Annotated in this window: 50 protein-coding genes (2 of these 50 only partly in view); 21 read left to right on the top strand and 29 right to left on the bottom strand. The window is 70.4% G+C overall.

Annotated elements, in window-relative coordinates; translation table 11 throughout:
• Nucleotides 1-1198, top strand: the 3' portion of a protein-coding gene (locus AC1PK7_RS07685) for a two-component regulator propeller domain-containing protein (RefSeq protein ID WP_481100386.1). The gene continues 1745 nt to the left of window position 1, outside the view; only the last 1198 of its 2943 coding nucleotides appear in the window; its start codon lies off the left edge, out of view; its stop codon occupies nucleotides 1196-1198.
• Nucleotides 1199-1345: 147 nt separating this feature from the next.
• Here the strand turns inward: AC1PK7_RS07685 and AC1PK7_RS07690 are convergent, their stop codons facing one another.
• The 14 genes from AC1PK7_RS07690 to pstS (AC1PK7_RS07755) all read right to left on the bottom strand — a co-directional run bounded on the left by AC1PK7_RS07690 (nucleotide 1346) and on the right by pstS (AC1PK7_RS07755) (nucleotide 12362).
• Entirely contained in the window at nucleotides 1346-1759 is a 414-nt protein-coding gene (locus tag AC1PK7_RS07690; RefSeq protein ID WP_420009465.1) for a hypothetical protein, read from the bottom strand.
• A gap of 113 nt (nucleotides 1760-1872) precedes the next feature.
• Nucleotides 1873-2277, bottom strand: coding sequence for a hypothetical protein (locus tag AC1PK7_RS07695; RefSeq protein WP_420009466.1), 405 nt, complete (start codon nucleotides 2275-2277; stop codon nucleotides 1873-1875).
• A 39-nt stretch (nucleotides 2278-2316) separates the two neighbouring features.
• A complete protein-coding gene (locus tag AC1PK7_RS07700; protein ID WP_481100387.1) occupies nucleotides 2317-2826 on the bottom strand; it encodes a hypothetical protein in 510 nt (169 codons plus the stop codon).
• Nucleotides 2827-2920: 94 nt separating this feature from the next.
• Complete coding sequence (locus AC1PK7_RS07705) at nucleotides 2921-3250, bottom strand: low molecular weight protein tyrosine phosphatase family protein (protein WP_481100388.1); 330 nt, start codon at nucleotides 3248-3250, stop codon at nucleotides 2921-2923.
• A 107-nt stretch (nucleotides 3251-3357) separates the two neighbouring features.
• A complete protein-coding gene (gene rnt / locus AC1PK7_RS07710; RefSeq protein ID WP_010343983.1) occupies nucleotides 3358-4011 on the bottom strand; it encodes a ribonuclease T in 654 nt (217 codons plus the stop codon).
• 41 nt (nucleotides 4012-4052) lie between these two features.
• A complete protein-coding gene (locus tag AC1PK7_RS07715) occupies nucleotides 4053-4799 on the bottom strand; it encodes an HvfC family RiPP maturation protein (RefSeq protein WP_481100389.1) in 747 nt (248 codons plus the stop codon).
• Nucleotides 4796-5662 carry an HvfB family MNIO-type RiPP peptide maturase gene (locus AC1PK7_RS07720; protein WP_481100390.1) on the bottom strand — a complete coding sequence of 289 codons (867 nt, stop codon included), beginning with the start codon at nucleotides 5660-5662 and terminating at the stop codon, nucleotides 4796-4798. Before AC1PK7_RS07720 ends, AC1PK7_RS07715 begins: the two co-directional genes overlap by 4 nt.
• Nucleotides 5649-6047, bottom strand: coding sequence for an HvfA family oxazolone/thioamide-modified RiPP metallophore (locus AC1PK7_RS07725; RefSeq protein ID WP_481100391.1), 399 nt, complete (start codon nucleotides 6045-6047; stop codon nucleotides 5649-5651). The genes AC1PK7_RS07720 and AC1PK7_RS07725 overlap by 14 nt, the downstream gene beginning before the upstream one ends.
• Nucleotides 6048-6225: 178 nt before the next feature.
• The gene (phoU, locus tag AC1PK7_RS07730; RefSeq protein WP_420009472.1) at nucleotides 6226-6936 is read right to left on the bottom strand and encodes a phosphate signaling complex protein PhoU; all 711 of its coding nucleotides are present in this window, start codon (nucleotides 6934-6936) and stop codon (nucleotides 6226-6228) included.
• Between the two features lie 130 nt (nucleotides 6937-7066).
• Nucleotides 7067-7894 (bottom strand): phosphate ABC transporter ATP-binding protein PstB, encoded by an 828-nt coding sequence (gene pstB, locus AC1PK7_RS07735; RefSeq protein WP_010343978.1) that lies wholly within the window; start codon nucleotides 7892-7894, stop codon nucleotides 7067-7069.
• Nucleotides 7895-7913: 19 nt separating this feature from the next.
• Nucleotides 7914-8780 carry a phosphate ABC transporter permease PstA gene (pstA, locus tag AC1PK7_RS07740; RefSeq protein ID WP_010343977.1) on the bottom strand — a complete coding sequence of 289 codons (867 nt, stop codon included), beginning with the start codon at nucleotides 8778-8780 and terminating at the stop codon, nucleotides 7914-7916.
• Nucleotide 8781: 1 nt separating this feature from the next.
• Nucleotides 8782-9756 (bottom strand): phosphate ABC transporter permease subunit PstC, encoded by a 975-nt coding sequence (pstC, locus tag AC1PK7_RS07745; RefSeq protein WP_010343976.1) that lies wholly within the window; start codon nucleotides 9754-9756, stop codon nucleotides 8782-8784.
• A gap of 213 nt (nucleotides 9757-9969) precedes the next feature.
• Nucleotides 9970-11067, bottom strand: a complete 1098-nt coding sequence (gene pstS, locus AC1PK7_RS07750) for a phosphate ABC transporter substrate-binding protein PstS (protein ID WP_420009473.1) — start codon at nucleotides 11065-11067, stop codon at nucleotides 9970-9972.
• A 281-nt stretch (nucleotides 11068-11348) separates the two neighbouring features.
• Nucleotides 11349-12362, bottom strand: a complete 1014-nt coding sequence (gene pstS, locus AC1PK7_RS07755; protein ID WP_010343974.1) for a phosphate ABC transporter substrate-binding protein PstS — start codon at nucleotides 12360-12362, stop codon at nucleotides 11349-11351.
• Between the two features lie 258 nt (nucleotides 12363-12620).
• Between pstS (AC1PK7_RS07755) and AC1PK7_RS07760 the strand changes: the two genes are divergently transcribed.
• The 4 genes from AC1PK7_RS07760 (at nucleotide 12621) to AC1PK7_RS07775 (ending at nucleotide 16766) form a co-directional block, all read left to right on the top strand.
• Nucleotides 12621-13871 (top strand): porin, encoded by a 1251-nt coding sequence (locus AC1PK7_RS07760; RefSeq protein WP_481100392.1) that lies wholly within the window; start codon nucleotides 12621-12623, stop codon nucleotides 13869-13871.
• A 196-nt stretch (nucleotides 13872-14067) separates the two neighbouring features.
• Nucleotides 14068-14385, top strand: a complete 318-nt coding sequence (locus tag AC1PK7_RS07765; protein ID WP_481100393.1) for a hypothetical protein — start codon at nucleotides 14068-14070, stop codon at nucleotides 14383-14385.
• Nucleotides 14386-14491: 106 nt separating this feature from the next.
• Entirely contained in the window at nucleotides 14492-15181 is a 690-nt protein-coding gene (locus tag AC1PK7_RS07770; protein WP_019801843.1) for a carbonic anhydrase, read from the top strand.
• 10 nt (nucleotides 15182-15191) lie between these two features.
• On the top strand, nucleotides 15192-16766 hold the full coding sequence (locus AC1PK7_RS07775) for a SulP family inorganic anion transporter (RefSeq protein WP_481100394.1): 1575 nt from the start codon (nucleotides 15192-15194) through the stop codon (nucleotides 16764-16766).
• A gap of 277 nt (nucleotides 16767-17043) precedes the next feature.
• On the opposite strand, the gene nth is transcribed toward AC1PK7_RS07775, so the two are convergent.
• Genes nth through AC1PK7_RS07790 form a run of 3 tightly spaced genes read right to left on the bottom strand, consistent with a single transcriptional unit; the run spans nucleotide 17044 to nucleotide 18922 of the window.
• On the bottom strand, nucleotides 17044-17733 hold the full coding sequence (gene nth / locus AC1PK7_RS07780) for an endonuclease III (RefSeq protein ID WP_481100395.1): 690 nt from the start codon (nucleotides 17731-17733) through the stop codon (nucleotides 17044-17046).
• Nucleotides 17730-18128 carry a hypothetical protein gene (locus tag AC1PK7_RS07785; RefSeq protein WP_481100396.1) on the bottom strand — a complete coding sequence of 133 codons (399 nt, stop codon included), beginning with the start codon at nucleotides 18126-18128 and terminating at the stop codon, nucleotides 17730-17732. Before AC1PK7_RS07785 ends, nth begins: the two co-directional genes overlap by 4 nt.
• An 11-nt stretch (nucleotides 18129-18139) precedes the next feature.
• Nucleotides 18140-18922: an enoyl-CoA hydratase/isomerase family protein gene (locus tag AC1PK7_RS07790; protein WP_481100397.1), complete on the bottom strand. Its 783-nt coding sequence runs from the start codon at nucleotides 18920-18922 to the stop codon at nucleotides 18140-18142.
• A 160-nt stretch (nucleotides 18923-19082) separates the two neighbouring features.
• On the opposite strand from AC1PK7_RS07790, the gene AC1PK7_RS07795 reads away from it, so the two are divergent.
• The 4 genes from AC1PK7_RS07795 to AC1PK7_RS07810 all read left to right on the top strand — a co-directional run bounded on the left by AC1PK7_RS07795 (nucleotide 19083) and on the right by AC1PK7_RS07810 (nucleotide 22565).
• Nucleotides 19083-19784: an FKBP-type peptidyl-prolyl cis-trans isomerase N-terminal domain-containing protein gene (locus AC1PK7_RS07795; protein WP_010343966.1), complete on the top strand. Its 702-nt coding sequence runs from the start codon at nucleotides 19083-19085 to the stop codon at nucleotides 19782-19784.
• A 113-nt stretch (nucleotides 19785-19897) separates the two neighbouring features.
• Nucleotides 19898-20698 carry an NUDIX hydrolase gene (locus tag AC1PK7_RS07800; protein ID WP_010343964.1) on the top strand — a complete coding sequence of 267 codons (801 nt, stop codon included), beginning with the start codon at nucleotides 19898-19900 and terminating at the stop codon, nucleotides 20696-20698.
• Nucleotides 20695-21576 carry a sulfurtransferase gene (locus tag AC1PK7_RS07805; RefSeq protein ID WP_481100398.1) on the top strand — a complete coding sequence of 294 codons (882 nt, stop codon included), beginning with the start codon at nucleotides 20695-20697 and terminating at the stop codon, nucleotides 21574-21576. The genes AC1PK7_RS07800 and AC1PK7_RS07805 overlap by 4 nt, the downstream gene beginning before the upstream one ends.
• Nucleotides 21577-21659: 83 nt before the next feature.
• Nucleotides 21660-22565, top strand: a complete 906-nt coding sequence (locus tag AC1PK7_RS07810; RefSeq protein ID WP_481100861.1) for a DUF1684 domain-containing protein — start codon at nucleotides 21660-21662, stop codon at nucleotides 22563-22565.
• Nucleotides 22566-22816: 251 nt separating this feature from the next.
• On the opposite strand, the gene AC1PK7_RS07815 is transcribed toward AC1PK7_RS07810, so the two are convergent.
• The gene (locus tag AC1PK7_RS07815) at nucleotides 22817-23392 is read right to left on the bottom strand and encodes an N-acetylmuramoyl-L-alanine amidase (RefSeq protein WP_481100399.1); all 576 of its coding nucleotides are present in this window, start codon (nucleotides 23390-23392) and stop codon (nucleotides 22817-22819) included.
• A 22-nt stretch (nucleotides 23393-23414) separates the two neighbouring features.
• Here AC1PK7_RS07815 and AC1PK7_RS07820 point away from each other — a divergent pair, with 22 nt between their 5' ends.
• The 5 genes from AC1PK7_RS07820 (at nucleotide 23415) to rlmKL (ending at nucleotide 29175) form a co-directional block, all read left to right on the top strand.
• Nucleotides 23415-23906 (top strand): MOSC domain-containing protein, encoded by a 492-nt coding sequence (locus tag AC1PK7_RS07820; RefSeq protein ID WP_010343960.1) that lies wholly within the window; start codon nucleotides 23415-23417, stop codon nucleotides 23904-23906.
• On the top strand, nucleotides 23903-24430 hold the full coding sequence (locus AC1PK7_RS07825) for an alpha/beta fold hydrolase (RefSeq protein WP_010343959.1): 528 nt from the start codon (nucleotides 23903-23905) through the stop codon (nucleotides 24428-24430). Before AC1PK7_RS07820 ends, AC1PK7_RS07825 begins: the two co-directional genes overlap by 4 nt.
• A 14-nt stretch (nucleotides 24431-24444) precedes the next feature.
• Nucleotides 24445-24948, top strand: a complete 504-nt coding sequence (locus AC1PK7_RS07830) for a GNAT family N-acetyltransferase (protein WP_481100862.1) — start codon at nucleotides 24445-24447, stop codon at nucleotides 24946-24948.
• 167 nt (nucleotides 24949-25115) lie between these two features.
• Nucleotides 25116-26729 carry an ABC-F family ATP-binding cassette domain-containing protein gene (locus AC1PK7_RS07835; RefSeq protein WP_481100400.1) on the top strand — a complete coding sequence of 538 codons (1614 nt, stop codon included), beginning with the start codon at nucleotides 25116-25118 and terminating at the stop codon, nucleotides 26727-26729.
• A 271-nt stretch (nucleotides 26730-27000) separates the two neighbouring features.
• A complete protein-coding gene (gene rlmKL / locus AC1PK7_RS07840; RefSeq protein WP_481100401.1) occupies nucleotides 27001-29175 on the top strand; it encodes a bifunctional 23S rRNA (guanine(2069)-N(7))-methyltransferase RlmK/23S rRNA (guanine(2445)-N(2))-methyltransferase RlmL in 2175 nt (724 codons plus the stop codon).
• Between the two features lie 227 nt (nucleotides 29176-29402).
• Here the strand turns inward: rlmKL and AC1PK7_RS07845 are convergent, their stop codons facing one another.
• The 9 genes from AC1PK7_RS07845 to aptA all read right to left on the bottom strand — a co-directional run bounded on the left by AC1PK7_RS07845 (nucleotide 29403) and on the right by aptA (nucleotide 42213).
• Nucleotides 29403-30446 (bottom strand): response regulator, encoded by a 1044-nt coding sequence (locus AC1PK7_RS07845; RefSeq protein WP_481100402.1) that lies wholly within the window; start codon nucleotides 30444-30446, stop codon nucleotides 29403-29405.
• Between the two features lie 22 nt (nucleotides 30447-30468).
• The gene (locus tag AC1PK7_RS07850) at nucleotides 30469-34545 is read right to left on the bottom strand and encodes a CHASE domain-containing hybrid sensor histidine kinase/response regulator (protein ID WP_481100403.1); all 4077 of its coding nucleotides are present in this window, start codon (nucleotides 34543-34545) and stop codon (nucleotides 30469-30471) included.
• Between the two features lie 296 nt (nucleotides 34546-34841).
• The gene (locus AC1PK7_RS07855; RefSeq protein WP_414629242.1) at nucleotides 34842-36143 is read right to left on the bottom strand and encodes a DUF445 domain-containing protein; all 1302 of its coding nucleotides are present in this window, start codon (nucleotides 36141-36143) and stop codon (nucleotides 34842-34844) included.
• Nucleotides 36144-36342: 199 nt separating this feature from the next.
• Nucleotides 36343-37194 (bottom strand): ParB N-terminal domain-containing protein, encoded by an 852-nt coding sequence (locus AC1PK7_RS07860; protein WP_481100404.1) that lies wholly within the window; start codon nucleotides 37192-37194, stop codon nucleotides 36343-36345.
• Between the two features lie 164 nt (nucleotides 37195-37358).
• Nucleotides 37359-37673, bottom strand: coding sequence for an EthD family reductase (locus tag AC1PK7_RS07865; RefSeq protein ID WP_010343950.1), 315 nt, complete (start codon nucleotides 37671-37673; stop codon nucleotides 37359-37361).
• A 97-nt stretch (nucleotides 37674-37770) separates the two neighbouring features.
• Nucleotides 37771-38103, bottom strand: a complete 333-nt coding sequence (locus AC1PK7_RS07870) for a hypothetical protein (protein WP_481100405.1) — start codon at nucleotides 38101-38103, stop codon at nucleotides 37771-37773.
• A gap of 9 nt (nucleotides 38104-38112) precedes the next feature.
• A complete protein-coding gene (locus AC1PK7_RS07875; RefSeq protein ID WP_481100406.1) occupies nucleotides 38113-39621 on the bottom strand; it encodes a CoA-acylating methylmalonate-semialdehyde dehydrogenase in 1509 nt (502 codons plus the stop codon).
• A gap of 26 nt (nucleotides 39622-39647) precedes the next feature.
• Nucleotides 39648-40760, bottom strand: a complete 1113-nt coding sequence (gene ald, locus AC1PK7_RS07880) for an alanine dehydrogenase (protein ID WP_481100407.1) — start codon at nucleotides 40758-40760, stop codon at nucleotides 39648-39650.
• Between the two features lie 64 nt (nucleotides 40761-40824).
• Nucleotides 40825-42213 carry an omega-aminotransferase AptA gene (aptA, locus tag AC1PK7_RS07885; RefSeq protein ID WP_481100408.1) on the bottom strand — a complete coding sequence of 463 codons (1389 nt, stop codon included), beginning with the start codon at nucleotides 42211-42213 and terminating at the stop codon, nucleotides 40825-40827.
• Between the two features lie 185 nt (nucleotides 42214-42398).
• Between aptA and AC1PK7_RS07890 the strand changes: the two genes are divergently transcribed.
• Entirely contained in the window at nucleotides 42399-42947 is a 549-nt protein-coding gene (locus tag AC1PK7_RS07890) for a cupin domain-containing protein (RefSeq protein WP_481100409.1), read from the top strand.
• Nucleotides 42948-43023: 76 nt separating this feature from the next.
• The gene (locus tag AC1PK7_RS07895; protein ID WP_481100410.1) at nucleotides 43024-44526 is read left to right on the top strand and encodes an aldehyde dehydrogenase; all 1503 of its coding nucleotides are present in this window, start codon (nucleotides 43024-43026) and stop codon (nucleotides 44524-44526) included.
• 168 nt (nucleotides 44527-44694) lie between these two features.
• Here the strand turns inward: AC1PK7_RS07895 and AC1PK7_RS07900 are convergent, their stop codons facing one another.
• Both AC1PK7_RS07900 and AC1PK7_RS07905 read right to left on the bottom strand, forming a co-directional pair.
• A complete protein-coding gene (locus AC1PK7_RS07900; protein ID WP_481100411.1) occupies nucleotides 44695-45192 on the bottom strand; it encodes a DUF1203 domain-containing protein in 498 nt (165 codons plus the stop codon).
• Between the two features lie 168 nt (nucleotides 45193-45360).
• Nucleotides 45361-45951, bottom strand: coding sequence for a hypothetical protein (locus AC1PK7_RS07905; RefSeq protein ID WP_481100412.1), 591 nt, complete (start codon nucleotides 45949-45951; stop codon nucleotides 45361-45363).
• A gap of 286 nt (nucleotides 45952-46237) precedes the next feature.
• Between AC1PK7_RS07905 and AC1PK7_RS07910 the strand changes: the two genes are divergently transcribed.
• The 5 genes from AC1PK7_RS07910 to AC1PK7_RS07930 all read left to right on the top strand — a co-directional run.
• A complete protein-coding gene (locus AC1PK7_RS07910; RefSeq protein ID WP_481100413.1) occupies nucleotides 46238-47920 on the top strand; it encodes an OFA family MFS transporter in 1683 nt (560 codons plus the stop codon).
• Nucleotides 47921-47935: 15 nt separating this feature from the next.
• Nucleotides 47936-48775, top strand: coding sequence for a formate dehydrogenase accessory sulfurtransferase FdhD (fdhD, locus tag AC1PK7_RS07915; RefSeq protein ID WP_481100414.1), 840 nt, complete (start codon nucleotides 47936-47938; stop codon nucleotides 48773-48775).
• Complete coding sequence (locus tag AC1PK7_RS07920) at nucleotides 48772-51120, top strand: FdhF/YdeP family oxidoreductase (RefSeq protein ID WP_481100415.1); 2349 nt, start codon at nucleotides 48772-48774, stop codon at nucleotides 51118-51120. Before fdhD ends, AC1PK7_RS07920 begins: the two co-directional genes overlap by 4 nt.
• Nucleotides 51110-51376, top strand: a complete 267-nt coding sequence (locus AC1PK7_RS07925) for a hypothetical protein (protein ID WP_150411198.1) — start codon at nucleotides 51110-51112, stop codon at nucleotides 51374-51376. The genes AC1PK7_RS07920 and AC1PK7_RS07925 overlap by 11 nt, the downstream gene beginning before the upstream one ends.
• A gap of 243 nt (nucleotides 51377-51619) precedes the next feature.
• A protein-coding gene (locus AC1PK7_RS07930; protein WP_481100863.1) for a PAS domain S-box protein crosses the window boundary here: on the top strand, nucleotides 51620-56447 show its 5' portion. It continues 23 nt past the right edge of the window; only the first 4828 of its 4851 coding nucleotides appear in the window; the start codon lies at nucleotides 51620-51622; its stop codon lies off the right edge, out of view.

Below are 56447 nucleotides of genomic sequence, written 5' to 3' on the forward strand. Positions count from 1 at the left end.
GAGCCGTTACGACGAGATCGACGGCATGTCCAACGCGCAGGGCAACGGCAGCTCCGGGCCGTCGATGATCCTGCGCCACGACGGCACGGTGTGGCTGGTCACCGCCGGCGGCGTCAGCATGGTCGACCCGCGGCGCCTGGCCCGCTTTCGCGATCGCCTGCCACCGCCGGCGGCGATCGAGAGCGTGTTGCTGGACGGCCAGCCCTTCCCGTGGCAGACCAGGACGGAACTTCCTGGCGCCAAGCGCATCAGCGTCTCCTATGTCGGCCTGAGCTATCTGCTGCCCGAGCGTATCCGCTACCGCACCCGCCTCGACGGCCTGGACAGCGGGTGGATCGACCGCGGCAACCAGCGCAGCGTGGAGTTCATCGGCCTGCCGCCGGGCGACTACACCCTGCACGTGGCCGCGGCGCATCCGGATGGCGCCTGGAGCACCCGCGAGGCCGTATGGCGCTTCAGCGTGGCGCCGCTGTGGTGGCAGCGGCACAGCGTGCATGCGGCGGCCGTGGCGGTGCTGGTGCTGGCATTGGTGCTGCTGTACCGCTACCTGATCGCGCGCTACAAGCGGCGCGCGCTGCGCCTGGAGCGGCTGGTGGAGCGGCGCACCAGCGCGCTGCGGCTGCAGACCGAGCGCCTGCTGCAGGCCGATGCCGAAAAGAGCCAGTTGCTGGCGGAACTGCAGCGCCAGGCGACCGCCTTCGAGCGGTTGGCGCACGAGGATGCATTGACCGGCTTGCCGAACCGGCGGCACTTCGACGAGGTGCTGGAGCGCAGCATGCAGCGCGCGCAGCGCAGCGGCGCGCCGTTGTGCCTGCTGGTGATGGACATCGACCGCTTCAAGCAGATCAACGACGGCTACTCGCATGCCACCGGCGATGCGGTGCTGCGCGAGGTCGGACAACTGCTGCTGGGCGCCTGCCGCACCACCGACCTGCCGGCGCGCCTGGGCGGCGAAGAATTCGCGATCCTGCTCGGCGACACCCCGCTGGCCGAGGCCGAGCGCCTGGCCACGCGCCTGCGCGACCTGTTCCATGCGCGCCTGCAGTGGGCGCCCGAGGCGCCGGCGCTGCGCGTCACCTTCAGCGGCGGCCTGGTCGCGCTGCGCGCGGACGAGACGCCGAGCCAGTGGCTGGAGCGCGCCGACGGGGCGCTTTACCGCGCCAAGGGGCTGGGGCGCGATCGGGTGTGCGTGGGCTGAGGTTGTTGTCGTGCATTCCCGTCGCGTGCGGACACTGCGCGTCGATGGCCAATCTGTCCGATAGGCCCTGGGAGGGCGAGCAAGCCGTTCGCCGTCGCAGAGAGGCGCCGTCCGTTGTCGACTGCCTGCGCCGATGTCGCCGGGCGCTTACTGGATCAGACGATGGCGATAGACGAACAGGACAAGGCGATGAAACAGCGTGGCTGATCGCGTTCTGCCGCCGAGCGGCAGGCACGCTGCCGACACGATGATGGCCGCCAAGGTAACCAGGAGCAGCGCAGGAAAGACGAAGACCGCCGAGAGCATCGACCAGCCTGTCATCATGAATCCCGTGACGAACAGAAGACCTTGCGTGAACGAGAGCGAGGGGCCGGAACACTGGCGATGGCACAACAGCAGAAGCGACAGCAGCACGCCCATCGCGCCCAGCGCCAGGGGCCAGGCATTCGGACTTCGGGAGTGCCAGGGCGTCATCAGCAGCAACGGCGCGGCCAGAAACACGCCGATGAAGATGGCGAAGTAGAACATCGTGAACAGCCCGAAGCCGGAATGCTTGCTCATAGGACGACTGGATCGTTGGAGGAGACTTCGGACGATGGAGCGCTGAAGGGCATAGTGTGAGGCCAAAGCGTGTCGCCTGCTCGACCGCGAAGCCGGGGGCCTGCCTGGCCAGCTCAGTGCGCCCGCTGGTCGTCCCCCAACGCTGGCGGCAGTGCTGCGGCCTCACGGATGTCCGGATGCGCCGCGCACAACGACACCGCCAGGCCATCACGAAACGCCGGATCCGCAAAGATCAGCCGCGAGCTGCGTGACCAGTAGCGGCTCCCGTCGGGCAGCGTGGGATCTTCCAGCGCCTCCCGGATCGCGGCGACGGCGTCGCTGCGGTCGCAGGCATGGAACACGTCCTCGACCAGCGGATAGACGCCCCAGCCATCGCCGGCGCCGAAGGCCCGCAGGAACAGCGGGAGCGCGGCGCGATCGGGAGCGGCGACAAACAGCCGTCTCGCCGCATCATAGGCGTCGATCAGGTCCTGTCTGAGCTTGTCGTCGTCGGGCAGCGGTTGATGCGCGCGCAGCAAGCTCAGGGCGTTGGCTTTTTCACGGGTGCGCGTTCGGTGTCACGGCTCGCCATGATGCGCGTTCTCGTGCGCTGGCGTAGCGCCTGCTCCCGACGTTGCGTCGGTGCCGTGGCGTAGTTGTTGTGCAAGGACGAAGACGACCGCCAGAGCGAACAGATTCAGTCCGAAGAACGTCGCGGTCTCCGATGGGAACAGGGTGAACGCGAAGCGGCTGCCGAGCAGGAAGTTCGCGCCGAACTGGAACGGCGCGAACTGCACACCGGCGGTGAAGTGAAAGCCGCAGTTGAATACGTAGCTGACCAGGGGCGTGCCGAAGGTCGGCACCTGCGCCAGCCAGAACGCCAGATTGGCGCGCACTGCATTGCGGCGACCTTCCAGCAATTGCGTGCCGCAGTGGATGCCCCAGGCATAGAGCGCGACGAACGCGGCGCAAATGATCCAATCGGCCGGCTGTCGCAGGTTCGGAAACTGGCTGACGATGGCGATGATGCCCACGCCGGCTCCGCCAATATCCAGAATGCCGATGCTTCGGCGCTTCCATGCTTGCATGAGGCGGTCGTCCTGGGACAGGCGCCTTGGCCGGCGCGGCGGCGAGCGTAGCACGTGTGCCGGCGTGTCTCGGAAGGGCGATCGAGGACCAGGATCAGCGCGACAGGTGCCGCGCTACCTTCGTGGTCAGCAGCTGCACCAGCGCCGGATCCATGTAGCCGTAGTCGTCGGGGATGTCGAGGCAGACGATACGTGCGCGGCCGAGGTGGCGCTTGAAACGGCGCGACAGTTTGGCGCGATGCATCGGTTCCATCACGAAGACCACGTCCGCCCACTCCAGCAATTCCGGGGTGACCGGGGTGTCCGCGTCGTGGTCGACGCCGGCCGAGGCGGTTTCCACGCCGGGCCAGGTGGCGAACACCTGTTCGGCGGTGGGGCTGCGCAGCCGGTTGCGGCTGCAGACGAACAGCAGGTGGCGGGTCATGCGCGCCGCTGCCGGCGAGTGCGCGGCGCTACCACGGGTGGTTCGGCCGCAATGCCGCCATGTCAACACGACGGCGGCGCGTGCGTGTCGTGCAATACATGCGGCGGCTAGGGCGCCACGCCGACCTGCGGCGCCGGCCAGGCGTTGGCGATCTTGCAGAACAGGCGCGCGGTCTGCTCCGTGTCGTAGACCGCGCTGTGCGCGTCGGCGGCGTTCCAGTCGAAGCCGGCGGCCTGCACCGCGCGCGCCAGCACGGTCTGGCCGTAGGCGATGCCGGCCAGGGTGACGGTGTCGAACACGCTGAAGGGATGGAACGGGTTGCGCTTGTGGCCGCAGCGGGCGACCGTGGCGTTGAGGAAGTTGAGGTCGAAATGGGCGTTGTGGCCGACCAGGATGGCGCGCTGGCACCCGTACTTCTTCACCGCCGCGCGCACCGGCGCGAACACGTGGTCCAGCGCCTCGCGCTCGGGTTTGGCGAAGCGGAACGGGTGGTCCAGGACGATGCCGGTGACCTCCAGCGACTTCGGGTCGATCAGGGTGCCGGGCGCCGGCACCACGTGCGCGCTGGCGGTGACGCCGGGATAGAGCTGGCCGAAATCGTCCATCTCGATCGGCACCACCGCGATCTCCAGCAGCGCATGCTTGTTCCAGTCGAAACCGCCGGTTTCCACGTCCACCACCACCGGCAGGTAGCCGCGGAAACGCCGCGACATCGGGGTGATGACCAGGGGTTGCGAGGGGCTGTCGACCGAATCGTTCATCCGCCAAGGTTAGCAGAGCGCGGCCGCCGGCCGCCGCGGCCTTACGCAGGCAGGCGTGTACCGAGCACGCTGCCTTGCGCGCGCAGCCGTTCCAGCAGGGCCGCGCCCTCGTGCAGCAGGGCGTCCGGCGCAAGGCCGTGCGCGGCGGCCAGTTCCAGCAGCCGCGCCCGCCCGCTGCGCGTGCCCGGCTGCAGCGCCGCCAGCACGGCGTAGGCCAGCGGCGCCAGTTCGGCGAAGCGGACCTGGCCGTCGAGCTCGCGCCGCGCCAGCAGGCAGGTCGGCTGCGCCGGGGCCGTGTCCGGCTGCCAGGCCGGGCCGATGCGCTGCACCGGCCAGCGGTAGCGCAGCAGCCGCAGCCACGGCGACAGCAACGGGATGCCGTCGAGCAGGTCGCCGCGCGGATCGTGCGGCGGCAGCACGGCGTCGTCGATCTGGACCTGCAGTTCCACGGTTTCGTAGTGCGCCAGTTCGGCCAGCCAGGGCCGCTGCGGATCGGCTGCGCGCTGCTGCAGGAACGCCACCAGTTCCTCGCCCAGGCGCGGGAACAGCGGCGTGCGGGCGCTGTGCTCGGCGCAGAACGCGCGCAGCAGCGCCGTCCAGTCGGCGTCGCCAAGGGTGGCGCGCAGCACCGGGAACTGGCCGCTCAGCAGCTGCGCCAGGTTGTCGAAGAACAGGGCGCGATACACCGCCAGGCGCTGCGGCGGGATGTCCGCCGGCGCCGGGTAGCGCTGCGGATCGCGCAGGTGCCGGGTCAGGGCGAATTGCTGCGCGCGCAGGGTCTCGCTCATGCGCCGCGCGACTGCGACTGCGCCTGCGCGGCGCGGATGCACTGCACCTCGTCCAGCAATTCGCGCAGCGGCGGGAACTGGCCGTCGCGCTCGAGCACGGTGGGGCGCACGCCGTGCAGGCGGTAGGCGGCGGCGAGCAGGTCCCACACCGGGGCGGCCACCGGCGCGGCGTGGGTGTCGATCTTCAGCCCGCTGGCGGCATCGTCGCGGTGGCCGGCGACGTGGTACGAGGCGATGCGCGCGCTGGGCATGGCGGCGAGGAAGGCCTGCGCGTCGTCGCCATGGTTGCTGGCGTTGACGTGCACGTTGTTGACGTCCAGCAGCAGGTCGCAATCGGCCTCGTCCAGCACTGCGGCCACGAACGCGGCTTCGCTCATCGCCTGGCCCGGGGCGGCGTAGTAGGAGACGTTCTCCACCGCGATGCGCCGGCCCAGAATGTCCTGCACCTGCGCGATGCGCGCGCCGACGTGGCGCACGGCCTCGTCGGTGAACGGCAGCGGCAGCAGTTCGTAGAGGTGGCCGTCGTCGGCGCTGTAGCTGAGGTGTTCGCTGTACAGCGCGACCCGGTGCCGGTCGAGGAACTGGCGGGTCTGCTGCAGCAGGGTGGTGTCCAGCGCGGCCACGCCGCCCAGCGACAAGGACAAACCGTGGCAGCTGAGCGGATGGCGCGCGCTCAACGCCTGCAGCAATTCGCCGGGGCGGCAGCCGACGCCGATCCAGTTGTCCGGCGCGCATTCGAGGAAGTCGAACGCATCCGCCGGCGCCTGCAGCAGGTCCTGCAGCAGGCCGCGACGCAGTCCGAGGCCGGCACTGGCCGCGGCCAGCGGCCGGGCGTCATACCGGGGTGGTTCAGAGGCTGCCACCGCATTTGCCCTCGCCGCACTTGCCTTCGGCCATGGCCTTGTCGTCGTGCTTGGCCTCGGGCGTGGCGGCGGCGTCGGCCGCCGCGGGCTTGGCCGGCGTCGCCACCGGGGCGTGCGCACCGCAGCTGCCGTCGCCGGCCTTGGCGCCGCAGCCACCTTCGCTGGCCTTGGCCGGGTCGGTGGCCTGCCCGGTGTGCGCCGTCGGCGCGGGCGCCGGCGTTGCCGGGGTGGATCCGGCGTCTTGCGGCGGGGGCACGGCGGCCTGTGCGCCCAGCGCATAGCCCTGGGCGAGGTCGGTCATGGCCAGGGCGGAGGTGGACAGGCCGATCCCGCCGAGCAGGACCGCACCGACGAGGACAGAAGACGAACGGGACGCGTTGGACATGCGCAGGCTCCTGGCGATGGGCGGACGCCGGCCGTGGTGGCCGGCGGTGCGCCAAGCCTACTCGCTGGCGCACGGCGCTGCATGCGGCAGTGCGTGGCGACAAAAAAGGCTCCGCTGCGTACGGAGCCCGGGGTGCCGCGACAGCGGAACGGCGCAGCGCCGCTCCGCAGGGCAGGGGTCAGATGCCGCTGGTGGAGCTGGTTTCGTCGCGCTTGTCCCGCGGCGGCAACGGCTGGTCGCCATGCACCAGGAACCACACGTTCTCGGCGATGTTGGTGGCGTGGTCGCCGATCCGCTCCAGGTTCTTGGCCATGAACAGCAGATGCGTGCACGGGGTGATGTTGCGCGGGTCTTCCATCATGTAGGTCAGCAACTCGCGGAACAGCGCGGTGTACTGCGCATCGAGCTGCGCATCGCCCTGGCGCACCAGCAGGGCAGCGTCGGCGTCGTTGTGCTGGTAGGCGGCCAGCGCGGCGCGTACCTGCTGGGCGGCGAGCTTGCCGAGCTGGCGCAGGCCCAGGGTCTGCGGCATCGGCGGCGACATGTTCAGCGCGATCGAGCGCTTGGCCACGTTGGCGGCGTAGTCGCCGATGCGTTCGACGTCGGCGGGGATGCGCAGGCCGGCGAGGATCTCGCGCAGGTCGCGCGCCATCGGCCCGCGCAGCGCCAGGCGCATCACGTCGTGGCTGATGGAGTGTTCGAGCGCGTCGATCGCTTCGTCGTTGACGACGATGCGCAGCGCGGCGTTGTCGTCGCGGCGTTCGACCACGTCCAGTGCCGCCTCCAACTGCGCCACCGCGGTTTCGCCCATGCGCACGATCTCGGCGGCGAGGCGATGCTGTTCTTCGTCGTAGCTCTTCACGATGTGCTCGTTGGGCTGAGTGTTCATGTCGTAGGTCCAATAAGTGCGTTGGTGTCGCCGCGGCCATGCCTGGCGCTGCGGTGCTGGCGTCGCCGGGCGCCCGCCCGAAGGGCGACGGGCGCAGCCGCTGCGGCGAGGCAGCGGCGGCCGCGGCGGCTCAGCCGAAACGGCCGGTGATGTAGTCTTCGGTCTGCTGCTTGTTCGGCTGCGAGAAGATGATTTCGGTGCGGTCGTGTTCGATCAGGTCGCCCAGGTACATGAAGGCGGTGTAGTCGGACACGCGCGCGGCCTGCTGCATGTTGTGGGTGACGATGACGATGGTGTAGTCGTTCTTCAGCTCTTCCACCAGTTGCTCGATGCGGCTGGTGGAGATCGGGTCCAGCGCCGAGGTCGGCTCGTCGAGCAGCAGCACGTCGGGGCGCAGCGCCACGGCGCGGGCGATGCACAGGCGCTGCTGCTGGCCGCCGGACAGGCCCAGCGCGCTCTGCCCGAGCTTGTCCTTGACCTCGTCCCACAGCGCGCCCTGGCGCAGCGCCTGCTCGACGCGGTCGGCCATGTCGGCCTTGGACAGTTTCTCGTGGTGGCGGATGCCGTAGGCGACGTTCTCGAAGATGGTCATCGGGAACGGCACCGGCTTCTGGAACACCATGCCGACCTTGCTGCGCAGGCGGTTCATCGGGTACTTCGGCGAGAGGATGTTCTCGCCGTCCAGCAGCACCTCGCCGCGCGCTTCCAGCTTCGGGTACAGCGCGTAGATGCGGTTGAAGATGCGCAGCAGGGTGGACTTGCCGCAGCCGGAGGGGCCGATCAGCGCGGTGACGCGCTTTTCCGGCACTTCCAGGTTGATGCCCTTCAGCGCGTGGTACTTGTCGTAGTAGAAGTCCAGGCCGCGCGCGGCGATCTTGACCGGCGACGGCGCCAGCGCGGTGTGCCCGTTGGGCATGGCGATGCGGTGCATCGGTGCGGCGTTGTGGTGATCGTTCATGGCCGGGTCCATAGGGGATTCAATCGTTGGAGATCTTGTTGCGCACCAGCAGGGCGCGCGCGCCGAGGCTGACCAGCAGGACGAACACCGTCAGCACCAGCGCGCCGGACCAGGCCAGCAACTGCCAGCTCGGGTAGGGGCTGCCGGCGAAGGAGTTCATCACCACCGGCACGCTGGCCATCGGTTGGAAGATGTTGTTGTTCCAGTACTGGTTGCCGAAGGCGGTGAACAGCAGCGGCGCGGTCTCGCCGCTGATGCGCGCCAGCGCCAGCATCACGCCGGTGACGATGCCGGCCGAGGCGCTGCGGTACAGCACCTGCATGGTCACCTTCCACTGCGGGATGCCCAGCGACAGCGCCGCCTCGCGCATCTGTGCCGGCACCAGCCGCAGCATCTCGTCGGTGGTGCGGACCACCACCGGCAGCACGATGAAGGCCAGCGACAGCGCACCGGCCATCGCCGAGAAGCGGCCGCCGGTCTGCATCACGTACAGGGTGTAGACGAACAGGCCGAGCACGATCGACGGCGCCGACAGCAGGATGTCGTTGACGAAGCGCACCACCTGGCCGGTCTTGCGCGCGTTGCCGTATTCGGCCAGCCAGGTGCCGGCGGCCACGCCGAGCGGGGTGCCGATCAGCAGCGCCAGGCCGCACATCACCGCACTGCCGAAGAACGCGTTGGCCAGGCCGCCTTCTTCGCCCGGCGGCGGGGTCATGCGGGTGAACAGGTCCAGGTTGATGCCGGAGATGCCCTTGGCCACCAGGGTCCACAGGATCCAGGCCAGGAACACCAGCCCGAACAGCGCGGTCAGGCAGGACAGGGTGAGCGCCACGGCGTTGACCACGCGGCGGCGGTTGTACAGGCGGTGGGCGACGTCGGCGGCCATCTCAGTTGCCCTCCTTGCGCGAGAGTTGCGCCAGCATCAGGCGGGCGATCGCCAGCACGATGAAGGTCACGATGAACAGGACGAAGCCCAGCAGCAGCAGCGCCGAGCGGTAGGTCTCGGTCGCCTCGCCGAAGTCGTTGGCGATCAGCGCGGCGATGGTGGTGCCCGGCTCCAGCAGCGAGGGCGACAGGCGCACCGTGTTGCCGACCACGAAGGCCACCGCCATGGTCTCGCCGAGCGCGCGGCCCAGGCCCAGGAAGATGCCGCCGATCACCGCCGAGCGGGTGTAGGGCAGCACGATGTCCCAGCTCACTTCCCAGCGCGTGGAGCCGAGCGCGTAGGCCGATTCCTTGAGCCGGGTCGGCACGGTCAGGAACACCTCGCGCATCACCGAGGAGATGAAGGGGATCACCATGATCGCCAGCACGAAGCCGGCGGTGAGCAGGCCGATGCCCAGCGGCGGGCCCTGGAACATCGGGCCGATCAGCGGCAGCGTGCCGAGGTGGTCGTTGAGCCAGGGCGTGACGTACTCGGTCATCATCGGCACCAGCACGAACAGGCCCCACATGCCGTAGATGATCGAGGGAATGCCGGCCAGCAGTTCGATCGCGGTGCCCACCGGCCCGCGCAGCCAGCGCGGCGCCACTTCGGTCAGGAAGAAGGCGATGCCGAAGCTGACCGGTACCGCGATCAGCATCGCGATCAACGCGGTCACCAGGGTGCCGTAGATCGGCGCCAGCGCGCCGTACTTGTTCTCGACCGGGTTCCATTCGCTGGAGTAGAAGAAGCTCAGGCCCTGCAACTGCAGGGCATGGCGGCCGCCCCACAGCATCGACAGCGCGGCGCTGCCCAGGGCGACGAGCACGAACACGACGGTGGCAGTGAGGATCCAGCGGAACACTCGGTCGGCGCGGGCGTCACGCAGGTCGCGTCCGCGTGGCGCCGACATCGCTTCGGGAAGGACAGTGCTGTTCATGGGCTCGGTCGTCGCCGGAGCGCGCGACTGCGCGCTCCGATCGTGGCCGCGGCGCGGTGAGGCGCGCGCGGTGGGTGGTTGCATCGCTCCCGCACAGGCGGGAACCCGAAAATCCGGATCAGAAGGTGCCGAGACGGCGACCGGCGGCGCCTGGAGCGCACCGCCGGTCGCCGGGTGCCGCCGCGGTGCGCGCAGGACGCACCGCGTTGGCGCTTACTTGAATTCCTTGCTCCAGTAGGACTCGATCTGCTGCACCAGTTCCGGCGGCAGCGGCACGTAGTGCAGGGCGTCGGCCTGCGGCTGGCCCTTCTCGAAGGCCCACTTGAAGAAGTCCAGGGTCGCCTTGCTGCGCGCCGGGTCCTTGGCCTGCTTGTGCATCAGCATGAAGTTGGTGGCGGTGATCGGCCAGGCCTGCGCGCCCGTGGCGTTGGTGATGACCAGGTTGAAGTCCTTGGCGTTGGCCCAGTCGGCCGACGCGGCGGCCGCGGCGAAGCTCTCCGCATTGGGCTGCACCCAGTTGCCGGCGGCGTTCTGCATCGACGCGTACGGCATCTTGTTCTGCAGCGCGTAGGCCAGTTCGACGTAGCCGATCGAGCCCTTGATCTGCTGCACGTACGAAGCCACGCCTTCATTGCCCTTGCCGCCGACGCCGCCCGGCCACTGCACCGAGGTGCCTTCGCCGACCTTGCCCTTCCACTCCGGGCTGACCTTGGACAGGTAGTTGGTGAAGTTGAAGCTGGTGCCCGAGCCGTCGGAGCGGTGCACCAGGTTGATCTTGGTGTCGGGCAGGGTCACGCCCGGGTTCAGCGCGGTCAGCGCCGGGTCGTTCCACTTGCTGATCTTGCCCAGGAAGATGTCGGCCAGCACCGGGCCGGTCAGGCGCAGCTTGCCAGCGTCCATGCCGTCCAGGTTGACCACCGGCACCACCCCCCCAATCGCCGAGGGGAACTGGCCGAGGCCGGCCGCGGCCAGTTCGGCGCTGTCCAGCGGCTTGTCGGAGGAGCCGAAATCGACCGTGCCGGCCTTGATCTGGGCGATGCCGCCGCCGGAGCCGATCGACTGGTAGTTGATCTTGTTGCCGGTGGCCGCGTTGTAGTCGGCCGACCACTTGGAGATCAGCGGATAGATGAAGGAAGCGCCCGCACCGGAAATCTCGGCCGCGGTCTTGGCGCCGGATGCCGGAGCGGCAGCGGGCGACCCGCCCGCCGCGTCGGCGGCACCCTGCTTGTCGCCGTTGCCGGGCTGGCAGGCGGTGACGGCGAAGGCCAGGGCGAGGGACAGGACGGCAATGCGCGCCGGCTGCAGTTTCATGGGGGTCACTCCGTAGCGAAGAGCGCCGGGACATCCGGCGGATGCTCGCTATGAAATGATATTTTTGTTACAGCCAGATGACTTGCGGACTGGTTGGCGGACGCCATCACGGGATGCGGCGTTCGCGCCGTCGCGCAGGGCTGCGCGGGGCAGGGGGACTGCCACCCGTCGGCGTGGTGACGGCGCCGCCAGCGGGCACAAAAAAAGACGCGGACCCTGCGGTCCGCGCCTTGGAGTATCGCCGTGCCGGGCGAGCGCGCCGGCACGGGCGAGACGCCGGCTTACTTCATATTCTGCGCCCAGTAGGCTTCGATCTGCTTGACCAGCGGCTCCGGCAGCGGCACGTAGTCCAGCGCCTTGGCCTGCGCCTGGCCCTGCTCGAACGACCACTTGAAGAAGTCCAGCGCGGCCTTCGACGACGCCGGCTTCTTGGCCTTCTTGTACATGATGGCCCAGGTGGTGGCGGTGATCGGCCACGCGTCCTGGCCCGGCGCGTTGGTCATGATCAGGTTGAAGTCCTTGGCCGACTTCCAGTCCGCGGTGGCGGCGGCAGCGGAGAAGGTCTTGTCGTCCGGCATCACGAAACGGCCGGCGGCGTTCTTCATGCCGGCGTAGCTGAGCTTGTTCTGCAGCGCGTAGGCGTACTCGACGTAGCCGATGCCGCCGCGGATCTGCTTGACGTAGGCAGCCACGCCCTCGTTGCCCTTGCCGCCGATGCCGGCCGGCCACTGCACGGCGGTGCCTTCGCCGACCTTGCTCTTCCACTCCGGGCTGACCTTGGACAGGTAGTTGGTGAAGTTGAAGCTGGTGCCCGAACCGTCGGAGCGGTGCACGATGGTGATCTTCAGGTCGGGCAGGGCCAGGCCCGGGTTCAGCGCGGCGATCGCCGGGTCGTTCCACTTGCTGATCTTGCCCAGGAAGATGTTGGCCAGCGTGGTGCCGTCCAGCTTCATCGCGCCCGGGGCCACGCCCGCCACGTTGAACACCGGCACGATGCCGCCGATCACGACCGGGAACTGGCCCAGGCCGAACTTGTCCAGCTCCGCGCCGCTGAGCGGCTTGTCGGAAGCGCCGAAATCGACCGTGGCCGCCTGGATCTGCGCGATGCCGCCGCCGGAACCGATCGACTGGTAGTTGACGCGGTTGCCGCTTTTCTCGGCATAGGCAGCCGACCACTTCGACAGCACCGGATAGACGAAGCTGGAGCCTGCGCCGGTGACATCGGTGGCTTGCGCCGCGAGCGAAAACGTAGCGACCGCGGCGGCTGCCAGCAGTCGGAGCTTGAGGGAACGCATCGGGAGAACTCCTGGAATAGGTGGGAAGCCGGCACCCCTGCCGGCATCGAGTGCATTCCAAGACTTTTTCATGAACGTCTGAAGAAAATCAGATGTCAGTCCGGTGACAGCCTTCCCGGGCGGGGATGCCTTCGTTTCGAAACGAACCTGACTCAAAACCGTCATGTTTTTGACGGAATCTTTACAAATGGTCAGGCCGTCGCACTGGGGCCGCACCGCACCCATCCCACCCTGCCACCACCCATCGGAGACATCCTAATGCGTTCTCATGTTCTCGCCACGGCGATCCTCGCCAGCCTCGGCCTGGCGGCCGCGCCGCAGGCGTTCGCGGCGAAAGCCAAGGCCAGCAGCAACCCGCCCGCCGTCAGCGCTGCCCAGCTGCAGCAGCTGCAGGCCCAGATCGAAGCGCTGCAGACCCAGGTCCAGCAGCTGCAGGCGCAGTCGGAGGCCTTGCAGGCGCAGTCCGACGCGCAGTCGGAAGTGAATGTCGTGCAGGCCCAGGCGACCGAATCGGCGCAGGCCAGCGCCGCCAAGGTCGACAAGCTCGCCAAGCTGGTCAACGACAACAAGATCGGCGGCCGCATGTTCTTCGACCTGACCAACATCGACCGCACCAGCGGCGGCGCCAAGACCGCTGCCAGCGGCACCGGCCTGGACGTCAAGCGCTTCTACCTGACCGTCGACCACAGCTTCAACGAGATCTGGTCGGCCAACCTGACCACGGACTTCCAGTACAGCTCGGCGCTGTCCAACACCCAGCTGTTCGTCAAGAAGGCCTACGTGCAGGGCAAGTTCGACGACGCCTTCGCGCTGCGCATCGGTGCCGCCGACATGCCGTGGGTGCCGTTCGTCGAGAAGTACTACGGCTACCGCTACGTCGAGAACACCCTGACCGACCGCCTGAAGTACGCAAACTCCTCCGACTGGGGCGTGCACGCCTTCGGCGACCTGGGCTCGCAGGTCAACTACGCGATGTCGGTGGTCAACGGCGCCGGCTACAAGAACCCGACCCGCGGCAAGGGCATGGACGTGGAAGGCCGCGTGGCCTACATGCCGATGCAGAACCTGGCCATCGCCGTCGGCGCCTACTCGGGCAAGCTGGGCAAGGAAACCGACATCCTCGACGCGCAGCACGACTACACCCGCGCCGATGCGATGGTCGCCTACGCCGATTCCAACTTCCGTCTGGGCGGCGAGTACTTCCAGGCCAAGAACCTCAACAACGTGCTGACCGCGGCCACCGACAAGTCCAGCGGCTGGTCGGTGTGGGGCAGCGTGGCGCTGACCGACGGCGGCATCAACGCCTTCGCCCGCTACGACAAGACCGACCTGAGCAAGACCATCGACCCGACCCTGGCCGACAAGTACTGGAACGTCGGCGTCGAGTTCCCGGTGCTGAAGAACCTGAAGCTGGCGACCGTGTACAAGTACACGCACCAGGACAACGCCAGCAAGAAGACCGACGTGGAAACCAAGGAATTCGGCGTCTGGGGCGACCTGTCGTTCTGATTCGCGGACGTTCCGCACGGTGTACGGAAGGCGGCGCACTGCGCCGCCTTTCTTTTTTGCGGTGTGACCGCCCGGACCCGCAAGATGGGCGCGGGCCGGGGTGGCTTTCACGGTTCGCGTCGACGGCCGTGGACGATGCAGTGAATTGTGCGGCGCAGCACTTGTCATCGGCGATGCGCCTTCCTACTGTCCAAGCATGCTCGCCCGTCTGTCCATGTTGATGTTGACCGCGTTGCTGGCGCTGTCCGCGATCCGTGCAGGATCGGCCGCGGCGGCGGCACCGGCAGCGCTCTGCGCCAGCGTCTGCGCCAGCGATGTCGACGCCGACCTCGATGGAGTCACGCCCGCGCTGGAAGCGCCCGCCGCCGATCCCGATCCGCACGACGCACCGCTCGCGGTCGCATCCGCGTTGTTTCCGCCGACCCTGCTGATCCAGTCGGTCCTGCCGACGCCACCGGCAGCGCCTTGCCGCAGTTATCGCCGCCCCGCGCTGCGTCCTCCATCCCGGGCCTGACGACTGCATCGCCGCTGGCGGTGCCGATCCTTTGCTTCTGCTGCCTGCGTCTGCGTCGTACCCACTGCGGTGCGGCCTCTCTCCCCCCGTGCCTGGAGATATCCCCATGCAACGTCTGCTCGACGGTTTCCGCCACTTCCGCAACGAGGTCTATCCGCGCCAGCGCGGACTGTTCCGGCAACTCGCCGCCGGCCAGACCCCGCACACGCTGTTCATCACCTGCGCCGATTCGCGGGTGATGCCGGAACTGATGTTCGCCGCGCAGCCCGGCGAACTGTTCGTCTACCGCAACATCGGCAACGTGGTGCCGCCGTACTCGCAGCACGTCAGCGGCGTGGTCGCGGCGATCGAGTACGCGGTGGCGGTGCTGCAGGTCGAGCACATCGTGATCTGCGGCCATACCGATTGCGGCGCGATGAAGGCCGTGCTCAATCCCGCGTCGCTGCAGGACGTGCCGACCGTGGCGGCCTGGCTCAAGCACACCGACAGCGCGCGCCAGGTGGCCGCGCAGCACGGCCATGCCGCGCATGCCGAGGACGCGCTGCACTGCCTGACCGAGGAGAACGTGGTGGCGCAACTGGATCACCTGCGCACGCAGCCGGTGGTGGCGGCGCGGTTGGCGCGCGGCGCGCTGCGCATCCACGGCTGGATCTACGACATCGGCCATGGCGAGATCCGCGCCTTCGACGCCGAGCAGGGGCGGTTCCTGCCGCTGTTGCCGGAAGCGGGCCGGCGCCCGCCCGATGCCACGCCGCCGCCGCGCCTGGCGCCGGTCCTGCGCAACGTCGCCGTCTGAGGAGCCGCCCATGCACACCATGACAGAACACGCTCCGGCCGGCGCCTCCGCGCTGGCCCGTTACCTGCGCGGCGGCGCCTTCGGCCGCGACCTGCTGGCCTCGGTGGTGGTCTTCCTGGTCGCCTTGCCGCTGTGCATGGGCATCGCGATCGCCTCGGGCATGCCGCCGGCCGCCGGCCTGATCACCGGCATCGTCGGCGGCCTAGTGGTCGGGCTGATCGCCGGCTCGCCGCTGCAGGTCAGCGGCCCGGCGGCGGGATTGGCGGTGCTGGTGTTCGAACTGGTCCGCGCGCACGGCGTGGCGGCGCTGGGACCGGTGATCCTGCTGGCCGGCGCGATCCAGCTGCTGGCCGGGTTGTGCCGCGCCGGCGTGTGGTTCCGCATGACCTCGCCGGCGGTGGTTGCCGGCATGCTGTCGGGCATCGGCATCCTGATCGTCGCCTCGCAATCGCACGTGCTGCTGGACGCCGCACCGAAGGCACGCGGCCTGGAGAACTTCGCCGCGTTGCCGGCGGTGCTGTGGCGCGCGCTGGACGCCGGCGTGGGCCGCGCCGCCCTGCTGGTCGGCCTTGGCACCATCGCGATCATGCTGGCGTGGGAACGGCTGCGCCCGCAGCGCCTGCGCTTCGTGCCCGGCGCCTTGCTGGCGGTGGTGGCGATGACCGCGCTGGTGCAGGTGCAGGCGCTGGACGTGCGCAAGGTGGACGTGCCGGCCAACCTGCTCTCGGCGATCCGCGTGCCGAGCCTGGACGACATGCTCGGCGTGCTCGATGCCACGCTGCTGCTGTCGGCGCTCACCTTCGCCTTCATCGCCAGCGCCGAGACCCTGCTGTCGGCGGCGGCGGTGGACCGCATGCACCAGGGGCCGCGCACCCAATACGATCGCGAACTGGCCGCGCAGGGCGTGGGCAACATGCTGTGCGGCTTGCTCGGCGCGTTGCCGATGACCGGGGTGATCGTTCGCAGCGCGGCCAACGTGCAGGCCGGCGCGGCGACGCGTGTGTCGACCATGCTGCACGCGGGGTGGCTGCTGGTGTTCGCGCTGTTGCTGCCATGGCTGCTGCGGATGACGCCGGTGGCGTGCCTGGCCGGCATCCTGGTTTATACCGGGCTGAAGATGGTCAAGCTGGGGCAGGTGCGCGAACTGGCCGCCTACGGTCGCGGCACCGCCGCCATCTACCTGGCGACGACCTTCGCCATCGTCGCCACCGATCTGCTGACCGGCGTGCTGATCGGCTTTGCGCTGTCGCTGTTGCGGCTGGCGCTGCAGCAGTCGCGGCTGACGGTGGGGGTGCATGCGCATGAAGATGCCGGCGACGCGGGCGCGGGCGAGGGGGCCGGCAAGTTGCGCCTGTCGCTGGAGGGCTCGGCCACCTTCCTGCGCGTGCCGACGATGGCGCGGACCCTGGAGCGGCTGCCGCCGAATACCGAGCTGCACCTGGACGTGGCGCGGCTACGCCATGTCGACCACGCGTGCCTGGAACTGCTGCGCGACTGGAGCCGCAACGCCGCGGCCCGCGGCTGCGCGCTGGTGGTGGACTGGAAGGAACTGGACAGACGGGTGGAGGGGCAACGGGCGGCGTAGTCGGTGGCGTGGCCGGCCGTGTTTCCGGTTGGCGATTCGAAGATCTGTAGGAGCGGTTTCAACCGCGACGCGCAGGCGAGGCAGTGTCGGCGGCGGAGACTGTCGCGGCTGAAGCCGCTCCTACACGTGCTGCATCCAGCGAGCGCTTCGGTGGAGGTGTAGGAGCGGTTTCAACCGCGACGAACGCAGCGGCGGACGTCGCGTGTCGTACACGTTGCCGGAGCCGACGGCCCGCAGTTCTGCGCCGGACAAGGCTCCAGACCATCCTGCACGCCGCTCAACCCGGCGTCTTGTCCTTGTACCGGCACAGGTCGCGGATCGCGCACTGCGGGCAGTCGGGCTTGCGTGCCTTGCACACGTAGCGGCCGTGCAGGATCAGCCAGTGGTGCGCGTCGTGCAGGAACTGCGCCGGCACCCGCTTGAGCAGGGAATCCTCGACCGCGCGCACGTCCTTGCCTGGTGCCAGCCCGGTACGGTTGGCGACGCGGAAGATGTGCGTGTCCACCGCCATGGTCGGCTCGCCGAAGGCGGTGTTGAGCACCACGTTGGCGGTCTTGCGGCCGACCCCGGGCAGCGCTTCCAGCGCCGCGCGCGCACGCGGCACCTCGCCGCCGTGCTGCTCGACCAGGATCTTGCAGGTGGCGATGACGTTCTTGGCCTTGGCGTTGAACAGGCCGATGGTGGAGATGTAGCGCTTCAGGCCGTCCTCGCCCAGCGCCAGGATCGCGGCCGGCGTGTTCGCCACCGGATACAGACGACGCGTGGCCTTGTTGACGCCGACGTCGGTGGCCTGCGCCGAGAGGATCACCGCGATCAGCAGTTCGAACGGGCTGCTGTATTCGAGCTCGGTGGTCGGGCTGGGGTTGAGTTCGGACAGGCGCGAGAACAGCTCGTGGATTTCGTCCTTGCTCAGCAGGCGTCCGCGCCGCGCAGGCGGGCTTGCGCTCGTGCTCGCGGTCGCGCTCATCGGCCGCCTCGCTGCGCGGCCTTGGCCTTGGCGCGGGCCAGGATCGCCGCGGCCGCAGCGGGCAGGGCCGACGCGCTCGGTGCGACCGTTGTCGAGGCCGCGCTCGATGCGGCCGGTATCGCCGCCGCACGCCGCGCCTGGCGCGCGTTGGCGCGGCGTTCCAGTCGCGCGGTGCGCGCCCGGTAGCGCGCACGCGCGGCCCAGGCATCGCGCAGGCGCTGCTGCGCGGCGAGCAATTGCGCGCGCAACTGCGGATGTGCCGGGTCCAGGCGATCGTCGCCGGGATCGGTGCCACGGTAGTCCATCAGGCCGCCGTCGATCGCGGCATCCAGATCGTCGTCCAGGATCCAGCGCAGCAACTGCAGCGGCGAGGCGGGAGTGGGGGCGTGCGACATCGTGTGCGGGCTCAGCGGTTGCGGAACTGCGGCGGGCGCCGCTCCAGGAAGGCGCGGGTGCCTTCGCGCATGTCTTCGCTGGAGAACAGCAGGCCGAATTGCGCGGTCTCGTACTCCAGTCCCTGCTCGATCGCGCTTTCGCCGCCGATCTGGATCGCGTCGAGGATGCCGCGCAGCGCCAGCGGCGCGGCATCGGCCAGTTGCTGCGCCAATTTCAGCGTGGTCGCCTGCAGGTCGCCGGCGGCCACCACGCGGTTGACCAGGCCCAACTGCAGCGCGCGCGCCGCATCGATCGGCGCACCGAGCAGGCACAGCTCCAGCGCCGCCGCACGGCCGACCAGCCGCAGCAGGCGCTGGGTGCCGCCGAAGCCGGGGATCAGCCCGAGATTGATTTCCGGCTGGCCCAGGCGCGCGCCGTCGGCGGCCACGCGCAGGTGGCAGGCCATCGCCAGTTCCAGACCGCCACCGAGGGCGAAACCGTTGACCATCGCCAGCACCGGCTTGGGCATGCGCTCGATCCGGCGCATTAGGCGCTGGCCGAGTTGCGAGAAATCGCGGCCCTGCACCGGTGTCAGTTCGTTCATTTCGGCGATGTCGGCGCCGGCCACGAAGGCCTTCTCGCCGGCGCCGGTCAGCACCACCACGCGGATCTGCGGGTCGTCCGCGGCGTCGGCGAAGGCCGTATCCAGTGCCTGCAAAACCTGGCGATTCAAGGCGTTGAGCTTGTCGGCTCGATTCACGGTGAGGATGCGGATCGCACCCTGGGTATCGGCGAGGACCGGCGTGCCGGACATGTGCATTCCTGGTTGTTAAAAAAAAGTAATGGGAACTCTGGGCGGGCCGCACCAGTCAGAGCAGCGTCGTCGGTAGCGGTTCCGCGCCGCGGCGGCTATCCTAACGCGTCATCTCAGGCGGCACGGGCCGCCCTGTGCCACCACCCTGGAGAATTGTTTGATGAAGTTGCGTTCTATTGCGGTCGCTGTCGCGGCCCTCGCCCTGAGCGGCAATGCGTTCGCCCAGGACACCTCGTCCGAGAAGGGCAAGCTGAGCTATTACTTCGGCTACGACTACGGCAACAACCTTGCCGAACTCACCGGCCGCGGCGAGCAGCTCGATATCAATGCGGTGGTGAAGGGCCTGCAGGACGCCTACGCCAAGAAGCAGCCGGCGGTCAGCGCCGACCAGCTGAAGCCGGCGGTGGAGGCGTTCCAGAAGCGCGAGCAGGCCCGCGCCCAGCAGGCCAAGGCCGACTACGAGAAGGCCGCTGCCGAGAACAAGACCAAGAGCGACCAGTTCATGGCCCAGAACAAGGCCAAGGCTGGCGTGCAGACCCTGCCCAGCGGCGTGCAGTACCGCGTGATCGAGGCCGGCACCGGCGCCAAGCCGACCCAGGCCAGCACCGTGCAGCTGGAAGTGGCCGGTCCGTATCCGTTCGGCCAGCGCCCGGCGCAGGCGCGTCCGGCGCAGCAGATCCCGGCGATCAAGGTCAGCGAAGTCGAGATGCAGGCCATGCGCGACACGCTGCTGCAGATGCCGGCCGGCTCCAAGTGGGAAGTGACCCTGCCGCCGGACAAGGCCTACGGTGCCGACCCGCGTACGCCGTTCCCGCCGAATGTGGCGGTGCAGTTCGAGATCAAGCTGGTCAGCGTCAAGTAAGCACGCTGGTTCAGTGCAACACGATTGCGCCGGCAGCGATGCCGGCGCAATTTTTTTGGGCAGGCGACGACGGCGCCGACGAATCGCGCTAGGCTGGCAAGGTGTCGAATCCGATGGATCCCGTTCCGCATGCCCCGCTCACGCCCTGCATCGGTATCTGCCGTCTCGATGCGCAGGGCTATTGCACGGGCTGCCTGCGCAACGGCGACGAAATCGCAGGCTGGCGCCGCATGAGCGACGCCGAACGCCGCCGCTACATGGACGAGGTGCTGCCGGGCCGCGGCTGGTCGCCGTCGCCGGGGCAGCGCCTGGCCGAACGCGCGCATCTGCTGCGCGCGCTGCATCCGTTGCAGCAGCCGCCGACGGGGCCGGGCTGGAACCACCACGAACTGCAGGATCTGCTGCCGGACGGCGCGCCGGTGGAAGCGGCGGTGCTGGCCGGCCTGGTGCCGCGCGCCGACGGCACCCACGTGCTGCTGACACGGCGCACCGACAGCCTGCGTCACCACGGCGGCCAGGTCAGTTTTCCCGGCGGCCGCATCGAGGCCAGCGACGCCGATGCGGTGGCCGCGGCGCTGCGCGAGAGCGAGGAAGAGATCGCCCTGGCGGCGTCCCAGGCCGAGCCGCTGGGGTATCTGGATCCGTTCGTCACCATCAGCGGCTTCCGGGTGATGCCGGTGGTCGCGGCGATCGATCCGCGCTTCGTGCCGCAGCCGCATCCGGGCGAAGTGGCCGAGGTGTTCGAAGTGCCCTTGGCCTATCTGATGGCGCCGGACAACCTGCGCAGCATCGAGACCGATTACCGCGGACGCCCGCGCGTCGTGCTGGAGTACGGCTGGCCCGGCCAGCGGATCTGGGGCGCGACCGCGGCGATCCTGCTCAACCTGCGCCGCCGACTGGAGCAAGCCGCATGACCGCAACGTCCCTCGAATGGCACACCCTGGTGGAGGCGCCGGCACTGGCCGCCACGCTCGGCGATCCCGCGCTGCGCCTGGTCGATGCGCGGTTCGTGCCGGCGGCGCTGCTCGATCCTGCCGCGGCCGCGGCCGCGCGCGCGGCCTATGTGCAGTCGCACCTGCCCGGTGCGGTCTACGCCGATCTGAACGCGGATCTGTCCGATCTCGGCCGTCCCGGCCTGGGCCGGCACCCGTTGCCGGACGATGCGGCCTTCGCGCGCACCCTGGGGCAATGGGGCATCGGCCCGCAGCACCAGGTGGTGGTCTACGACGCCGGCGACGGCAGCATGGCCGCCGCCCGCTTGTGGTGGATGCTGGGCCTGCTCGGCCATCGCCGCGTCGCCGTGCTCGACGGCGGCCTGGCCGAATGGCGCCGGCTGGGCCTGCCGGAAACCGACGCGGCCTCCGCGCCGTCGCCGCTGCCGCCGTATCCGCAGGCGTTCGATGCGGCGCGCATCGTCTCCGCCGAGGAGGTCGCCGCGCGTCTGCACGAGGCGCCGGGCTGGTTGCTGGATGCGCGCCCCGGCGAACGCTTCCGTGGCGAGGTGGAGCCGATCGACCCGCTGCCCGGGCACGTGCCCGGCGCGCTCAACCGGCCGCTGGCGCAGAACCTGCGGGACGGCCGCCTGCGCCCGGCGCAGGAACTGCGCGCGGAACTGCAACCGTTGCTGCAGGGGCGCGATCCACGCGAGGTGGTGCTGATGTGCGGTTCCGGCGTCACCGCCTGCCATCTGCTGCTGGCGCTGGAGCATGCCGGCCTGCACGGCGCGCGCGTGTACGCCGGCTCCTGGAGCGGCTGGATCGCCGATCCGGCGCGTCCGCGCGCCGTCGGCTAGGGCCGCGGCGCACACCGAACGCATGCACGATGGCACGCGACAGGGGCGGCACCATGCGCTGGCGTGAGGCCTGCGGGCTGGCGATGCTGCTGGGTCTGGTCGCCTGCGGCGACCGACGCGCATCGGTCGATGGCGCCGATGCCTCGCCGCGCGCGCAATCGGCCACGCATTATCGCGAGGCGGTGGAGCGCAACCGCGCGCAGCGCCTGGCGACGTTGCGCGCGCCGTCTGGCTGGTTGAGTTTCACCGGCTCCGGGCGGTTGCACAGCGGCGAGCACCGGGTCGGCAGCGCACCGGACAACGACGTGCAGTTGCCGGCCGGTCCGGCGCATCTGGGCATGCTGCAGGTTGACCTGCAGGAGGGCGTGCATTTCCAGCCCGCCGCGGACGCGACGGTGCAGGTGAACGGCCAGCCGTTCGCCGGTGGCCGCCTGGAGACGGACGCGGCGCACGACACCCAGACCCGGCTGGCGCTGGGGGCGCAGGAGTTCTACGTGGTGCGCACCGGCAACCTGTTCGGCTGGCGCTTCCGCGATCCGCACGCGCCGGCGCGCGCGCGCTTCCGCGGCATCGACTACTTCCCGATCGATCCGCAGTGGCGGGTGGTGGCCGACTGGCATCCGGTGCCGGCGCCGCAGGCGATGGTGTTGCTCACCTCGATCGGCACGCCGCAGCCGCTGGCCCTGGTCGGCAGCGCCGAGTTCGTGCTGCGGGGGCGGCGCTACAAGCTGCGGGTCCTGCGCGACGGCGCCAGCCAGCGCCTGTTCCTGCCGTTCTCCGATCGCACCAGCGGCCGCGAGAGCTATGGCGGCGCCCGTTATCTGTTCGTGCCGGCGCCGCAGGGCGACCGCATCGTGCTGGATTTCAACCTGGCGCAGAACCCGCCGTGCGCATTCACCCCGCACGTGGTGTGTCCGCTGGCGCCGGTGGGCAATCGCCTGGACGTGCCGGTGACCGCCGGCGAGAAGAACTACGTCGGCGCGCACTGAGCGCGTGCGGAACATCTCGTAGGAGCGGCTTCAGCCGCGACGGGGCCGTTCCCGTTGAAACCCGTCGCGGCTGAAGCCGCTCCTACAGGCGCTTTCAGTCGTGAGGAGAGGTGCCCTTAGGGGCGACTAGGCAGTCGCGGTGACGCCCGGTCGCGGCTGAAGCCGCTCCTACGGGAGCGTGCGAATGCGACGCTGTCTGCTTCTGCATCGCGGCCCGAATCGACCGTTCCAATCCACCGCCTTCAACGAGATCACGCAGGCGGCGCATACGGCGCCAGCGCCACCGCCTCCAGCACCTGCGGCCAGGGGAAGCGCGGCCCCGGATCGCGCTTGCGCTGCACCTGCCGCGTCGGATCGTCGCTGGCCGGTTCCAGGCTGCGGTCCAGCGCCTCGTGTCCGGCGATGTGGCGCAGCTGCGGCAACTCCGCGCGCAACTGCTGCAGCAAGCGGATCAGCGCCTGGATCTGCGCCGGGGGGTAGTCTTCGCACATCGCCTGGTGGCGCGAATCCAGCCACAGCGGATAGCGCCCGCGGTTGACCAGTTCGATGCCCAGCGACTGCGGGTTGTAGCCGCGCACGTGATGCGCGATGCGCTCCGCGGGTACGTAGCGGTGCACGCTGCCGTCGCGGTCGATGTAGAAGTGGCCGCTGTTGCCGGTGCCCGATGGATACAGCACACGCTCGCCGTACAGGCGCGCGCTGGCCAGGTCCGGCAACTCGGTGCAGTGGATCACCGCCAGCGTGATGCTGTCCGGCGCGCGCTCCTGCAGCAGGCCGACATAGGGCAGGGGCGCATCGTGGATCGGCAACGGCGGGGTAGGCGACATGCGCGGATGCTAGCATTCGCCGATGACCCTGAATTCCGAAAGTCCGCTGGCGACCCTGCTGGCCACACTGCCGCGCGCCGGACGCGTGGAATGGATCGGCCTGCGTCCGGCGCGCGATGTGCCGATGCACGAAGTCGACGCCGCCACCGCGCAGACCGAGGGCGGCCTGCACGGCGACCGCTACGCCGGCCGCAACGGCAAGCGCGGCGTGACCCTGATCCAGGCCGAACACCTGCCGGCGATCGCCGCGCTGGCCGGCCATGCGGCGGTGGCGCCGGCGACCCTGCGGCGCAACGTGGTGGTCTCCGGCATTCCGCTGATCGCCCTGAAGGGGCGCCGCTTCCGCATCGGCGAGGTCGAACTGGAAGGCATCGCGCCGTGCGATCCGTGCTCGCGCATGGAGCAGGCGCTGGGGCCGGGCGGCTACAACGCCATGCGCGGCCACGGCGGCCTGTGCGCGCGCATCGTGCAGGGCGGCACGCTGCGGTTGGGCGATGCGGTGGTGGCGCTGTGAGCCGCGGTCACTGCATCCTTTCGCACGGTTTCGAGAGCGGGCCGGACGCGATCAAGGTGACCGCGCTGGCCGAGGTCGCGGAGCGCCTGGGCTGGAGCCATTCGCGCCCGGACTACACCGACCTGGATGCGCGCCGCGACATCAGCCCGCTCGGCGACGTGCCGACCCGCCTGCAGCGTCTGCTGGAACTGGCGCAGGCGGCGGCGCAGCGCGGGCCGCTGGTGCTGGCCGGCTCCAGCCTCGGCGCCTACATCGCTGCGCAGGTGTCGCTGCACGTGCCGGTGCGCGGCCTGTTCCTGATGGTGCCGCCGACGCGGATGGGGCACATGCCGGCGCTGGACGCGGCGCCGGTGCCGACCTCGGTGGTGCACGCCTGGCGCGACGAACTGATTCCCGCCGCCGAGGTGATCGCGTGGGCGCAGGCGCGCGCTGCGCGGCTGCTGCTGGTCGACGACACGCATCGCCTGGGCGAGCACGTGGCGACCTCGGCGCAGGCCTTCGCCGAGCTGCTGGAGCGCCTGTGAGCGCAGCCGACGACATGCTGTTGCGCGCCGAGCGGCCGGCCGACGCGGCGGCGATCGAGGCGCTGACCCTGGTCGCCTTCTTCCGCGTCGCGCACAGCCGCCACGACGAGCAGGACATCATCGAACGGCTGCGCGCGGACGGCGCGCTGACCCTGTCGCTGGTGATCGAGCACGAGGGCTACGTGGTCGGCCACGTGGCGGTGTCGCCGGTGAGCCTGTCCGACGGCAGCCGCGGCTGGTACTGCCTGGGCCCGCTGTCCGTTGGGCCGGGCCATCAACGCCAGGGCCTGGGCGCGCGGCTGGTGCGCGAGGCGCTGGCGCAGTTGCAGGCGCTGGGCGCGGCCGGCTGCGTGGTGCTGGGCGATCCGGCGTACTACGCGCGCTTCGGCTTCCGCCCGGAGCCGGGGCTGACCCTGCCGGGCGCACCGGTCGAGGCCTTCCAGGCGCTGGCCTTCGGCGAGCGCCTGCCGCCGATGGCCGAGGTGGAATACCACCCGGCGTTCCTGTCCGCGCCCTGAGCCCGCGCAGCGCGATCTCGCCCGGCGCGGGTTGGATGCGCTAGCATCGTCCCGCACCTTCATCGAGGATCTACGCCGATGCGCCATTGATGCCGCCGTCTTCGCGACGGCCTTCGTCCTTCCTGCCGAGCGATCGGCGGGCACGACCGGCATCCATGGAGGTTCCCATGACGCATCCGCTGCTTGCGCTGGACAGCGCGACGTACCTCCTGCCCGATGGCAGGACCCTCTTTTCCGATCTGCACTTCGCGCTCGATGCGCGGCCTACTGGCCTGGTGGGCCGCAACGGCGTCGGCAAGAGCGTGTTCGCGCGCCTGCTCGCTGGCGAACTGACACCCAGCGCCGGACGCTGCGTGCGCCACGGTCGCCTGCATTACGTGCCGCAGCAGATCGCGCCGGCGCCGCATGCCACCGTCGCCGACCTGGCCGGCGTGGGCGCGGCGTTGCGGGCGCTGGCCCGGATCGAGGCCGGCAGCGCCGACGCGGCGGATTTCGACGCGCTCGGCGAGCGCTGGGACATCGCCCAGCGCCTGCAGGCGCACTTGCACGCGCACGACCTCGGCGCGCTGGAGCCGCACCGCCTCGCCGCCACGCTCAGCGGCGGCGAGGCGATGCGGGTGGCGCTGATCGGCGCCTGGCTGGCCGAGGCCGATGCGCTGATCCTGGACGAGCCGACCCTGCACCTGGACGCGGCGCAGCGGCAGCGCCTGCGCGAGGCGCTGCAGCGCTGGCCGGGTGGCCTGCTGGTGATCAGCCACGATGCGCTGCTGCTGCAGGACGTGCAGCGCACGCTGGAACTGTCGCCCGCCGGGCTGCGCGACTACGGCGGCGACTACGCGTTCTACCTGCAGTGCCGGGCACGCGAGCGCGACGCCGCGCAGGCCGAACTGGCCCAGCACAAGCTGCAGCACGCGCGCGACAACGCCGCCTGGCAGGCGCAGCACGAGCGACAGCAGCGGCGCAGTGCGCGCGGGCGGCAGCAGGCAGGCGCGGCCAATCAGGCGCCGATCCTGCTCGGCCGGCAGAAACAGCGCAGCCAGGACAGCGCCGGCAAGCGCGTGCGCGACCATCAGGCCACGCAGGCGCGCAGCCTGGCACGCATCGCCGAGGCCGCGCGCCAGGTGCAGCCGGATGCGCCGGTGGCGCTGTTCGCGCCGCCGCCGGCCGATGCGGCCAACCGTCGCCTGGTCGAGCTGCAGGCAGTGCGGCTGCCGTTCGCACCGGCGACGCGGCAGCCGCTGGACCTGGTGGTGCAGGGCGGCGCACGCATCGGCGTGGTCGGGGCGAACGGCAGCGGCAAGTCAACCCTGCTGCGGCTGCTGGCCGGGCAGGTGGCGGCGCTGTCCGGCACCTGCCGGGTCCGCGCCGCCAGCGCCTACCTGGACCAGTCGTTGGCGGCGCTGGACCCGGACGCCACCGCGCTGGCGCAGGTGCACGCCGCCGCGCCCGGCGTGGCGCTCGCCGACTTGCGCACGCGGCTGGCCTTGCTCGGCCTGGATGCGCAGCGCATCGGCGTACCCTGCGGCCAGCTCAGCGGCGGCGAGCGGCTGAAGACCGCGCTGGCCTGCGCCTTCTACCGCACGCCGCCGGCCGAACTGCTGTTGCTGGACGAGCCGGACAACCACCTGGACCGCGAGGCCCGCGACGCCTTGCGCGCCGTGCTGTTGCAGTATCCCGGCGCGCTGCTGGTGGTGTCGCACGATGCGGACTTTCTCGACGCATTGCGCCTGCAGCAGCGCTTGCAGGCCGACGTCGCGGCGTGGCGGCTGACGCCGTGGTGAGTGGATGCGGCGGCAGCGTCGCGGTCGGCCTTGGGGAGGGCGTGCGCGGCGGGCGCTCATCGGCCGACGTCTTGGCGCGGGCGGGGCGGCCGGAGCCGCTGTGCTATTCTGCGCCGCGTTTCGATGGCGTGCGTGGGCGTCCTGTTGCGCGCGACGCGCCCCGCCGTCGCAGGCGCTGCGCAACCGCCCGCAGTCTGTCGTGCGCCTTGGATGGCCCTTGCGGCCGTCGCGGCTGTCGCGCCCTTTTCCCGTCCCTTGTGGTCCGCCTTCCGTGAAATTCTTCGTCTCCTGCGCCAAGGGCCTGGAATACCTGCTCGTCGATGAACTGCTCGCGCTCGGCGTGGCGCAGGCCACCGCCACCGTCGCCGGGGTCAATGCCGAGGGCAGCCTGCAGGACGCGCAGCGCGCGGTGCTGTGGTCGCGCCTGGCCAGCCGTGTGCTGTGGCCGTTGCAGTCCTTCGACTGCCCCGACGAGGCGGCGCTGTACGCCGGCGTGGCTGCGCTGCCGTGGCGCAGCCATCTGGCGCCGCAACACACCCTGGCGGTGGATGCGCATGTGTCCGGCACCGGCATCACCCACGCGCGCTTCGCCGCGCAGCGGGTCAAGGATGCGGTGGTGGACACGCTGCGCGGCGAGGGCCTGGAGCGGCCGTCGGTGGACGTGGAGCACCCGGACCTGCGCCTGAACCTGTCGCTGCGCAAGGGCCGCGCCACGCTGTCGGTGGACCTGGGCGGCGGCTCGCTGCACCGGCGCGGCTGGCGCCAGGCGCAGAACGAGGCGCCGCTGAAGGAGAACCTGGCCGCTGCGGTGTTGCTGCGCGGGCAGTGGCCGGCGCTGTATGCGCAGGGCGGTGGGCTGCTCGATCCGATGTGCGGCAGCGGCACGCTGCTGATCGAAGGCGCGCTGATGGCCGCCGATGTCGCGCCGGGCCTGCTGCGCGGCGAGCTGGCGGCGCAGCAGCGCGGCGATAGCGATGCCGATGCCGCGCCGAGCCGCTGGCTGGGGTTCGACGTGGCGGCCTGGCGCACGCTGCTGGCCGAGGCGCGGCAGCGTGCCCAGGCCGGCCGCGCCGCATTGCGGCCGGTGCTGTACGGCAGCGACCTCGACCCGCATGCGCTGCGCGCGGCGCGCGAGAACGCGCAGGCCGCCGGCGTGGCCGAGGCGATCGCCTTCGCCGTGCACGACGTCGCCGCGTTGCCTGCGCCGGCGCAGGCGCTGGGCACGGTGGTGTGCAACCCGCCCTACGACGAGCGCCTGGCCGCCGACGCGGCGCTGTACCGGCGCCTGGGCGATGCGCTCAAGCGCGCGGTGCCGCAGTGGCGCGCCAGCCTGCTGTGCGGCAGCGACGAACTGGCCTATGCCACCGGCCTGCGTGCGGCCAAGAAGTACCAGATGTTCAACGGCGCGCTGGAGTGCCCGTTGATCGTCTGCGACCCGATCGCGGTCGCGCCGCGCGCCGGCGCCACCGAGGAACCGCGCGCGCTCAGCGACGGTGCGCAGATGGTGGCCAACCGCCTGCGCAAGAATCTGCGCAAATTCAAGACCTGGCGCGCGCGGGCGGGGATCAGTTGCTACCGCGCCTACGACGCCGACCTACCCGAGTACGCGGCGGCGATCGACGTGTACCAGGAGGACGGCGGCCAGGCGCGCACCTTCCTGCACGTGCAGGAATACGCGGCGCCGGACAGCATTCCCGACGCGGACGTGCGCCGCCGTCGCAACGAACTGCTGGCGGCCGCGCGCGAAGTGTTCGCGGTGCCCGCCGAACAGGTGGCGCTGAAGACCCGCGAGCGCGGCAAGGGCGGCAGCAAGTACGGCCGTTTCGAGCAGCGCGGCGAGTTTTTGGTGGTGCGCGAGCACGACGCGCTGCTGCGGGTGAACCTGTTCGACTACCTGGATACCGGGCTGTTCCTCGATCACCGTCCGCTGCGCGGGGTGATGGCGCAGCAGGCGCGCGGCAAGCGCTTCCTCAACCTGTTCTGCTACACCGGCGTGGCCAGCGTGCAGGCGGCGGTGGCCGGCGCCGATTCCACCACCAGCGTCGACCTGTCCGGTACCTACCTGCAGTGGTGCGCCGACAACCTGGCGTTCAACGGCAAGGGCGGCGCCCAGCACCGGCTGGTGCAGGCCGACGCGCTGAGCTGGCTGGAGGCGGAGAAGAACCGCTACGACGTGATCTTCTGCGACCCGCCGACCTTCTCCAACTCCGCGCGCGCCGAGGATTTCGACATCCAGCGCGAGCACGTGCGGCTGTTGCGCGCGGCGGTGGCGCGGCTGATGCCCGAGGGCGTGCTGTACTTCTCCAACAACTTCCGCCGCTTCAAGCTGGACGAGAACGCGCTGGCCGAGTTCGCGGTGTGCGAGGAGATCAGCGCGCAGACCCTCGATCCGGACTTCGAGCGCAACCCGCGCATCCATCGCGCCTGGCGTTTGCAGCGGCGCTGAGCGCGCGCCGCGTCGTGCGTTTTTCTGTAGGAGCGGCTTCAGCCGCGACAGGCTTTACCGGTAACGCCCATCGCGGCGCGTAGTGCGCTGTTCCTTCTCCATCCGGGAGAGGGTGCCCCAAACGGGCGGGTGAGGGGACGGGCGAAGCCTCGTGTCCTCCATCTTTGCGAGTCGCTTCGCGTCGTACCCTCACCCCAACCCCTCTCCCGGGGGGAGAGGGGCTTATATCAACTGCCGTGATGCCGCAGCGCGGCCTGCGCCTTGCCGCGTGACGGGGCGTCGTCCTCGCCCTCGCGTTCGTTCCAGTACGCCTGGATCTGCAGGATCTGCGGCAGGATCGCCTCGAACAACGCGACCAAGCGTGGCTCGAACTGGCTGCCGGATTTGTCGCGGAACAGTTCCATCGCCTGCTCCAGCGTCCACGGCGCCTTGTACGGGCGCGGCGAGGTGAGGGCATCGAACACGTCCGCCACTGCCACGATCCGCGCCGATTCGGGAATCTGCGTGCCGGACACGCCGGCCGGGTAGCCGCCGCCGTCCCAGTGCTCGTGGTGGTACAGGGACACCTCGGCGGCGAGACGGAACAGCGGCGCGCTGCTGCGGCTGAGGATGTCGTAGCCGATCCGCGGGTGCCGCTTCATCACCTGCCACTCGTCCGCATCCAGCGGCCCGGGCTTTTTCAGCACCGCATCGGGGATGCCGATCTTGCCGGTGTCGTGCATCGGCGCGGCCTGTTCCAGCAGGTTGGCGTCCTCGCGCGACCAGCCCGCGGCCAGCGCCAGCGCGCGGGCGTAGGCGGCCATGCGCCAGATGTGGGTGCCGGTGTCCGAGTCGCTGTAGTGGCCGGCCATGCCCAGCATCTCGATCGCGGCGCGATGGCTGTCGGCCAGGCTGGCGGCGCTGACCAGCGACAGGTGGGTGCGCACCCGCGCGCGCAGGATGCTGGGCGAGTACGGCTTGGTGATGTAGTCGACGCCGCCGGCGTCGAAGCCGATGCTCTCGTCGGCGTCCTTGTCCTTGCCGGTCACGAAGATGATCGGGATCGCCGCGCTGCGCGCATCCTCCTTGAGCGTGCGGGCGAGGGTATAGCCGTCGACGTCGGGCAGGTCGACGTCGAGCAGGATCAGCGACGGGCGATGCTTGGCCACGCCGCGCAGCGCTTCGGCGCCGTTCTTGGCGAACACCAGCGCGTAGTCTTCGCGCAGGAGCTGCCGGATCAGCGCCAGGTTGCTGGGTTCGTCGTCGACACAGAGAATGCACGGCTGGGTCATGGTGGTGTCTCGTTACGCGCGCTCAGTCATGTGCCTCGGCCAGCCATTGCCTGACCTTGGCCTCGGCCTCACGGAAGGAAAAGTTCTCCAGCAACTGCTGCAGTTCGGCGGTGTGCGCCGCCGGCAGGACCGCGGCCAGTTGCCGCAGCGTGTGGTCGATGCGGTCCGGATCGTCGCTGTCCAGCACCTGCAGCACCTGGTACCAGGACGCCTGCAACGTCGCCGGGTCCACCGCTGCGTCGGTTGCCGCCGCAGGCGTGGTGGCGATCTGGGTGGCGTCGGCGAAGCGCAGCACTTCGGCGGCGGTGTCGGCCATCGCCGCGGCCAGCGCCGCGATCTCCCCCGCGGCCTCCGCTGGCGCCGTGCTCAGGCGTTCCTCGAGGGCGGCGCTGGCGACGCTCAATGCCGGCAATGCCAGCGATCCGGCCGAGCCGCGCAACTTGTGCGCAAGCGAGACCGCTTCGCCCGGTCGCTGCGCGTCCAGCAGGGCGCGCACGCTCGCCGCCGGGTCGGAATATTCCTGCAACAGCTTCAGCAGATAGCGCCGGTACGGATCGCGCTCGCCCCAGAGCCGCTGCGCCTGGACGGTATCGAGCAATGCCGGGTCGCTGACCGGCCAGTCGTCCATCGGCAGCGCCGACGGCGGCAGCGCCAGCGGCAGCAGCGGCAGCGCGGCCAGGTTCGGCGGCAGATAGCGGCGGATGATCGCGATCAGGTCCTCCACCTGGAACGGTTTGGCGATGAAGTCGTTCATGCCGCTGGACAGCGCCATTTCCTGCTGCTGGCGATAGGCGCCGGCGGTCAGGGCGATCACCGGCACGCTGGCCAGCTCCGGGTCGGCGCGCAGTTGCCGGGTGGCTTCGTAGCCGTCCATGGTCGGCATCTGCACGTCCATCAGCACCACGTGGAAACGACCGGGATCGCGCCGTAGCCGCTGCAGCGCCTGGGCGCCGTCCTGCGCCAGGTCGACCACCGCGCCTTCGCCTTCGAGGATGCGTTGCGCGACCTCGCGATTGATGTCGCTGTCGTCGACCACCAGCAAGCGGGCACCGGCCAGGCGCGCGACGCCGTCGCCGGGCGCTGGTGCGGGCAGCTCGCCGTTGCGGCGCGCCAGCAGCATGGCGATGGTGCGCTGCAGGGCCGAGGCGGTGACCGGCTTGGTCATCACCGCATCCACGTCGGCCACGCCGGGCTGCTGCTCCTGGATCATGCGCCGCTCGTAGGCGGTGACCATGACGATGATCGGCTGCCGGTCCGGCGCCGATTGCGCGCGAATGCGCTGGGCCACGCTCAGTCCGTCCAGGTCGGGCATGCGCCAGTCCAGCAGGATCACGTCAAACTCGTCGCGTTCCGGCGCGGCCGCAGCCACTGCGGCGGTGCCGCTGGACACCGCTTCCACCTGCCAGCCGAACCCGTTGGCGATATCGGTCAGGCTGCGCCGCACCAGCTCGTGGTCGTCGGCGATCAGCACCCGTCGCGCCTGCGCCGGTGCGTCGTCGTCGGCCGCTGCCGGCGCCACCGCGAACGGAATGACGAAGTAGAAATCGCTGCCCTGGCCGGGTGCGCTCTGCACTTCCAGTTGCCCGCCCATCAGCTCCACCAGGCGCCGGCTGATGGTCAGGCCCAGGCCGCTGCCGCCGTAGCGGCGGCTGGTGGAGGTGTCGGCCTGCAGGAACGGCGAGAAGATCAGGCTCTGCTTCTCGCGCGCGATGCCGATGCCGGTGTCGCGCACCGAGAACAGCAGCTTGAGCTTGCCGGGTTCGGCGCCGGGGAAGGCGCGCACTGACAGCACCACCTCTCCCTGTTCGGTGAACTTGATGGCATTGCCCACCAGGTTGATCAGCACCTGGTTCAGGCGCAGCGCGTCGCCTTGCAGCCAGCGGCAGCCCGGCGGCAGCGGCTCGACGATCATCTCCACCGGCTTGGCGCTGGTCGCCGAGGTCATCAGCGCGGCGATGTTCTCCAGCAGTTCGTTGAGGTCGAACGGCGCCGATTCAAGGTCGATGCGCCCGGACTCGATCTTGGAGAAGTCGAGGATGTCGTTGATGATCTCCAGCAGGTTGCGTGCCGACAGCTCGATCTTCTGGATCATGTCCTGCGCCGCCTGCGACAGGGCGCTGTGCCGCAGCAGGTACAGCATGCCCAGGATCGCGTTCATCGGCGTGCGGATCTCGTGGCTCATGTTGGCCAGGAAATCGCTCTTGGACTGGTTGGCGGTTTCGGCCGCGTCGATCGCCAGGCGCAGCTCGCGCTCGTGGCGCTTCTGCTCGGTCAGGTCGACGGCGATGCCGAGATAGCCGATCACCCGGTCGTCGTCGTCGCGCAGCGTGCTCAGGGTGAGCAACACCGGGAAGGCATGGCCGTCCTTGCTCAGGTAGGTCCATTCGCGGGTGTCGCTGCGTCCCAATGTGGACAGCGCCGCCACCGATTCGAACGAGGGCTGCACCGACATGCCCGACTGCGTGGCCATGCGTTCGGCACGCGCGGCCAGTTGCTCCGGATCCAGGAACAGGCCGGTGGCCTTGCGTCCGATCAGTTCGTGCGCGGCGTAGCCGAGCAGGGTCTCGGCGGCCGGGTTGAACAGGGTGATGACGCCGTCCGGGTCGGTGGCGACGATCGCGTAACCGGCATTGGCCAGGATCGCGCGTTGCAGCGCCGAATAGGTGACCAGTTCGCTGGTGCGCTCGGCCACCTGCTGTTCGAGCGTGGCATTGAGTTCCAGCACCCGCGCCTGCGCGCGCACCTGCTCGGTGACATCGTGCAGCAGGTGCGAATGGCCGATGGTGCCGCCGCCGGTGCCGACGATCGGCGAGACGCTGGCCAGCACGCTGACCGCATGGCCGTCGCGGTGGAGCAGTTCGCGCACGCCGTCGCCGCCGTTGGCCGGATCGCGGATCTGCGCGCCCAGCAACTGCTGCAGCGGCTGGCCGATGGCCTGCTCCGGGGTGTAGCCGAAGATGCGCATGGCCGCCGGGTTCCAGTGGGTCACCCGGCCGTGCAGGTCTTCGGCGACGATCGCCTCGCTGGTGCCGGCGACCAGCGCGGCCAGTTGGCTCTGCTCGCTGAGGATCAGGTCGCGGCGGCGCAGGCTGGTCAGGAACACGTACAGCAGCGCGGCCAGCAGCAGCGCGATGCCGGCGGCCAAGCCGCCAGCGAGCAGCGGGGAGACTTGATCCAGCGAACGCACGAAGCCCGGCGTGGCCTGCGTCCCGATCCGCCACTGGCGGCCGTACACGTCGAGGGTGCGCTCGGCGGCCGGCCCGCCGGCCAGGATCGGCGTGGCGTCGTCGCGGTAGAACGGCTTTGCCGGGTCATGGCTGTCGGCCAGGCTCAGGCGCAGCTCGTTGCTGTGATCGTCGGAGGAGGCCAGCACCTCGGCGATGTTCAGCGGTGCATAGGCCCAGCCGGTGGTGGCCTGCCAGCGCTGCTCCGGGGTCTGCAGCGGCATGCCTTCGCGGTAGATCGGCAGCAACAGCAGGAAGCCGCCGTTGCCCAGTCCTGGGGCCTGCACCAGGCGGATCGGTGCGGTGATGGTGGGCGCGCCGGAGCGCGCTGCGGCGATCGCCGCGGTGCGCCGCGCCGGCTCGGAGGCGATGTCGAAGCCTTGCGCTGCGTTGTTGGAGCGCACCGGCTGGATGTAGACGATGACGAAACGGTCGCCGTCGTGCGGTGCAACTTCGCCGATCTGCAGGGACGGCGCGCCGTCGGCGCGGGCCTGCTGCAGGAACGCCGCCTCGTCCGCGCGCGGCACCCGCTGGATGTAGCCGAAGCCGCGCACGCCGGGAAACTCGCGCAGGTAGTCGCGCGAGGCGCTGTAGCGGGCGAAACGCTCGCGCGAGATGTGCTCGCCGCCAGCGGCGATCACCGCGCCGCGCGCGCCGCGCAGGCCGTGCTCGTACATGTCCAGGCGTTGCCGCAGGTCGCTGGCCACGTGCGAGGCCAGTTGATCGAAGCGCGCCTGCGCCTGGGTGCGATTGCGCTGCTGCACGCCGTGCGCGATCAGCAGCGCGGCGAGCAGCCCGACGGCCAGCACGGCCAGGGCGGCGAGCCGCGCCGGACGCGCAGGGCCGGCGACGGGTGTCCGGCGTTGATTCGACATGCTCCCCCTTCCTTTGGCGAACGCGCGAGCGGCACGCGGCACGGCTTCCCCGGGTTGGTTTCGGGATGGCGCTCACGGTGACGGCGAACGTTCCGCAGGTTGTCCCTCAACGCTAGCGCGGGCGCGGCGGTCGCGCCAGCCCTCCAGGCCGAGGAGCCGAGGCGTGTCTACACCTTGCTGCGCGGATGGCAGGTCTGCTGCGGGCGCGCGGTCGCCAAGCGGAGTGTCCGCATGGCGTGGTGCGTCGGCGGCGGGCCGGCCGCTCGCGCAGCGCAGTGCATCCTTGCCAGCCACGCTCAGCCAAGCAGCGTGACGGCAGCGTGCAGCGCCAGCCCGATCAATCCGCCGACCAGGGTGCCGTTGAAGCGGATGTACTGCAGGTCGCGGCCCACGCTCAGTTCCAGTTGCTCGACCAGGTGGCGTTCGTCCCAGCCCTTCACGGTCTGCGCGATGTGCTCGGTGACGCCGCTGCGCAGGCGCTGGGTCAGCCGCTCGGCGCCGCCGAGCAGGTGCTGGTTGAGCGCCTCGCGCAGGGCGGGATCCTGCGCCAGCGACTGGCCGAGCGCGCCGAGGGCGCGCTGCAGGTGCTGCACCAGCGCACCGTCCTGGCGCGACAGGTCCTCGCGCAGCGCAGCATGGATCTGGTCCCACAGTCCCTGCACGTACGCCTGCACGCCGGGGTGGTCGATCAGCCGCTGCTTCAGCGCCTGCACCTTGTCGGCGGTGGCCGGATCGGTGCGCAGCCGTTCCACGTAACCGCCGAGCCAGCGCTCGTAGTCCTGGCGCAGCGGATGCTGCGGCTGCGACAGCACCTCCTGCAGTTCCTCCAGCAGCGCATGCGCCAGGCGCTCGGCGAGGGTGTCGGCGATGCCCTCGACCGGTTTCACCCACTCCACGGTGCCGACCAGCTTGGGCCACTCGCGGCGTGCGTACTTGACGATCATCGCCGACACCCGCTGCTTGACCGCGGCATCGTCCAGGTGCCGGCCGAGCCGGGTCAGCGCTTCGTCGAGCAGGGCATGGTGGCGGCCGTCGGCGGTGAGCAGGCCGAGCAGCTCGCCGGCGGTGGCGGCGGCGTCCCAGTCGCGCAGCCGCGCCACCACGAAGCCGTGGATGCGACGCCGCACCGCCGCTTCGTCGAGCAGGTCCAGCGCCTGCAGCGCCCAGCCGCGGGCGAGGTCGGCCAGCCGCGCGGACTGCGCCGGTTCGGCCAGCCACTGGCCCAGCCGTGCCGCCGGATCGAAGGCGCTGAGCTTGGCCAGCAGCGCGGCCGGCTCCAGGAACTGATCGCGCACGAACACCGCCAGGCTGTCGGCGATGCGCGCCTTGCCGTGCGGGATGATCGCCGTGTGCGGAATCGGCAGGCCCAGCGGGTGCCGGAACAGCGCCACCACCGCGAACCAGTCGGCCAGCGCACCGACTGTGGCCGCTTCGCAGAACGCGCCGACCCAGGCCCACACGCCGTGCAGGCCCATGGCATGGCTGAGCAGGAAGCCGCACAGCATCGCCAGCAGCAACAGCGCCGCCAGCAGCTTCATGCGCCGCAACTGTGCGCGGCGCGGATCGGGGGGCAGGGGAAGGCCGGGAGACACGCTCATGCGGCCGAGTCTACGCAGTGCGCGGTGAGCGCGGTTGCATGTGCGGCGGCCGCAGCGGCGGTGGACGCTGCTTGCCGGTGCCCGATGCCAGCCAGGACGCCCAGGAATCCGGACTGCGTCGCACGGCAGCGGGCCACGCCGGCCCGGCACGCACACGTGCGTCGGCGCGCGGCATTGGCCGCGCACGCCAGCGCGTGGATCAGCCCGGCAACTGCGCGCGCAGCGCCGCCAGTTCCTCGCGTAGCGCCTGGTTCTCTGCTTCCAGTTCGGCGACGCGCTGACGCAGCGCCATCGTGGCGTCGCCCGCCGCGTCCTGCACTTGCGCGTCGGCGTGGGCGTCGGTGTCGGCATGGCCCGCTTGGGTCTGCTTCGGCTTGCGCTTGGACTCGCGGGCGCGCTTGGCGGCCTGCTTCAGTTCGTCCTTGCCGGCCATCGCCGCGGCGCGCTGTTCCTCTTCGGGCAGGCTGGCCACCGCCGCGGCGGCATTGATCGAGATCGCACCGGACTTGACCGCTTCCACCACTTCGGCGGCGGCCTGCTTCTGGATCTTCTCGATCTGCACCACCTGGCTGTTGCTGAGCCGCGCCACGCGCGCCAGTTCGGCGCGGCTGAGCGGTGCCGGTGCGTCGGCCCAGGGCGGCGTGTCGGTGTCGTTGGCGGCCTCGGCAGCCGCGTCCGGGGCAGTGGCGTCGGCTGCGGCGGCATCCGCGGCGGCCGCGCTGGCGCGCCGCTCGGCAAGGATCTCGCGCTTGCGCAGCGCCAGCACGCCGCGCTGGAAGTCGGAAACGCTGCGCCGGCCCAGGTGCTGGTCGATCATCCACAGGTGCACGTCCTGCAGCGACTGGAAGCGGGTGTTCTGCACGGTCTGGAACGGCAACCCGTGCTTCTGGCAGATGCCGTAGCGGTTGTGCCCGTCGACCAGGATGTCGCCCCACAGCACCAGCGCGTCGCGGCAGCCCTCGGCCAGCAGGCTGCGTTCCAGGGCGGCGTATTCGTCTGCGGTCAGCGGATCGATGTAGGCCTTGAGGTCTTCTTTGACAACGATGTTCATCAACGGGGCGGTGCGGCGTGGCGACGGGGGCGGCATTGTAGAGGGCCGGGATTGGGGATTGGGGATTCGGGATTCGCAAGAGCGTCGAACTGCCTGTCCGACGCTGTCGCGCGCTGTCCGAATCCCTACTCCCGAATCCCCAATCCCTGCTCGCGCAGCGAGCCTTACCCCACCACCACCTCACTGATCTGCATCACCGGCGTCAGGTCGGTGTAGTTCTTGATGTCGCCGAGGATCTCCTCCGCGTGCGGGCCGAAGCCGGCCTGGAAGGCCTCCACCGAGTCGCTGAAGATGTGGCACATGCCGACGTAGGTCGGGTCGCTGCCCGGGGTGCCGCCGGACAGGCCCCTGTCCACGGTGTAGCGCAGGCAGGCGGCGCCCATGCGCGCCTGCAGGAGCGGCATGTGCGTGTCGCGGTAGTAGGCATGGTCGAAACGGGCGCCTGGCGTGTACGGGTACATCACGCTGACCTTGATCATGGAGCGGCTCCTGTGGCGGCGGCGGACCCCGACAGGGCGTCGGGGTGGCGCAAGGCTACACCCGGCCCGGATCGGCACGTGTTGCGCTGCGGCGGGCTCAGGGTTGGCGGTCGGCGCGCTTCCAGCACAGGAAGCGCTCGTTCGAAGTCGAGGTCATCGCGGCGATCAGCGCAGCGTTGTCGAAGCCGGGCAGGGCCTGCAGCAGGGCCAGGATCTCCTGTTCGCCGTCGGCGCCACCGGGGTAGATGCAGCCGGTGCCATCGGCACCGGCCAGGATCCACCACAGGTCCGTGCCCCACGGGCCGCTGTCGTCGGTCTCGATCAGCACGGCGGCCAGCGCGGACAGGGCGACACGTTCGCAGGTGCCGTCGGGCCGGCGGCTGACGATGGCGCCGTCCTCCAGGCGAACGACGAAAGCAGATTCGCGCATGCGCTGCCCCTAACACATCGTCGGCATCGCGAACTCGGCGCCGCCCGCGGCCTCGGGCCAGCGTGCGGTGACGGTCTTGAGCCGGGTGTAGAAGCGCACTCCGTCCGGGCCATGCACGTGCAGCGGCCCGAACAGCGAACGCTTCCAGCCGCCGAAGCTGTGGAAGGCCATCGGCACCGGGATCGGCACGTTGATGCCGACCATGCCGGCCTGCACCTGCCGTGCGAACGCACGCGCCGCGCCGCCGTCGCGGGTGAACACCGCCGCGCCGTTGCCGTAGTCGTGGTCGGCGATCAGGCGCAGCGCGGTGGCGGCGTCGGCCACCCGCACCACGCACAGCACCGGGCCGAAGATCTCCTCGCGGTAGATGCGCATGTCGCTGCGCACGTGGTCGAACAGGCTGCCGCCGAGGAAGAAGCCGTCCGGGTGGCCGGCCGCGCCCGCCGGGCGGCCGTCGACCACCAGGCGTGCGCCCTCGGCCACGCCGCTGTGGATGTAGCCGAGCACGCGCTCGCGGTGCGCGGCGCTGACCAGCGGGCCCATGTCCGGCTCGTCGCGGCCGGCGTCGGCCTGGCCCGCGCCCAGGCGCAGCGCGGCCACGCGCGGCGCCAGTTTGGCCACCAGTGCATCGGCCAGCGTGTCGCCCACGCACACCGCCACCGAGATCGCCATGCAGCGTTCGCCGGCCGAGCCGTAGCCGGCGCCGAGCAGGGCGTCGGCGACGTCGTCCAGGTCGGCGTCGGGCAGCACCACCAGGTGGTTCTTGGCCCCGCCCAGCGCCTGCACGCGCTTGCCCAGCGCACTGCCGCGCGCGTACAGGTCGGCGGCCACCGCGGTGGAGCCGACGAAGCTCAGCGCCTGCACCTGCGGGTGCGTCAGCAGCGCGTCCACCGCCGGCTTGGCGCCGTGCACCACGTTGCACACGCCGGCCGGCAACCCGGCCTCGTGCAGCCATTGGGCCAGGAGCAGCGACGCCGAAGGCGCGTGTTCGGAAGGCTTGAGCACGAAGCTGTTGCCGCAGGCCAAAGCCACCGGCAGCATCCACAGCGGCACCATCGCCGGGAAGTTGAACGGGGTGACGCCGGCGACCACGCCCAGGGGTGCGTACTCGCTCCACGCATCCACGCCGCGGCCGACGTCGTGCGAATGCTCGCCCTTGAGCAGGTGCGGGATGCCGCAGGCGAACTCCACCACCTCCATGCCGCGCACCACCTCGCCGCGCGCATCGGTGACGGTCTTGCCGTGCTCGGCGCTGATGCAGCGGGCCAGGGCGTCGGCGTGGCGTTCCAGCAGCGCGCGGAAGCGGAACAGCACCCGCGCGCGCTGCAGCGGCGGCGTCGCCGCCCAGCCGGGGAAGGCCGCACTGGCGGCGCGCACCGCCATCTCCACCGCATGCGCGGCGCCCAGCGGCACGTGGCGCTGGACGGCGCCTGTGGCCGGGTCGAAGACCTCGGCGTGGTCGTCGCCGCGGAAGGCGGCGGGCTGGCCGTCGATGTAGTGGGACAGGGTGTCGCGCATCGTGCTCGATCCTCGGATGGACAGGGTCAGCCCAGCGCGTCCAGCGGCCGCACGAAGTCCTGGCCCAAGGCCTGCGCCACCGCGCGGTGGGTGAGCTTGCCGGCGTGCACGTTGAGGCCGTTGCGCAGGTCCTGGTCGTCGCGCAGCGCCTGCAGCCCGTGTTCGGCCAGCAGCAGCACGAACGGCAGGGTGGCGTTGGTCAGGGCGAAGGTGGAGGTGCGGGCGACGCCGCCGGGCATGTTGGCCACGCAGTAATGCACGATGCCGTCGACCTCGTAGGTCGGCTGCTGGTGCGTGGTCGGGTGGCTGGTCTCGAAGCAGCCGCCCTGGTCGATCGCCACGTCCACCAGCACCGAGCCGGGCCGCAGCAGCGCCAGTTGCTCGCGCGACACCAGCTTGGGTGCGGCGGCGCCGGGGATCAGCACCGCGCCGATCACCAGGTCGGTGTGCGGCAGGCACTGCTCGATCGCATCGCGGGTGGAGTACAGCGTGGTCAGTTGCTGGCCGTAGAGTTCGTCCAGGTACTTGAGCCGCTCCAGCGAGCGGTCCAGCACGGTCACCCGCGCGTGCAGGCCCATCGCCATGCGCGCGGCGTTGATGCCGACCACGCCGCCGCCGATCACCAGCACCTGCGCCGGCTTGACCCCGGGCACGCCGCCGAGCAGCACGCCGGAGCCGCCCTGCGCCTTCTCCAGCGCATGCGCGCCGGCCTGGATCGCCATGCGCCCGGCGACCTCGCTCATCGGCGCCAGCAGCGGCAGGCCGCCGTGGCCGTCGGTGACGGTCTCGTAGGCGATGGCGGTGCAGCCGGAACGCTGCAGCGCCGCGGCCTGCTGCGGATCCGGCGCCAGGTGCAGATAGGTGAACAGCAATTGCCCGGGGCGCAGCATCGCGCATTCCTCCGGCTGCGGTTCCTTGACCTTGACGATCATCTCAGCCTGCGCGAACACGCTGGGCGCATCCTCGGCGATGCGCGCGCCGGCGCGTTCGTACTCGGCATCGGTGAGGCCGATGGCCTGGCCGCCGCCGCGCTGCACCAGCACCTGGTGGCCGTGCAGCACCAGTTCGCGCACCCCGGATGGGGTCAGTCCGATCCGGTATTCGTGATTCTTGATCTCTTTCGGAACGCCGACCAGCATGAGCGGTTCTCCAGGCAGACGCGGCGCGTGGGGAGCGCGGGCGGTGGGTTGGGTGAGGGAGGGGTCAGGGCGTGCTGCGGATCATGTCGGCCAGCACTGCGAAGATGCGTTCGATATGCACGGGCTCGACGATCAGCGGCGGCGACAGCGCGATGGTGTCGCCGGTGACGCGGATCAGCAGGTTGCCCTCGTGGAAGCAGCGCTCGAAGATCTCGTAGGCGCGCGCGCCGGGCGCGCCCTTGCGCGGGGCCAGTTCGATCGCGCCGATCAGGCCGAAGTTGCGGATGTCGATGACGTGCGGCAGATCGCGCAGCCGATGGATCGCCTCCTCCCACACCGGGCCCAGTTCGATCGCCTTGTCGAACAACTGCTCCTCGGCGTAGGTGTCCAGCGTCGCCAACGCGGCGGCGCAGGCCAGCGGATGGCCGGAGTAGGTATAGCCGTGGAACAGGTCGATGACGTTGGCCGGGCCATGCGCGAACGCCTCGTGGATGGCGTGGGACACGAACACCGCGCCCATCGGCACGCAGCCGTTGGTCAGGCCCTTGGCGGTGGTGATCATGTCCGGGGTCACCCCGAAGCGCTGCGCGGCGAAGGCGTGGCCGACGCGGCCGTAGCCGGTGATGACCTCGTCGAAGATCAGCAGGATGCCGTGCTTGTCGCACAGTTCGCGGATGCGCTGCAGGTAGCCGTGCGGCGGCAGCACCACCCCGGCCGAGCCGGAGATCGGTTCGATGATCACCGCGGCGATGGTGGAGGCGTCGTGCAGCGTCACCAGCCGCTCCAGGTCCTCGGCCAGTTCCGCGCCATGCGTCGGCAGGCCGCGCGAGAACGCATTGCGCTCCAGGTCGAGCGTGTGCCGCAGATGGTCCACGCCCGGCAGCAGCGGGCCGAACGCCTTGCGGTTGTTCGGCAGGCCGCCCACCGAAATGCCGCCGAAGCCGACCCCGTGATAGCCCTTCTCGCGGCCGATGAAGCGGGTGCGCTGGCCCTCGCCGCGGGCGCGGTGGTAGGCGAGTGCGATCTTCAGCGCGGTGTCCACCGACTCGGAGCCGGAGTTGGTGTAGAACACGTGGTCCAGGCCCGGCGGCGCCAGCTCCACCAGGCGTTCGGCGAGCACGAACGGCAGCGGCGAGCCCATCTGGAAGGTCGGCGCAAAATCCAGCGTGGCGATCTGCCGCGCCACCGCCTCGACGATGCGCGGCCGCGCGTGGCCGGCGTTGCAGCACCACAGGCCGGCGGTGCCGTCGAGGATCTGGCGCCCGTCCACGCTGCGGTAGTGCATGCCTTCGGCCGAGGCCAGCAGTCGCGGCCGCGCCTTGAACTGGCGGTTGGCGGTGAACGGCATCCAGAACGCCTCCAGCGTGTCCGGCTCGCGGATCGCCTGCGCGGCGTAGTGGTCGGACAGCGCCTGGGACGAGAGGGGCGGCTGAGGGCGCATCGCAGGCTCCACGCGAGGGATGTTGAAAAAACTTTACACCATGCCGCTGTGCCGGGGGTGACCCGGCGTGGCCCAGTTCGCGCGAGCGGTGCCGGCATTTCCTGGTTGCGCCGCAGCACGGGCGCGCCGCGCGAAATTGACCGCCCGGGGCGGCTGTGTAAAGTATCCGGCAACACCGTCACCGGCGTTCCCCCGCGATGGACATCGGCGCCCGCCTGCATCGGGTTCGTACCGCCCATGGCCTGAGCCAGCGCGAGCTGGCCAAGCGGGTGGGCGTGACCAACAGCACCATCTCGCTGATCGAGCAGAACAAGGTCAGCCCGTCGGTGAGTTCGCTGAAAAAGGTGCTCGACGGCATCCCGATCTCGCTGGCCGAATTCTTCACCCAGGACCTGGACCCGGGCGAGGCCGATGCGCCGTTCTACCGCGCCGACCAACTGCCCGACGTCGGCAGCGACGGCATCCACTACTACCTGGTCGGCCAGCATCGCCCGCAGCGGCAGATGTGCATCCTGCGCGAGGTGATGCCGCCCGGCAGCGACACCGGCAGCGCGATGCTGGTGCACGACGGCGAAGAGGGCGGGGTGGTGGTGGCCGGCGAGGTGGAGATCACCGTCGGCAGCCAGGTGCGGGTGCTGCGCGCCGGCGAGGGCTACTATTTCGAAAGCCGGGTGCCGCACCGCTTCCGCAACGTCGGCCGCGACACCGCGGTGCTGGTCAGCGCCAATACGCCGGCCACGTTCTGAGTCGCATGCGCGCGCCGCCACCCGCCGTCGCGTCCTTCCGATCCTTCCGATCCTTCCGCCGCCGCAGGAGTTCCCGATGACCGCACCCCGCACCCGCGACGCCTGGCAGGCGCTGGCCGACACGCTGCGTCCGCGGACCCAGGCCTTCATCGACGGCCGTTACGTCGACGCGGCCAGCGGCAAGACCTTCGACTGCGTCAGCCCGATCGACGGCCGCCTGCTCGGTCACGTGGCCGAAGGCGAGGCCGCGGACATCGACCGCGCGGTGGCCGCGGCACGGCGCAGCTTCGAGGCCGGGCACTGGTCGCAGGCCAAGCCTGCGCAGCGCAAGAAGACCCTGCTGGCGCTGGCCCAACTGGTCGAACGCCATGCCGACGAACTGGCGTTGCTGGAATCGCTGGACATGGGCAAGCCGGTGCGCGATGCGCGCACGGTGGACCTGGCGGCGACGGTGCGCTGCCTGTCCTGGACCGCCGAGGCGGTGGACAAGCTCTACGGCGAAGTGGCGCCGACCGGACAGGACGAGCTGGGCCTGATCACCCGCGAGCCGCTGGGCGTGATCGGCGCGATCGTGCCGTGGAATTTCCCGCTGCTGATGGCGGCGTGGAAGATCGCCCCGGCGCTGGCCGCGGGCAACTCGGTGGTGCTCAAGCCGTCGGAGAAATCGCCGCTGAGCGCGCTGCGCCTGGCCGAGCTGGTGGCCGAGGCGGGCATTCCCGACGGCGTGTTCAACGTGGTGCCCGGCTTCGGCAAGGGCGCCGGCGAGCCGCTGGCGCTGCACATGGACGTGGACGGGCTGGTGTTCACCGGCTCCACCGCGGTCGGCCGGCGCCTGCTGCAGTGCGCCGGGCTGTCGAACATGAAGCGTGCGTACATGGAATGCGGCGGCAAGAGCCCGAACCTGGTGTTCGCCGATGCGCCGGATCTGGAGCAGGCGGCGCAGGTGGCGGCTGCGGCGATCTTCTACAACCAGGGCGAGGTCTGCACCGCGGCCTCGCGCCTGCTGGTGGAGCGTTCGATCAAGGACAGCTTCGTCGAGCGCGTGGTCGCCGCCGGCCGCGCGCTGCAGCCGCGGCATCCGTTCGACGACGACGCGGCGATGGGCGCGCTGGTGGACGAAACCCAGACCCACCGCGTGCTCGACTACATCGCCCGCGGCAACGCCGAAGGTGCGCGCCTGCTGCTTGGCGGCAAACGCGTGGAGGTGGTGCCCGGCGGCTGCTACGTGGAGCCGACCATCTTCGACGAGGTCGGCCACGAACACACCATCGCCCGCGAGGAGATCTTCGGCCCGGTACTGTCGGTGATCGCCTTCGACGACGAGGCGCACGCCCTGCGCATGGCCAACGACAGCGACTACGGCCTGGCGGCGGGCGTGTGGACCCGCGACATCGGCCGCGCGCACCGCGTGGCGCGCAAGCTGCGCGCCGGCAGCGTGTGGGTGAACTATTGGGACGGCGGCGACATGACCGCCCCGTTTGGCGGCTACAAGCAATCGGGCAACGGCCGCGACAAGTCGCTGCATGCGTTCGACAAGTACACGGAGATGAAGGCGACCTGGATCAAGCTGGGTGAGTAGCCGGGAGCGGGGATTGGGGATTCGGGATTCGGGAGTGGTGAAAAGCGGGGCTGCGGCTGCGGATGTCGTAGGAGCGGCTTCAGCCGCGATGGGCGTTACCGGGAATGCCTGTCGCGGCTGAAGCCGCTCCTACAGCGCCGGAGGTGTTCCAGGTCGCGGCGCCGCCACTCATCCCCAATCCCGACTCCCCAATCCCGGCTCCCGCTCCACCCGGCACGCAAAACAGCCCTGCCGCGCATGATGCAGGTGCAGGTAGCGCACCTGCGGGTCGGCGAAGGCGCAGGCGATCGCGGTGGCGATGCGCTCGCCGGGCTGCACGTCGGCGGCGATCAGCATGTCGTCGGCGTCGTAGGCGCGCAGCGAGATCAGGCGGCGGACGATGGCATCGGGCACCTCGCCCGGCGCCGGCGTGGCGGTGGCGACGTCGCGGCGCACGTAGATCGGGCCGGCGGCGCGGTACGGCGTCTGCGCGGGTTGATGCAGGTAGTGCAGCAACAGCAGTTCCTCGCCGGGCCGCGCATCCTCCAGGCTGATCCTGCACGGATAGCCGAGCGCGCTGTCGGCGCGCAGGCGCCGCGCGTGGCGCGCCTGCAGGTGCGCGTCGTCGAGGTCGAACAGGGGAGCGAACTGGGCGGCGGGCAGGCCGACGCAACGGAAGCTGGACATGGAGGCTCCGGGAACGGATGGAGCGCGCAGCGTGCCGTTCGCGGTGACCGCGTGCTGGCCGAATTCGGACGCGGCATTGGCCATGTGCGGTGTGCGGTGCGTCGCCGCCAGGGTCGGCGAGACGCTGCGCTGTCGCGGACGCGCCGCCGGGCGGCGCGCCTTGCGGCTTCAGCGCGGAACGTAAGCGGCGAAATCGACCGGATGCCGCGGATCGGCCGACTGCACCTGGTCGCCGTCCTTGACCAGCGCCTCGGCGTCGGGCGAAGGATTCTGGTTCATTTCCCAGCGCTGCTGGATGCGCTTGTGGAACAGCCACTGCTTGCGCTGCGGGTCGTAGCGAAAGGTGATGAAGTCGGTCCAGTGCTGGCCGCAGGAGACCCCGTTCTGCACGGTGAAATAGCGGCCCTTGGCGGCGAACGGGTCCTCGCCATCGGTGAACGGGTCGCACTGGCCGCCCTCGTCGCGCTTGAGGATCACCCGGTCGTTGCGCGCCGCCAGCCGGTAGTGGCCATCGCCCTGCTGCACGAAGATCAGCAACGGTCGGGCCGGCGCCGGATCGCGTTGCGCCTCGCCACGCTGCTGCAGCGCGAGCAGGTAGTCGGCGCGGCCGTCGCCATCGAGATCGGCCTGCAACTGCGCCAACGGCTGGTAGCCGGCCGGCACCTGGCGCAGCACGTCGGTGGGGAGGTCGGCGGCATGGGCGAGATGGCTGCCGAGCAGCAGGGCGGCGGCGACGCCGAGGCGGGACAGGACGGGCATGGACGTTTCGCAGGCGAAGGGGGCGCAAGCCTAACCGACCGGCTTGCAGGAGCGGAATCACGCATCGACCGGCGTCCTGTGCGGCGGTGGATCGTGGGGCACGCGTCCGCCCTCGTGCGCCAGCGCACAGCGGTCGTGTGCTGACGGGCGCGGCGGCGCTGCGCGTTTTGTAATACCCTCGGTCCGTCCGGTCGCCCGTTCTGGCGCCGTTCAGCAAGCGGTAGGGTGGAGATGCCGCAGGCGCTCCACCGCAACCAGGGGGCCACGTCTCGGAGGAAACAACTGCATGAATGAACCGCACCGCATCGTTGGCTCCGTGCCGGCCGATCACGCCGGCCTGCTCTCGAAGGAACGCATCGTCGCCCAGCCCGGATTCAACCGCTGGCTGGTGCCGCCGGCGGCGCTGGCCATCCATCTGTGCATCGGCATGGCCTACGGCTTCAGCGTGTTCTGGTTGCCGTTGTCCAAGGCGCTGGGCGTCACCGCGGCGGTGGCCTGTCCGCCCGACATGGGCTTCCTGGCGCGCATCGTCTCGGCCAGTTGCGACTGGAAGATCAGCGAGCTGCAGTGGATGTACACGCTGTTCTTCGTGTTGCTGGGCTGCTCGGCGGCGCTGTGGGGCGGCTGGCTGGAGCGCGCCGGCCCGCGCAAGGCCGGCGTGGTCGCGGCGCTGTGCTGGTGCGGCGGCCTGGTGATCTCGGCGCTGGGCATCCACCTGCACCAGATCTGGCTGCTGTGGCTGGGCTCGGGCGTGATCGGCGGCATCGGCCTGGGGCTGGGCTACATCTCGCCGGTGTCCACGCTGATCAAGTGGTTCCCGGACCGCCGCGGCATGGCCACCGGCATGGCGATCATGGGCTTCGGCGGCGGCGCGATGATCGGCAGCCCGCTGGCCGACGCGCTGATGCGGCATTTCGCCGGCCCCGACTCGGTGGGCGTGAAGGAAACCTTCCTGGTCATGGCCGGGCTGTATTTCGTGTTCATGATGGCCGGCGCGTTCGGCTACCGGGTGCCGCCGAGCGGCTGGGCCCCGGCCGGCTGGACCGCGCCGACCGCCAGCGCCAATGCCATGATCACTGCCCATCACGTGCACGTGCGCAAGGTCTGGGGCATCCCGCAGTTCTGGCTGCTGTGGGGCGTGCTGTGCCTGAACGTGTCGGCCGGCATCGGCGTGATCGGCATGGCCTCGCCGATGCTGCAGGAGGTGTTCGGCGGCCGCCTGATCGGCGTCGATGCCGGTTTCGCCAGCCTCGACACCACGCAGTTGGCGGCCATCGCCGCCATCGCCGCCGGCTTCACCGGCCTGCTGAGCCTGTTCAACATCGGCGGGCGCTTCTTCTGGGCCAGCATGTCCGACAAGCTCGGCCGCAAGCACACCTACACGGTGTTCTTCGTGCTCGGCATCGCCCTGTACGCGGCTGCGCCGTGGGCCGGCAAATTCGGCGGCAGTGCGTTGTTCGTCGGCATCTTCTGCGTGATCGTGTCGATGTACGGCGGCGGCTTCGCCACCATTCCGGCCTACCTGGCCGACCTGTTCGGCACGCAGATGGTCGGCGCCATCCATGGCCGCCTGCTGACCGCCTGGGCCACCGCCGGCATCCTCGGCCCGGTGGTGGTGGGTTACATGCGCGAGTACCAGTTGGGCATGGGCGTGCCGCCGTCACAGGTGTACAACACCACCATGTACATCCTTGCCGGGATGCTGGTGCTGGGGCTGATCTGCAACCTGCTGGTACGGCCGGTCGCGGCCAGGCACTTCATGACGCCGGAGGAACTGGCGGCGGAGAAGCGGCTGGCGCACGAGCGGGTCGGCGGCAGCGGCCAGACCGCGCCGGACGCGGCGCAGCTGGCGCAGGTCGGCCGCGGCGGCAACCCGTTGTGGCTGGTGCTGGCCTGGCTGGCGGTCGGGGTGCCGATGCTGTGGGGCATCTGGGTCACCCTGCAGAAGGCGTTCGTGCTGTTCCACTGAGTCCGGAGGGTCGCGATGTATTCGGGTGCGTCATCCAGGCCAGGTGCGGTCGCGCGCGGCGTGCGTCGCCACCGCGAAGGGCGCACGGCCGTCGCCCAGGACCTGGTCGCGGCCGAGGTGCCGGTGGCGTTCGCCTACAACGACACGCCGTTCGTGGTGATGATGGCCACGCCGGAAGACCTGGAGGATTTCGCGCTGGGCTTCTCGCTCAGCGAGGGCATCGTCGCGACGCCGGCGCAGCTGCGCATCGAGGCGGTGGAAACCTATCTGGAAGGCGTGTCGCTGCGCCTGCGGATCCCGCCGGCCCAGGCCGCCGCACTGCAGGCGCGGCGCCGCAACCTGGATGGGCGCAGCGGCTGCGGCGTGTGCGGCAGCGAGTCGCTGGAGGCGGTGCTGCGCACGCCGCGTGCGGTGCCGGCCGGCGTGCCGATCGCGGCCGAGGCGCTGGCCCGGGCGCTGCGCGACTTGCGTGCGCGGCAGACACTCAACGCGCTCACCGGCGCCACCCATGCCGCGGCCTGGGCCGATGCGCAGGGCGAGCTGCAACTGATCCGTGAGGATGTCGGCCGCCACAACGCGCTGGACAAGCTGATCGGCGCGCTGGCCGGCGCCGGCCTCGACCCGGGCGCCGGCTTCGCGGTGGTCACCAGCCGTGCCAGCTACGAAATGGCGATGAAGGCCACCCAGGCCGGCATCCCGCTGCTGGCCGCCATTTCCGCACCCACCGCGCTGGCCATCGCGCTCGCCGACAGCGCCCGCCTGACCCTGATCGGCTTCGCCCGCGATCATGATTACGTCGTCTACAGCCATCCGCAGCGCCTAGCGCAGACCGAACCCGCCGGAGAGCCCGCATGAGCAAGAAGACCATCCAGCCCTACACGCAACCGGCCGGCGGTTGGGGCGCGTTGCGCGCCGTGGCCAAGCATCTGATGGAGCAGGACGTGGCGGTGCAGGGCGCCAAGACCCTGCTGCACGCCAACCAGCCCGACGGCTTCGACTGCCCCGGCTGCGCCTGGCCCGACCGCGACCACACCTCGACCTTCGAGTTCTGCGAGAACGGCGCCAAGGCGGTGGCCGCCGAATCCACCGCACGCCGCGCCACGCCCGAACTGTTCGCCCAGCACAGCGTGGCGCAACTGGCCCGCTACAGCGACTACTGGCTGGAAGGGCAGGGCCGGCTGACCCAGCCGCTGCGCTACGACGCCGACACCGATCACTACGTGCCGATCGACTGGGACGCGGCGTTCGCGCTGATCGCCCGGCATCTCAATGGGCTGGCCTCGCCGGACGAGGCGATCTTCTACACCTCCGGCCGCACCAGCAACGAGGCCGCGTTCCTGTACCAGTTGTTCGTGCGCGAGTTCGGCACCAACAACTTCCCGGACTGCTCCAACATGTGCCACGAGCCGTCCGGCACCGCGCTCAAGGCGCAGATCGGGGTCGGCAAAGGCACCGTGTCGCTGCAGGATTTCGAGCTGGCCGATGCGATCTTCATCTTCGGCCAGAACCCCGGCACCAACCATCCGCGCATGCTCGGCGAACTGCGCCAGGCGGCCAAGCGCGGCGCGGCGATCGTCTCGTTCAATCCGCTGCGCGAACGCGGCCTGGAGAAGTTCGCCGATCCGCAGGACAAGCTGCAGATGCTGCACAACGGTTCCACGCGCATCTCCTCGGACTACTTCCAGCTCAAGATCGGCGGCGACCTGGCGGCGGTGAAGGGCATCATCAAGCACGTGCTGGAGCGCGACGCCGAGGCGGCCAGCGGCGGCCAGCCGCGGCTGCTGGACCTGGAGTTCATCGCGCGTCACACCGTCGGCTTCGAGGCCTTCGCCGCCGAGGTCGCGGCCGAGCCGTGGGACACCATCGTCGAGGAGTCCGGGCTGAGCGAGGCCGAACTGCGCAAGGCCGGCGAGATCTACCTCAAGGCCGAGCGGCTGATCGCCTGCTGGGGCATGGGCATCACCCAGCACAAGCATTCGGTGGCGACCATCCAGATGATCGCCAACCTGCTCCTGCTGCGCGGCCATCTGGGCCGTCCCGGCGCCGGCGCCTGCCCGGTGCGCGGCCACAGCAACGTGCAGGGCGACCGCACCATGATGATCTACGAGAAGCCGCCGGAGGCGTTCCTGGACCGGCTGCAGGCGGTGTTCGGCTTCGCCCCGCCGCGCGCGCCCGGCTACGACACCGTGGGCGCGATCGAGGCGATGGCCGACGGCCGCGCCAAGGTGTTCTTCGCCATGGGCGGCAACTTCGCCACCGCCACGCCCGATACCGACGCCACCCACCGCGCGCTGCGCCGCTGCGAACTGACCGTGCACGTCACCACCAAGCTCAACCGCAGCCATCTGGTGCACGGCCGCGACGCGCTGATCCTGCCGTGCCTGGGGCGCACCGAGATCGACATCCAGGAGGGCGGGCCGCAGCACGTCAGCGTCGAGGATTCGATGAGCATGGTGCACCTGTCCGGCGGCATCAATCCGCCGGCCTCGCCGCACCTGCTGTCCGAGCCGGCGATCGTGGCGGGCCTGGCCGAGGCCACGCTCGGCGCGCGCAGCGCGGTACGCTGGCGCTGGCTGGTGGCCGATTACGACCGCATCCGCGACCTGATCGGGCAGATGTTCGACGACTTCGCCGACTTCAATGCGCGGGTGCGGGTGCCGGGCGGCTTCCGCCTGTCCAACGGTGCGCGCGACCGCGTGTGGGACACGCCCGAAGGCCGCGCGGTGTTCAAGGTGCATGCGGTGCCCACCGACAACCCGATCCACCGCGCGCGCCGTCAGCATCCCGGGCAACTGGTGTTCACCCTGGCCACCACGCGCTCGCACGACCAGTACAACACCACCATCTACGGCCTGGACGACCGCTACCGCGGCGTGTTCGGCGAGCGCCGGGTGCTGTTCATCAACGCCGCCGACATCGCCGACCTGGGCATGCGCGCCGGCGACTGGGTGGACCTGCACAGCCTGTGCGAGGACGGCGTGCCGCGCCAGGCCAAGCGCTTCATGCTGGTCGAATACAACATCCCGCGCGGCTGCCTGGCGGCCTATTACCCCGAAACCAACGCACTGGTGCCCCTGTCCAGCTTCGCCGACGAGGCGCGCACGCCGACCTCCAAGTCGATTCCGGTAGTGGTCACTGCGCATCTGGCCGCCGCCGCCGCAGCGGCCCCGCGCGACATCGGAGTCGCGCTTGTCCGCTGATCCACTGCTGACCGCGCGCCTGCTGCCCCTGCTGGCCGAGGCGCCGGAGGGCATGGCACTGGCGCGCGTGTGCAAGCGCCTGGACGTGCGCATGAGCGTGCTGTTGCGCACCCTGGCCTGGCTCGGCGATGCCGAACTGGCCGGGCAGGCGGGACCGGGTTGGGTGCGGGTGGAGCGTCGTGGTGAGCGCGAGTTGGCCATCCTCACCGAGGCGGGCCGCACGGCCGCGCTGGCCGCGAGCGCTGTCGCCCGGTAAACGAGGCCGCCGTCGCGCGGCCAATCCTGTGATACCTACCACGGGACGCGCCTCGCGCGTCGGTGCGTGGTGCATGTTGCCGCCTTTTCCTGCACTTACGCGATCAAGTTCGCCAGCGCCGTGCCGATGAGGCGATCACGCAGCGCCGCTGGCGCGCTATGCCCGCCAGGCCGGCCACTGGCGCGGCGACCACGGGTGCATTACCCGATCCATAGACACAGCGCTCCAGGGAGGGGCGTGACCATGTCCCCGTTGCCGTTCAAGCGCAGTCCGTTCTACTGGTCGTTGGCGACCCTGCTGATCGGCATGGCGATCACCGCGGTCGTGGCCTTGCAACTGCAGCGGGCCAATGCGCGGCATGTGCAGGCGCAACTGGATGGCAAGGCACGCGCCGTCTTCGCCCGTATCGAAGAGGGACTGGCAAACTATGATCATGGCTTGCGCGGTATGCGCGGCATGGTCATCACTGCCGGCGATGCGTTGCATGGCGAGCAGGTGCTGCGCTACAGCCAGAGCCGTGACATACGCCGCGAGTTTCCGGGCGCGCGTGGCTTCGGCTTCATCCGTCGCGTCGCGCAGGCCGACCAGGAGCGCTTCGTCGCCACCGAGCGGGCACTGGGTCGTGCGGACTTCCGCATCCGGCAATTGACGCCGCACAGCGGAGATCGCTTCGTCATCCAGTACATCGAGCCGGTGAGCGATAACGCCGCCGCGCTGGGTCTGGATATCGCCTCGGAGCCTTCGCGGCGCCGCGCGGCCTTGGCGGCGGCGCTGAGCGGAGAATCGCGCTTGACCGGGCCGATCACGCTGGTGCAGGCCGGCGCGCAGCGGGCGCAGGCGTTCCTGTTGCTGCTGCCGGTGTATCGCAGCGCCGCGACGCCGTCGACCGCGGCACAGCGTCAGCGCGAACTGGTCGGCTGGACCTATGTGCCGCTGTTGATGTCGCAGGTGATGCACGCGCTGAATCTGGATTCTGAGCGGGTCGAACTGACCCTGAGCGATGAGGGAGGCGACGTCGAGGCGACTGCGTTCTATCGCAATGTCGTTCAGCCCACTCCGGCGCAGGCGCCGCAGGTCGTGCTGCGGCGCGAGGTGATGGGGCGGCACTGGCAGATGCGCGTGGTTGCCGGGCCCGCGTTCGTGGCCGCCAGCGCACCGTGGTCGGTGCGCGCCGTCCTACTCGGCGGTGCGCTGCTCAGCGTGCTGGCGGCGGCGCTGGCGTTCGCGCTGTGCAGCAACCATTTGCGGCGCCGGCAGATCGCCCGCGACCAGGCGAACCTGGTCGCCGTTGTGCAAAGCTCTGCCGACGGCATCATCGGCAAGACGCTCGAGGGCGTGGTCACCAGTTGGAATCGGGCCGCCGAACAGCTGTTCGGCTTCAGCGAGGCCGAGGCGATAGGGCGGCGGCTGGGCGAGTTGATCGTGCCGTCGGACCTGATGCACGAGGAAGAATCGGTGCTGCGGCGGATCGGACGCGGCGAGGAGGTGCCGTACTTCGAAACCGTGCGCCGGCATGCCGACGGACGCCTGCTGGACGTGCTGGTCAGCGTATCGCCGATCTACAACGCCGAAGGCCGGCCGATCGGCGCGTCCAAGACGGTGCGCGACATCTCCGAGCAAAAGGCCGCGCGGGCGCAGATCCTGGCCTTGAACGCGACCCTGGAAAGCCAGGTGGCGGCGCGGACCGCCGAGTTGAGCCGCAGCACCGCGATGCTCGAAGGCGTGCTGAGCGCCGCCTCGGAAGTGTCGATCATCGCCACCGACCGCGACGGTACCATCACCCTGTTCAACACCGGCGCCGAGCGCCTGCTCGGTTACCGCCGCGAGGACGTGGTCGGCACGCTGACGCCCGGCACGTTCCACCTGGCCGAGGAGGTGGCCGCCCGCGGCGCGATGCTGGCCGCCGAGCTGGGGCATCCGGTGGAAGGTTTCCGTGTGTTCGTGGAGAAGGCCGAGCGCGATGGTGCCGAAATCCGCGAGTGGACGTATGTGCGCCGCGACGGCACGACCCGCCAGGTGAGCCTGGTGGTCACGGCGATCCGCACCGGACAGGGCGAACTCTCCGGCTACCTGGGCATCGCCCTGGACATCAGCGAACGGCAGGCGGCCGAGCGCTCGCTGGCGCGCAGCATGGCCCTAACCCAGGCGATCCTGGACACCGCGGTCAACCCCATCATCACCTTCGACGCGCGCGGCAAGGTACGCTCGGTCAACCGCGCCGGCGAACGCGTGTTCGGCTATGGCGCCGACGAACTGGTCGGCGAGGACGTCAGCCGGCTGATGCCCGAGGTTGCGCCCAGCCTGCACGCGGCGATGGCGGCCGACGTGCCGCCGGCAGGCGCGTGGCCGGAGCGCGTCGACAGCGCCCGCGAACTGCAGGCGCTGCGCAAGAACGGCGACGCGTTCGCGATCGAGATCAGCCTCGGTACGATGTGGATCGACGGCGAATGCCTGCTGGTCGGCGTCATCGCCGACATCACCGATCGGCATCGCCAGCGCCAGGCGCTGACCCGCGCGCACGACCAACTGGCGATGGCCGCCGACACCGCCGAGCTCGGCATCTGGACCTGGACGCCGGGCGACGACGCGCTGGAATGCAACGAGCGCATGTACGAGCTGTACGAGTGGCCTGCGGCGCTGCGGGAAAGCGGCCTGCGCTATGCCGACTGGCGGGTGAAAGTGCATCCCGACGACCTCGCGATGACCGAGGCCAGCCTGCAATCGGCGGTGGTGCACGGGACGGTCTACGACCCGGTGTTCCGCGTGCAGCGCAGCGACGGCAGCCTGCGGCATATCCAGGCCGGCGCGCACACCGAACGCGATGCGCAGGGCCGGGTCACCCGGGTCATCGGCATCAACCGCGACATCAGCGCGCAACTGCAGGCCGAGCAGGAACTGCGCCAGGCCAAGGCACGCGCCGACGAGGCCAGCGAGGCCAAGTCCTCGTTCGTGGCCAACATGAGCCACGAGATCCGCACGCCGATGAACGCGGTGCTGGGCATGCTGCAGCTGCTGCAGCGCACCGCGCTGGACGCGCGCCAGGACGACTACGTGGGCAAGGCGCAGAAGGCCGGCAAGTCGCTGCTGAGCCTGCTCAACGACATCCTCGACTACTCCAAGATCGAGGCTGGCAAGCTGCAGCTCGACCTGCATCCGTTCCGCATCGAGGAACTGCTGCGTGACCTGGCAGTGGTGCTGGCGGGCAATCACCAGCGGCCGGAAGTGGAGATCGTCTACCAGCTCGATCGTGGCATCCCCGACCGGGTGATCGGCGACGCGCTGCGCCTGCAGCAGGTGCTGATCAACCTGGCCGGCAACGCGCTCAAGTTCACCGAGCACGGGTATGTGCGCTTGCGCGTGGAGCTGCTGCAGCGGCAGGCGCAGACGGTAACCCTGCGGATGATCGTGGAGGACACCGGCATCGGCATCAGCGCCGAGCAGCAGCAGCGCATCTTCCATAGCTTCACCCAGGCCGAGGCCTCGATCAGCCGCCGCTTCGGCGGCAGCGGCCTGGGCCTGGTGATCAGCCGGCGCCTGATCGGCATGATGGGTGGCGAGCTGCAGGTGCACAGCGTGCTCGGCGAGGGCAGCCGATTCTGGTTCGACCTGCCGCTGGTGCTGGATGCGAACGCCGAGGCGGGTGCTGGATGCGGCTGCGCGCGCCCGCGGCATGTGCTCGTCGTCGATGACAGCGCGCTGGTGCGCGAGGTGCTGACCGATGCGTTGGGCGCATGCGGCTGGCGGGTGGACGGCGTCGCCAGCGGCGAGGAGGCCGTGGCGCATGCGCTCGCGGCCGAGCGCACGGGCGCACGCTACGACGCCGTGTTGATGGACTGGCGCCTGCCCGGCATCGATGGCGTCACCGCGGCGGCGCAACTGCGCGCGATGTGCGCCGTGCCGCCGCTGGTGCTGATGCTGACCGCCTATCAGAGCGAACTGCTGGGCCAGACCCAGGGCCACGTGTCGCCGCCGTTCGCCGATCACCTGGTCAAGCCGGTGACGCCGTGCCAGGTGATCGAAGCGCTGGAGCGGGCCTGGAACGGCGACGCCAGGATCGCCGCGCCAGCGCCGGCGCCGCAGCGTGTGGCGCGCCTGCCCGGGCTGCGCGTGCTGGTGGTCGAGGACAATGCGCTGAACCGGCAGGTGGCCGAGGAACTGCTGTGCGCGGAGGGCGCGCAGGTGGCGCTGGCCGAGGACGGCCTGTCCGGTGTGCAGTGCGTGCGCGAGAGCGGCCAGGTCTTCGACGTGGTGGTGATGGACATGCAGATGCCGCGCGTGGACGGCCTGGAGGCGACCCGGCGCATCCGCGCCGACGCGCGTTTCGCGCGGCTGCCGATCCTGGCGATGACCGCCAACGCCGCGCAGAACGACGTCGACGCCTGCCTGGCGGCGGGCATGGATGCGCATATCGGCAAGCCGATCGATCTGGAGCAGATGGTGGAAGCGCTGCTGCGCCTGAGCGGCCGCGCCGCTGCGCCGGCAGCTCCGGCCACGCCGCCGGCGCCGCCTGCACCGGTGGCGCTCGATGCGATCCTGGCCCGGTTCGGCAACAACGCCGGCCTGTTCGTGCGCATGCTCGACGCTTTCGCCGAGGAGCACCGCACGCTGCTGCAGCGGGTCGACGAGGCGTTGCGGCAGGGCGATGCCGGCGCCAGCGCCGATGCCGCACATGCCTTGAAAGGCAGCGCGGCGACGCTGGGTGCCGCCGACCTGGCGCAGGCCGCCGCCGCGTTGGAGCAGGACGCACGCGGCGGGCAGCTGCCCGACGCGGCGGCGACATTGGCGGCGCTGCACGCGGTGGCCGCGCAGGATCTGGACGCGCTGCGCGCCGCGGCCGCGCCGCTGCGCACGCCCACGCCGCCTGCCGCGACGAACGCCATGACCGAAGCGCCCCTGCAGCCCTGGTTGCGTGCGCTGGAACCGCTGCTGCGTCAGTCCGACCTGGCCGCGTTGACCCTGCTTTCCCAGGCACCGCCGGCCATCGCCGGCGCCCAGGCCGGCGACGCGCTGCGGCTGCGCGAGCAGGTGCAGGCGCTGCGTTTCGACGACGCTCTCGTCACCCTGAACACCC

The organism is Xanthomonas sp. NCPPB 3174, assembly GCF_056725205.1.

Coding starts and splice junctions, on each gene's coding strand:
- AC1PK7_RS07715 (WP_481100389.1), bottom strand. CDS start 4,799: ATGAGCGAGACCCTGCGCGCGCAGCAATTCGCCCTGACCCGGCACCTG.
- AC1PK7_RS07845 (WP_481100402.1), bottom strand. CDS start 30,446: ATGACCCAGCCGTGCATTCTCTGTGTCGACGACGAACCCAGCAACCTG.
- AC1PK7_RS07850 (WP_481100403.1), bottom strand. CDS start 34,545: ATGTCGAATCAACGCCGGACACCCGTCGCCGGCCCTGCGCGTCCGGCG.
- AC1PK7_RS07775 (WP_481100394.1), top strand. CDS start 15,192: ATGCACACCATGACAGAACACGCTCCGGCCGGCGCCTCCGCGCTGGCC.
- AC1PK7_RS07770 (WP_019801843.1), top strand. CDS start 14,492: ATGCAACGTCTGCTCGACGGTTTCCGCCACTTCCGCAACGAGGTCTAT.
- pstA (WP_010343977.1), bottom strand. CDS start 8,780: ATGGCCGCCGACGTCGCCCACCGCCTGTACAACCGCCGCCGCGTGGTC.
- AC1PK7_RS07875 (WP_481100406.1), bottom strand. CDS start 39,621: ATGCGCGACACCCTGTCCCACTACATCGACGGCCAGCCCGCCGCCTTC.
- AC1PK7_RS07785 (WP_481100396.1), bottom strand. CDS start 18,128: ATGTCGCACGCCCCCACTCCCGCCTCGCCGCTGCAGTTGCTGCGCTGG.
- fdhD (WP_481100414.1), top strand. CDS start 47,936: ATGTATTCGGGTGCGTCATCCAGGCCAGGTGCGGTCGCGCGCGGCGTG.
- nth (WP_481100395.1), bottom strand. CDS start 17,733: ATGAGCGCGACCGCGAGCACGAGCGCAAGCCCGCCTGCGCGGCGCGGA.
- AC1PK7_RS07790 (WP_481100397.1), bottom strand. CDS start 18,922: ATGTCCGGCACGCCGGTCCTCGCCGATACCCAGGGTGCGATCCGCATC.
- AC1PK7_RS07895 (WP_481100410.1), top strand. CDS start 43,024: ATGACCGCACCCCGCACCCGCGACGCCTGGCAGGCGCTGGCCGACACG.
- AC1PK7_RS07870 (WP_481100405.1), bottom strand. CDS start 38,103: ATGCGCGAATCTGCTTTCGTCGTTCGCCTGGAGGACGGCGCCATCGTC.
- AC1PK7_RS07865 (WP_010343950.1), bottom strand. CDS start 37,673: ATGATCAAGGTCAGCGTGATGTACCCGTACACGCCAGGCGCCCGTTTC.
- pstS (WP_010343974.1), bottom strand. CDS start 12,362: ATGCGTTCCCTCAAGCTCCGACTGCTGGCAGCCGCCGCGGTCGCTACG.
- rnt (WP_010343983.1), bottom strand. CDS start 4,011: ATGAACGATTCGGTCGACAGCCCCTCGCAACCCCTGGTCATCACCCCG.
- AC1PK7_RS07835 (WP_481100400.1), top strand. CDS start 25,116: ATGACGCATCCGCTGCTTGCGCTGGACAGCGCGACGTACCTCCTGCCC.
- AC1PK7_RS07860 (WP_481100404.1), bottom strand. CDS start 37,194: ATGAACATCGTTGTCAAAGAAGACCTCAAGGCCTACATCGATCCGCTG.
- AC1PK7_RS07830 (WP_481100862.1), top strand. CDS start 24,445: ATGCTGTTGCGCGCCGAGCGGCCGGCCGACGCGGCGGCGATCGAGGCG.
- AC1PK7_RS07690 (WP_420009465.1), bottom strand. CDS start 1,759: ATGAGCAAGCATTCCGGCTTCGGGCTGTTCACGATGTTCTACTTCGCC.
- AC1PK7_RS07705 (WP_481100388.1), bottom strand. CDS start 3,250: ATGACCCGCCACCTGCTGTTCGTCTGCAGCCGCAACCGGCTGCGCAGC.
- AC1PK7_RS07815 (WP_481100399.1), bottom strand. CDS start 23,392: ATGTCGCCTACCCCGCCGTTGCCGATCCACGATGCGCCCCTGCCCTAT.
- AC1PK7_RS07805 (WP_481100398.1), top strand. CDS start 20,695: ATGACCGCAACGTCCCTCGAATGGCACACCCTGGTGGAGGCGCCGGCA.
- AC1PK7_RS07765 (WP_481100393.1), top strand. CDS start 14,068: ATGCTCGCCCGTCTGTCCATGTTGATGTTGACCGCGTTGCTGGCGCTG.
- AC1PK7_RS07905 (WP_481100412.1), bottom strand. CDS start 45,951: ATGCCCGTCCTGTCCCGCCTCGGCGTCGCCGCCGCCCTGCTGCTCGGC.
- AC1PK7_RS07855 (WP_414629242.1), bottom strand. CDS start 36,143: ATGAGCGTGTCTCCCGGCCTTCCCCTGCCCCCCGATCCGCGCCGCGCA.
- AC1PK7_RS07920 (WP_481100415.1), top strand. CDS start 48,772: ATGAGCAAGAAGACCATCCAGCCCTACACGCAACCGGCCGGCGGTTGG.
- AC1PK7_RS07795 (WP_010343966.1), top strand. CDS start 19,083: ATGAAGTTGCGTTCTATTGCGGTCGCTGTCGCGGCCCTCGCCCTGAGC.
- AC1PK7_RS07820 (WP_010343960.1), top strand. CDS start 23,415: ATGACCCTGAATTCCGAAAGTCCGCTGGCGACCCTGCTGGCCACACTG.
- AC1PK7_RS07890 (WP_481100409.1), top strand. CDS start 42,399: ATGGACATCGGCGCCCGCCTGCATCGGGTTCGTACCGCCCATGGCCTG.
- AC1PK7_RS07910 (WP_481100413.1), top strand. CDS start 46,238: ATGAATGAACCGCACCGCATCGTTGGCTCCGTGCCGGCCGATCACGCC.
- AC1PK7_RS07760 (WP_481100392.1), top strand. CDS start 12,621: ATGCGTTCTCATGTTCTCGCCACGGCGATCCTCGCCAGCCTCGGCCTG.
- AC1PK7_RS07900 (WP_481100411.1), bottom strand. CDS start 45,192: ATGTCCAGCTTCCGTTGCGTCGGCCTGCCCGCCGCCCAGTTCGCTCCC.
- pstS (WP_420009473.1), bottom strand. CDS start 11,067: ATGAAACTGCAGCCGGCGCGCATTGCCGTCCTGTCCCTCGCCCTGGCC.
- AC1PK7_RS07800 (WP_010343964.1), top strand. CDS start 19,898: ATGGATCCCGTTCCGCATGCCCCGCTCACGCCCTGCATCGGTATCTGC.
- AC1PK7_RS07700 (WP_481100387.1), bottom strand. CDS start 2,826: ATGCAAGCATGGAAGCGCCGAAGCATCGGCATTCTGGATATTGGCGGA.
- pstC (WP_010343976.1), bottom strand. CDS start 9,756: ATGAACAGCACTGTCCTTCCCGAAGCGATGTCGGCGCCACGCGGACGC.
- ald (WP_481100407.1), bottom strand. CDS start 40,760: ATGCTGGTCGGCGTTCCGAAAGAGATCAAGAATCACGAATACCGGATC.
- AC1PK7_RS07725 (WP_481100391.1), bottom strand. CDS start 6,047: ATGTCCAACGCGTCCCGTTCGTCTTCTGTCCTCGTCGGTGCGGTCCTG.
- AC1PK7_RS07810 (WP_481100861.1), top strand. CDS start 21,660: ATGCTGCTGGGTCTGGTCGCCTGCGGCGACCGACGCGCATCGGTCGAT.
- phoU (WP_420009472.1), bottom strand. CDS start 6,936: ATGAACACTCAGCCCAACGAGCACATCGTGAAGAGCTACGACGAAGAA.
- pstB (WP_010343978.1), bottom strand. CDS start 7,894: ATGAACGATCACCACAACGCCGCACCGATGCACCGCATCGCCATGCCC.